Raw genomic sequence first — 47,639 nt, forward strand, 5'->3', positions numbered from 1 at the left:
ATTCGTCACACACTCGGAGACCCGATACTGGCCAGGGCCGGACGCGGCATGGTCGTCACGCCGAAAGGGGTGGAATTGAGGGAGCGGGTGCACGTGCTCGTCCGCGAGGCCCAGGTGCTGCTTTCCGCCGGGGACGAGGAGGATGTCCTCAGCGTGGGCAGGAACTTCGCCCTCATCGTGGACGACGGATACGCGGGTGTGCTCGCGCCGCACCTCGCCTCGCCCGGTCGTGCCCAGGCATTCCACTTCCTCTCCGAGGGGCAGGGGGACGGCAAGGCGTTGAGCGAGGGAACCGCCGACCTCAAAATCGGCAGGATCTACTCCAGCTCGCCCGAACTCCACGTGGAGAACCTGGCGTACAGCCGCTTCGTCGGTGTCGCCGCGCTCGGTCACGATTTTCTGCACGACTCTGTCGACGTCGAGCGGTTTGCACATGCATCGCACATTGACATTCTGCGGAACGACGGCGTGGCGTCCACCGTCGAGGCGGCGCTCGCCGAACACGACCTGCGGCGTGCGGTGGTCGTGACGACACCGCAGTACACCTCGGCGCTCTCCATGATCGGCCGGACCGACCTCGTCGCCGTCGTCCCGGAGATCCTCGTCGGGTCGGGGTCGCTGATGGCGGGCCTCGGCTCCTTCGAACTCCCCGTCCCCATCGCCCCCTTGGCCATCCGCATGGCGTGGCATCCGCGCAGCGACTCCGATCCGGCGCACACCTGGCTACGCTCCCGCATCCGGGACGTCCTGAAGAGTGGCATCGGCCCGTCGGCGCGGTGTCCAGAGCCACCACAGCAGCAGGGCCGGCACGGCCAGCGCCAGCCCGAGGAGGCAGGTGCCGGTCCAGCCCGCGGCGTCGTATACGAGGGCGGCTAGGGTCGATCCGGCCACGCCGCCGAGGAAGAACGCGAACATGTAGGCGGTGTTGACGCGGCTGCGCGCCTCGGGCCGCAGCGCGAACACGGTGCGCTGGTGGTTGATGTGGGCGCCCTGGAAGCCCGCGTCGAGGAGCACGATTCCGGCGATGAGCGCGACGAGCGAGGAGCCGCCCAGTGCGAGCACCCCCCAACTGACGACCATGACGGCCAGGGAGAGCGTGACGGTCAGCCCGCCGCGACCGCTGTCGCCCAGCCGTCCCGCGGCCGGGGCGGCCATCGCCCCGGCGACGCCGAAGAGCCCGAAGAGCCCGATGACCAGGGCCCCGTAGTGGTACGGCGGACCGGCGAGGAGGAACGCCATGGGGGCCCACAGCACCGTGAACCCCGCGAACTGGAGGAAGGCGAGCGTCATGCGCCGCTGCAGCTCCGGTTCGGCGGCCACCAGGGTCAGTACGGAGCCCAGCAGCGCCCGGTAGCCCTGCTGCTGGGCGGGCGGGGTGGAGGGCAGCACCCGGTTCAGCAGCACCGCGAGGACGACCATCACCACCGCGGCGACGGCGAAGATCAGCCGGAACCCGGCCAGACCGGCGGCCAGCCCGCTCAGGGTGCGGGCCGAGAGGGTCCCGATGAGCAGCCCGCTGGTCACGAAGCCGACCACGTGGCCGCGTTCCTCCGGCGCCGCGAGCGTGGCGGCGAGCGGCACTAGGATCTGCGCGCACACCGACAGCATCGCCAGACCGCCCAGGGTCAGCGCCATGACCGGCAGGTTCGGTGCGGCGGCGCATGCCGCGGCGACCACGCCGGCGGCCACCAGCATGAGCGTGACCAGGCGTCTCTGCTCCACCAGATCGCCCAGCGGCACCAGCAGCACCAGGCCGATCACGTATCCCACATTGGCGCTGGTCACCAGCAGTCCCGCAGCCGTGCTGGAGACGTGGAACGCGTCGGCGACGAGGCTCAGCAGCGGCTCGATGTAGAAGCGGTTGGCCACCGCCGCGCCGACCGCGGTCGCCAGCACGATCATCAACGGCCGTGACAGCGAGCCCTTGGAGCCCTTGGAACCCTTCTGGTCTTTCGGGCCCTTCGCGCGCTTGCCCGCCACGCTGTCGCCCGCCGCGTGCTCGCCCCGCTGGTCGGTCGTCATGGGCGGCTACCTCCTGGTGATACAGCTCGTATCATTGGTTACCACTTGTATCACGCCGGGAACGGACAGGAAAGAGCGGCCGGAGCGACGGGGGCGGCGGGAGCCCTCGGCCGGGCTCCGGGCGGTCCGGCCGCCCGCGTGACCCGCACGCGCGCCCTGCCGCGGTGAAGACCTCGACCAGGAGCGATTCCACCCCGCCGAGATACGGGTCCGCCGGGCCGTCACCGGCGGACGGACCGGCGGACTCCGGCGGCCGTGGCCGCGAGCGGTCCAGCTCGCTTCCGATCGCCTCCCGCAGCGGACGGTGCTGCGGACCGAGCCGGAACCGTCCGTCGCACCAGCTCTCGGGCGGGTAGAGCCACACCGGTCTGTCCAGCAGCTCGGGCGGCTCCCACGCGAAACGCGGCCATACGTGTGCGCGCAGCGGCCCGCCGCCGTCGCCCGGGATGTCCAGGTCCACCTGCCGGAACGAGCCGTCCATGCGGCGGCAGGTCCGCTCCACCGCCTCCCCGAGCCGGTCCAGGTCCGAGAGGAAGGACAGGCGTCTCCTCCTCGGCAGGTCCGACAGGTGTGTCACCTCGGGGTCGCCCACGAGGAGAACCGAGGAGCCCGGCAGGAACTGCGTCTCCCCGAGCGCCACGACCCCGGACTCCAGCCGGCGAAGCACCGCGGTGTCCGCACCCCTCGCCGTCCTTGCCGCCCTCGCTGTCCTCGCCGTGTCCGTGTGTGCGGGGTGCGTCCGTCGCCAGTGGTCGGTCATGGTCCGGCCCCCTCGTTCTCCGCTCGTCGAACGCCGCTACTCGATGACGGAGTCGGCCAACGGCCCGCCGTCCTGGGGGATGTCGAGCGCCCTGAGCACGGCGGCGCGGTGCCGGTGCGCGGCGCGCAGGGGCACGTCGGCGGCGCCCGAGGCGATGAGGTCGGCCAGCGACTCCAACTGGATGCGCAGCAGCGTGACCGCCGTGCTGTCCAGCAGTTCGGGCCCGCCGTCGGGGCCGAGGACCAGGTTGGTGCGTGCCGACTGCACCACCACCTCGGGCTCGGGCACCACCAGGTTGCCCAGCTCGGTGAGGATCCGCATGGCCTCGCCCAGGCCGCGGTACCCGCCCCTCGGGCCCGTCGTCGCGGACATCACCGCGACCGGCTTTCCGGTGAGCGCACCGGCTCCATGGGGCCGGGAGGCCCAGTCGACGGCGTTCTTGAGCACCGCGGGGACGGAGTGGTTGTACTCCGGCGTGGCGATGACGACCCCATCGGCAGCCCTGATCGCGTCGCACAGGTGGGTGACGGGCGGTGGCGGTGAGGGGAACTCCTCGTCCTCGTTGAACAGGGGGAGCGCCCCCAGGCCGTCGAAGAGGCGCAGGCGCATGGTGGCAGGGGCCAGCGACGGCAGCACGCCCAGCAGCCGGGTGTTGAAGGAATCCCTGCGCAGCGATCCGGAAAGTGCCAGTACGTCGAACATCCTGTCCTCTCTCCAGATGCGGTTCACTGCGTCCGTCGGGCGTCGTACCGGAGTGGGGTGATCTGCTGGATGTCGTACTTCTCCCGCAGATGCGCCACGGCCGCCTCGTCGGGGACGCCGGTGCCGAGGATCTCCAGCAGTTCCTCGAAGTAGCGCTCGTGGTCGGGAGGCGGCGCGGAGAGGAAGAGCATCCGGGCCGGTGTGTCGTGCGGGTTGGTGAAGGCGTGCGGACACCCGGCGGGCACGAACATGCAGCTTCCGGCCCCGGCACGGGCCGGGGCGCTGCCGTCCGCCGCCCGCCAGGAGCGCCAGTCCTGCGGGGAGCGTTCGTCGGGCTCGAAGGCGAGGAGGTCGAGTTCCCCTTCCAGTACGTAGAAGATCTCCTCGCTGCGGGTGTGGACGTGTGCGCCGACGTCGAAGCCCGGGGGGACGACGACCTCGAAGAGCGAGCCGGTCCGCGAGTGATCGCCGGTCACCTTGAAGGTCACCTCCTGGGCCTTGGTGACGATCTTCCTTCCGCCTCCGGGCGGCACGATCAGTCCCTCGGACATGGCAATCCCCTTCTTGAGATCTGCGCTTCGGGCAAGCGGGCGAGTGGACAAGCGGGCAAGCGGAAAAAGGGGGCGAGCGGGCGAACGGGGGAGGAGGCCGGGGTCACGAACCGAGGAACGTGGCGTCCGCGCGGGACGCGGCTGCCGCCCCCGACGCACCGTCCGCCCACGTCCCCACCGCCATCTCGGCGGTGATGCCGGGACCGAAACCGGCGATGATCCCCGACTCCCCGGCTTCGGCGCCGCCCTCGTCGAAGAGGCGCCGCAGCGCGTCCAGGACGACGGCGCTCGCGATGTTCCCGTACTCCGTCAGCGTCGACCTGCTGTGCCGGAACGCGTGCGGCTTGACGTCCAGGAACCGGCACAGGTCGTCGAGGATGCGCGGGCCGCCGGCGTGGATGATGTAGAAGCCCAGGTCGGACGCGTCCCAGCCGTGGCTGGCCACCAGGTCCCGCAGCACCGGCGCGAGCGGTTCCATGGTGGTCGGCACCCTCTTGTCGAGCTGGAAGTGGAATCCCGTCTCCTTCACCGCGTACGAGATCCAGTCCTCGGTGTCCGGGATCAGGTACGAGCCGTTGCGCTCCAGCCGCATCCCGGTGCCACCGTCGCCGCGCACGACGGCCGCGGCGACGGCGTCGCCGAACAGGCCGTCGGACAGCAGCGATCCGATGTCGTGGTCGGTGGGCTGATAGCACATGGAGCAGAACTCGCAGGACACGATGAGCGCGTTGCTCCCCGCGTGCGCCGTGCAGAAGTCGTGCGCCCGGTTGATCGCGGCCCCGCCCGCCGCGCAGCCGAGCTGGGCGATGGGTATCTGTCGGGTGTCGTGGCGGAACCCCATGGAGTTGATCAGCCAGGCGGACAGCGACGGCATCATGAAGCCGGTGCACGAGACGAAGATGATGACGTCGATGTCCGAGGGGCGCAGCCGCGCGTTCTTCAGCGCCTCCTCCACGACCGGCGGTACGCGCGTCTTCGCGTGCCGCTCGTAGGTGAGGTTCCGCTGCTCCAGGCCCGGGTGCTGGAGCGTCTCCTCGATCGGCAGGATCGTGTGCCGCTTGAGCACGCCCGTGTTGCGGATCAGACGGAGGGCCAGCTTGAGCTTGGGGTGGTCGGCGTGCCGGCGCTTGGCCAGTTCGAGCGTGTCGTCGAGCGTCACGATGTTTTCCGGGACGGCGACGACCGGTTTGCACAGGACAGGCATGTGGTGGATCCATCCGTGTGAGAGGGAACGTGCTCGAATGCGCGGGAGAGCATTGCCCGGTAAGTGACCGTCCTTTCGAACCGGCGTCGTCGCCGGTTTCGGACGGGGAGATGAAGGTCTGAGGAACGCGACCGTGTTCCGAGGGAATCGGAGAGGAGGTCCAGCGGTCCAAGGGCCCGACAAGATTTACAGGTGCCGTCGTCCGAAGGTCAACCCCGGGCCCCTGGCGCACGGTTCGGATTCGATGCCGCAATTCTTGTGGTGAGCGTCACAGGGCGGGTGTTCCGGAAGCCGTCGATCAGCTTGTATTCGCTACGGGCAACCGCTCCGGACAATGATTGAGCGGGCTGCAACATGCCGCTTGACGTGGGATTTTGTCGATCCATGGATTGCGCGCAGAGAAATCCGCTGAATTTACGGAGGTCCGGCCGATCCGGGCTTCCCTTGTGCCGGTCCGACGCGCCCTGATAGCAATCTCTCCAGCGCACCGGGAACCGCCTTTGGTAGCGAAAGAGTGGGCAGATCGATGACGAAGATAGTAGTGATCGGTGCCGGCATGGGGGGATTGGCGACCGCGCTTTTCTGTGCCCGGCGCGGCCATACGGTCACCGTGCTGGAGCGGGACGACCAGCCGAAACCCGATGCCACGGCTGACGACGATTTCCGGGACTGGGACCGCGCCGGGGTGCCGCACGCCCGGCAGGGACACAATTTCCTCGGCCTCTCCAGCAGGGTCATGCGCGCGGAAGCGCCCGATGTGCTGGCCGCCGTCGCGGCCCGCGGCGCACCGCGGATACCCGTCGCGGGCACGGCCGAGGACGAGAACCTGCTCTCCCGCAGGCTCGTCTACGAGGGCGCGCTGCGCCGGATCGTCGAGGCGGAACCGGGCGTCGAAGTGTGCTCGGGAACGTCCGTCGAGGGGCTGGTGGTGCGGGGCGAGGCCGCAGCCGGAGTGCCGCACGTCGTCGGCGTGCGGCTGCCCGGGGGCGAGGAGATCGCCGCGGACGTCGTCGTCGACGCGGCGGGACGGCGGACGCGCGCGGGCCGGTGGCTGGCCGAGGCGGGCTGCCGCGCACCGGAGGAGACCGCCCAGCCCTGCGGATTCCACTACCTCACACAGCACTTCCGGCTCCGCGCGGGCGAGTCCTTCCCCCAGTCGACGGTGCCCATCTACGCGAAGCTGGATTTCACCAAGCTCGTCCTGTTCGCCGCGGACAACGGCTGCTTCCAGGTGTCCATGACCGTGGCCACCGACGACCCGCTGCGCCACCGACTCCGGGAACCCGGGGTCTACCGGCGCTTTCTGGAGACCGTGCCGCTGGCGGTGCCGTGGCTGGAGCGCAGCGCGCCGATGGACGAGCCGCACCCGATGGCCCGGCTGGAGGACCGGTGGCGGCGGCTGGTGAGCGGGGGAGCGCCCGTCGTCGCCGGTTACGTGCTGCTGGGCGACGCCGCGATGCAGACCAACCCGGCCTTCGGGCGCGGGGTGCCGCTCGCCTACCTCCAGGCCCGGTACCTCGCCGACACCGTCGAGAAGGTCCGGGACGATCCGGCCGGTTACACGGTGCGGTGGGACGAGTGGGCCGAGCGGAACCTGGGGGTGTGGTTCAAGGCCCAGTTGGTCAGCTCCCGCGAGCAGCGGGAGCACATCGAGGCCGGTGTGCGCGGCGAGCCGGTGGCACCGGCGAGGGACCGGATGAGCCGTTTCCTCGACGCGCTCGCGCTCCTCGGCGAGGACGAGCCCGGCATCAACGCGGTACAGCTCCAGTTCTTCAACATGCTGATGACTCCTCAGGAACTGCTGAACCACCCCGTCGCGGTGCCGAGGATCCGCGACCACCTCCGGGACCACGGCGACCCGGTCGTTCCCGCACGCGGCCCGGACCGGATGGAGTTCGAACGGCTCGTCACGGGCTGACCGGACCGGACGCGTCCCCCCGGCACACCAACCGTCCCGCACACCAGGTAAGGGAGACCACCTTGACGGAGCAGAACGGCCATACCCCCACGCTGGGGGAGATGGCAGACCTCACCGTGCCACTGGCGATCCGGGTGGCGGCCACGCTGCGCGTCGCCGACCACCTCGCCGACGGGCCCCGCACCGCCGCCGAACTGGCGGAGAGGACGGGGGTGCGGCAGGGGCCGCTCGACACGGTGCTGCGGCGGCTGGCCGCGGCGGGCGTGCTCAGCGCCGAGCGGTCCGGCCGGTACGGGCTGACGCCCCGGGGCGAGGCCCTGCGGGACGACCACCCGTCGCACGCACGCCGACGGCTCGACATGGAGGGCGCGCTCGGCCGGGCCGAACTGTCCTTCGTGGAGCTGCTGGAGACGGTGCGCACGGGCCGGAACGCCTACATCGCGCGGTACGGACGGTCCCTCTGGGAGGACCTGGCCGCCGACGCGGCGCTCTCGGACTCCTTCGACGCGATGATGGCGTTCAACATGGGCGAGGTGGTGGGCTCCGTCCTGGCCGCCTACGACTGGGGCTCGCTCAAGCACGTGGTGGACGTCGGCGGCGGGAACGGGGCCCTGCTGGCGGCCCTCCTCGGCGAGCACCCGCACCTGCGCGGCGGACTCGTGGACCTCCCCCAGGCGGCCGAGGCGGCAAGGCACACCTTCGACGCGGCGGGAGTCGCGGACCGCGCCGACATCTTCCCGCAGAGCTTCTTCGACCCGCTCCCCTCCGGCGCCGACGCCTATCTGCTCTCCGACGTGCTGCACGACTGGGCCGACGAGGAGGCCAAGGCCGTGCTGCGGCGCTGCGCGGAGGCGGCCGGCGGCAGCGGACAGGTCTGCGTCATCGGCGAGTTCGGCGCGGACGGCGAATCACCGAGCACGGCCATGGACATGCGGATGCTCGCCTTCGTGGACGGCAAGGAGCGCCGCATCAGCCAGGTCGGGAAGCTCGCCGAGGAGTGCGGCCTCGGGGTGTCGGGCGTACACAGCGCGGGCGAGATCTCGGTCGTCGTCCTGCGGCCTCTCACGGGGGGATGACATGACGGCACGTTCGATCAGCCTGGTCCCGCCCACGTTCGGCTCGCCGGCGGAGGAGCGCGAGCACCGCAAGGAGAGACTGGCGGCCGCGCTGCGCCTGTTCGCCTCGTTCGGCTACGAGGACGGCGTCGCCGGGCACATCTCGACACGGGACCCGGAACACCAGGACAGCTTCTGGATCAACCCGGTCGGGATGCCGTTCGCGCTGATGCGGGTGAGCGACCTCATCCGGGTCGACGACCGGGGCGAGGTCGTCGAGGGCGAACACCGGACCCATGAGGCACCCTTCTCGATCCACTCCGCGATCTACCGGGCCAGGCCGGGCGCACAGGCCGTCGCGCACAGCCACTCCGTCCACGGGCGGGCGCTGTCCTCGCTCGGTGTGCCGGTGGAGCCCTACACCCAGGACGCGTGCGCCTTCTTCGGGGACCAGGGCTACCTGGACGACTACACGGGGGTGGTGCTCGACGAGGCCGAGGGCAAGCGCCTGGCCGCCGCGCTCGGGGAGGCCAAGGGCGTGATCCTGCGCAACCACGGCCTGCTCACGGTGGGCGAGACGGTCGACGCGGCCACCTGGTGGTTCATCTCCATGGAACGGTCCTGCCAGGCCCAGTTGCTGGCCACGGCGGCGGGGGAGCCGGTCCGGATCGACGAGGAGAACGCGGCGCGCACGCGTCAGCAGCTCGGCGGCGAGTTCGTCGGCTGGCTGAACTTCCAGCCGCTCTACCACCAGATGGTGCACCAGCAGCCCGACCTGCTGGACTGACCCCGCCCGTCCGCCCGCTCCGTTTCTGCCCCGTCGCACCCCTGCCCCGTCGCATCCCCCCCCGCGACGGGGCAGGGGCTCTGTGTGCGACCTCTGCCATGGGCTCGACCCCGGCCTCCTCAGCGGCGGATCCTTGTCGTGTCACGAAGCACGGGGGAGAAGCACGAGGGGGTGCCGCGGCATGAAGGAGTACGGGGACGCGCAGGGCTGGCCCCACGAGGGCGGACCGCTGTTCCTCCATCCCGACGACGACCTCGCGCCCAACCGCCCCGGCGAGGCGCTGCACGCACGGCTGGCCGCACTGGGCGTGCCGCACCACCCGCGCCTCGCCGCCTGTGCGCGTGCGCTCGGGAGGCTGGCGGGCAGACCGGACGAGCGTGCGGCGCTGCGTCGCGCGCTCGACGGGGAGCAGCGGGCCGGGGAGGAGCTGGAGCGGCTCACCGGGGGCGGCTGGCGGGTGCTGCACTCGGTTCCGGTGCCGCCCGCGGCCGCCGTACCGCATCTGCTGATCGGTCCGGGCGGCGTCTTCACCCTGCACACGGCCTGCCCTCGTGGGGCCCGTGTGCGCGTCGGCACGGACGCCGTGCTCGTGGCGCGCGGGCGCGCCGAGCCCTGGGTGCGGCTCAGCCGCCGCGAGGCCCGCCACGCCGCGCTCGCCCTCAGCCGCGGCTGCGGCTTCCCCGTCACGGTCCAGGCGGTGCTGGTCCTCGTGGGCACGGCCGGGTTCGCCGTCGCCCCGGAGCTGGCGGACGTCCTGGTGGTGAGTGACCGTCAGATCGCCACCCTGGGCGCGGGCCGCGCGGTGCTCGGTCCCGCCGAGGTCGCGCGGGTGTACGCGGTGGCGCGCGACCGCCGCACCTGGCTGGTCCTGTGACGGCTGGTCCTGGGACGGCGTGACCTGTGTCCTCGCCAACGGGACGGGTTTGGCCGTGCGGGAACTCTCACGCGATGGTCGGGGGAGGTTCGGGGCTGGGGCTGTCCGTCGCCCAGGGGGAGCGCTCCCGGTTGCTCTGGCCTCGTCGCCCCAGGTATTCGTGAGCGGCGTCCTCGGTCAGCCACTCCCGCACACCTTGGTCAGTGCTGAGGTAGTCGTCTTGTCTCCGATCCAAGACCCGCCACCGGAGGCGGTCGGGAGAAGGAGTGACGACGTAACGGCTCACGGGCTTTCACCGCCCGCCGATGCCGATGACCAGCGCCAGGACGAGAGACGCCAACGAGGTGCAGTACGCGACCACTTCGGTGCGGTTGAATGGAATCGGCGCGTCTAACCTCACCGGCTTTTCTTGGCAGCGGGAGCACTCGCAAGGCGGCATGTCCGAGGGCAGCTTGAACCAGGAGGCGGGCAACTCGTAGGGGTCGGACGGGTGCTCCTCGAAGATCTGCTTCGGCCCCCAGGTATGGCCATCGTCGTGAGAGACCCGCAGCCACATACGCGACCCTGGGCCCTCAGCGGTTGGCCCTTCGCGTCGTTCGTCGGTCACAGCAGGCCCTCCAGGCGGGGCAGGGGGGCGAGGGTCCGCCACGGGGCGAGCCGTAGTGGCGGATGCGTCTTGGGGGCCGGGGGCTCCGGCTGGTGAGGGGGGTCAGGGGGTGGGGTCGTCACGCTGGTAGCTCTCCTGGGTCACACGGGGGTCGGGTTCGGGCCCTACGTAGTGACAAGCGTCACAGCCACGCGGTTTAGAGTGGAAGAGTTCCCATTCCGTGGACGAGTCGAGGAATGGAGGCGGCATGCCCGCGCCAAAGAAGCTTGACCGGTCGGCCAGCGTGGAAGCATTTCTCGGGGGGAAGGTGCGGGAAGCTCGAACGCTTCTTCGCTTCAAGCAGGATGAGTTGGCCACGAAGGTTTTTTCATCCGGATCCGTGATCAGCGCTATCGAACTGGGCGAAGACGTGCCCAGCCGCGACCTGGCGCGCAAGCTAGGGCTGGTACTTGGCCTGGGTGACGACATCGTGGACCTCGTGAAACTGATTGAGAGCAGTCAGGTTCGCGGCTACGCAAAAGAGTTCCTGCGCAAGCAGCTCCAGGCCACCGTGATGCATGAGTGGGCTGCCCATGTGCCTGGGCTCCTCCAGACCGAGGGCTACGCTCGCGCGCTGCTGCTAGCGGGAGAGGAGAGCACGGAAGTTGACGCCTACGTGCAGGCTCGAATGGAGCGACAGGAGAAGGTGTGGGGGAAGGCGACCCCTCCACTGCTGTGGGCTGTGGTCGACGCTGCCGTACTGTACCGGGGGCCCCGGGAGGTTCGTCGCGGGCAACTCCAGTACCTTCTCGACATGTCTGATCGGCCTCAAGTCACGGTCAGGGTTCTGCCCTTCGACGCTGAGCCCGGAGTTGTGGGGTACCTCTCGGTGCTTGATCTGCCGGACGGCGGCCGGTACGGCTACGTAGAGGGTCACAGCACGGGCAGGGGCACGGGGGAGCCCGGTGACGTTCAGGATCTCGCCCGCGCATACGATCGGGCCGCCGCCAATGCCCTGTCGGCACTTGACTCCATGGATGCGATCAAGGAAGCACTGAATGACCTCTGAATGGCAAAAGTCCAGTTACTCGGGCTCCTCGAACGATGCCTGCGTGGAGGCCAAGCGTCTCCCCGCTGAAGTGCTTGTCAGGGATTCCAAGGACACCGATATTCCCGCTATCTCCGTCAGCCGGGCCGCTTGGACGGCATTCGTGACGAAGTTGTAGGGGAACTCTGAGTAGGCCCCAGCAGTGTTACTCCTGCTGGGGGCTTTCCTTCGGGTGGTCAGTACAGCAGATACGGTCGCCGCTCGGCCTCGAACGCGCTGACCTCACGCTCCCACGCCGCGCTGACCGATTCCGCTGACGCGCCCTGGTCGATCATCTCGCGCAGCCGGGGCGAGCCGGACAGCTTGTCGATCCAGTACGGGCGCTCCTTGTCCCAGTCATCCTTGCGCCAGGCGAAGCCCTCATACTTGCGGGCCTCCACCAGCATGGCGACGGCCGTCTCGACGGGCCGGTAGCGCCGTGGGTCGGTGAGGTGGATCTGGACGCCCGCGCAGGTCTTGCCCGTGAACTTGCTGAACGTCGGCACGAAGTAGCCCTCGCGGAAGCGGACGCCCGGCAGCCCGTGCGCGTTGAGGCGGTCGCTGTAGCGGTGGTCGAGGTAGGGGGCGCCGATGAACTCGAACGGGCGGGTCGTGCCACGCCCCTCGGAGAGGTTGGTGCCCTCGAACCAGCCGGTTCCCGCGTACACGGTGGCGGTGTCGGCCGTGGGCATGTTGGGGGAGGGCGGCACCCACGGCAGCCCGTGGTCCTGGGCGAAGGAGTCCGGGTCCCAGCCCTGGACGCGCACCACGTCCAGCTCGACCTGCCCGCCGGCGCCCTCCTCGGGCAGCAGCTTCCCGTTGAAGTAGCGGGCCAGCTCGCCGACGGTCATCCCGTGCTGCTGGATGACCGGCTTCAGCCCGACGCCCGACGTGTACTTCTCCGTCATCATCGGCCCGTCGGCCCTGCGTCCGATCGGGTTGGGCCGGTCCAGGACGAGGAAGGAGGCGCCGGTGGCACGCGCTGCGGCCATCGCGTGGTACATCGTCCAGATGTAGGTGTAGAAGCGGACGCCGACGTCCTGGATGTCGAAGACGATCGTGTCGGCCCCGGCCTTCCTGAACAGCTCGGCCATCTTCTTGTCGTCCGCGCCGTACGCGTCGTAGACCGTGAGCCCGGTGCGCGGGTCCTTGAACTCCGGCTCCGACGCGCCCGCCTGGGCGCTGCCCCGGAAGCCGTGTTCGGGGCCGAAGACGCCGACGATGTCCAGCTCGTCGCGGGCGGCCATCGAGTCCACGATGTGGCTGGTGTCGCGCAGGACCCCGGTCGGGTTGCTGATGACGCCGACCTTGCGCCCGCGCAGCATCCGCCACCCCTGCGCGGCGGCGACATCGGCGCCGGGCGTGACGCGCCTGGCCACGCGCGCCGCGTCCACCGTGCCCGTCGGGTCCGCCGCCGACGCCGGGCCCTGGCCGAGCAGCGGGGCGCCGAGCGCCGCCGTGGCACCGCCGACGAGGAGTGAGCGGCGGGAGGGGTTACGGGGCATCGCGGACTTCCTTCCGGTGGCGGGACGGCGCAGGCGGGCGGGAGAGGGCCGAGGGCGAAAGCTATCCGAACGTGACGGTGCCAGCCAGAGTGCGCGCACACCGCCACAGGTGCGCGCAATGACAGGCGCGGCGGTGCGAGGATGACCCGTATGGCCAAGCCGAACATCACCCTGGTCCAGGGCGACATCACCGAGCAGGACGTCGACGCCGTGGTGAACGCCGCCAACTCCTCACTGCTGGGCGGCGGCGGTGTCGACGGCGCCATCCACCGCAAGGGCGGGCCCGAGATCCTCGCGGAGTGCCGGGTGCTGCGCCGCTCCCCGGAGTACGGCAAGGGGCTGCCGACGGGGCAGGCGGTGGCCACCACGGCGGGATGGCTCCCCGCCACCTGGGTGATCCACACGGTTGGCCCCGTGTGGTCGCGGAGCGAGGACCGTTCCGGACTGCTGGCCTCCTGCTACCGCGAGTCCCTGCGCGTGGCCGACGGACTCGGCGCCCGCTCGGTGGCCTTCCCCGCTGTCTCCACCGGTGTCTACGGCTGGCCCCTGGACGACGGCGCCCGCATCGCCCTGGAGACGGTGCGGCAGGCGGACACCGAGGTCGAGGAGGTCAGGTTCGTCCTCTTCGACGACCGCTCCTACGCCGCGTTCGCCTCGTAGCCCGGCGCGTTCGGACCCTGGCCCCTGCCTCACCGGGACACGGACCCGCGCCCCGGTACGGGAAACAGCGGCTCGATCAGCTCCACGGCGCGCAGCACGGCGCCCAGTGTCGGGCCGTCGTCGGCGCCGTAGGCGGAGATCACGTCGAGGGCGGTGTCCGCGAGTTTGACGGTGTGTTCGTCACCGTGTGCCGCAGCCAGGGCGAAGACCTCCTCGGCCGTCGCGGGACCGTGCCCCGATCCGTGACCGGGCGCGGGGGCGCCCTCGGCGGGACCGTAGGCGGCCACGATCGCCGTGCTCACCGTCCAGGCCGCGTCGAGGCTGGGCAGCCACAGTGCGCGGGGGAGCGCGGGGAGGGTGCGCAGCACTGCGTTGGGCGCGGTCGCCGCGTGGACGAGCATGACGGGCTGGCCGTGGGCGTGGGTGGCGTAGCGGTGGGTCGCGGCGCGGACGAGTGCGGCCAGCGCGGCCTGTGTCTCCTCGGGTCCGGGGGAGTGGGGTCCAGGCCGCCTGGGGAGTGCGCCGATGCGGGCGAGGCGTTCCTGGATGCCGCCGCTCTGCTCACGGATGCGCGGTACGGAGGCGAGCACGGCCCCCGCCGGGTCGGCCCGGCCGGCCCGGTCGGCCGCTCCCTCGGCGCCCTCGGCCGTGCCCCCGCTCGCGCCCTCGTCGGCACCCGTATGCAGCGTCCCGACGCCCGTGAGGAAGTGGTGCCGCGCGGCCCAGTAGCCGAGCGCGTGGGCCAGTTCCGCGCGGCGCGGTGCTGTCTCCTCCCCGTCGAGCAGGGTCCGTACGGCGTGCCCCGTACGGATCACGGGGTGGGTCGCGCCGCCGGAGATGCCGGGCAGCAGCCGGGGCCACCACTCGGCGAGCACGTCGTGCCAGGGCGACTCGGCGAGCCGCCTGGTGAAGTGGACGGTCCAGTCGGCGAGGCGCCGGGGATCGCCCAGCGCCTCCTGCCAGTTGTCCTCCGTCACCGGTGAGGACAGCTCGGGCATGTCCTCCAGCTTGTCCCGGTAGCGGTCGATCCAGCGGTGCACGGTCCCGGCCTGTCCGTTGCGGACCAGCGCCTCCACGGCCATGGGCGCGTGGTTGCTCAGCCAGCCGTCGCGTTCGGGGCCCGAGGCGTGCAGCCGCTCCAGTGCCTCGTCGAGGGTGCCGCTGTGGTCGGGTGGGGGCGGTGTGGGTGGTGTGGGCCGGTGTGTCTCCATGGGGCCGACGGTAGGTGCCGCGCGCGGGGAACGTAACCGGCCACGGACCTAGGCCCTTCGCCCGAAGGGCCCCGGCCTGCGGCCCGGCTCAGCGGCCCGGCCCTTCAGTGGTGACCGTGCCCGGCGCCGTGCTCCCCGCCCGCGTCCGAGCCCGCGTCCGAGTCCCCGCCCGCGTCCGGGTCCGTGTCCGAACCCTGTCGCGCGGTGTGTCCTCCGTGCCCGCCCCCTCCGCCTCCCGGCACGTCGCCGTTCTCGTCCGTCACGATGAAGAGTCCGGCCATGCCCATGTCCGAGTGGCTCTGGACGTGGCAGTGGTACATCCACTTGCCGGGGCCCACGTGTTCACCGGCGAGCACCTGGAAGCCGAAGGAGTCGGCCGGGCCGGTGATCTTGTTGTCGATGACGCGGCTGGGGTCGTCGGGTCCGGTGAGCAGGCCCGTGCGGTTGTCGGCCCAGCGGTGACCGTGGATGTGGAACGTGTGGTAGAACTCGCCGTGCGTGATCGAGATGAACTCGACGCGCTCCCCGATCTTCGCCGTGAAGTCCGGCGCCGCGTCGCCGGGGCGCCCCGTCCGGTTGTTGATGGTCATGTCGTTGAAGACGATCGTGAACTGCTTGTCGGGGAGGATGTCGCCCCTGCGGCGCACCACCAGCGGGCCGTAGAGCCCCTTCTGGAGCCCGCCGGTGCCGTGCTCGGTGCCGACGATGTGGTCGTGGTAGTGCCAGTAGCCCGCGCTGCCGGGCATGTACGAGCCGTCCGCGCGGCGGCCCGGAGCGTGCGTCTTCCAGACGTACGTGCGTCTCTCGCCCGGCTCCACCGTGCTGCCGGTCAGCTTGGTGCCGTCGCTGGTGATCTCGTAGTCGACGCCGTGGACGTGGAGGCTCGCGGTGACGTCGAGATTGTTGACGAACTCGATCTCCATCGTGTCGCCCTCGTACATCTCCAGCAGTGGCCCGGGGATGGTGGCCCTGCCCGGCTCCAGTCCGTAGCCCATCTGTCCGTCGGGAAGCGCCTCGGCGTAGAGGGTGATGCTCCGGTCCTTGGTGGGGGCCGCCGTCGCCTCGTTCCGCTGCGAGGCGGCGGCGGTCAGGGTGGCCGGAGCGAGCGCGGCGATGGCCGCTCCGCTGGTGAACGAGCGCCGGGAGAAGCGGGGTCGCGACATGCGCTGGCCTTCCTCGGTCGTCCTTGGCCGCCCTCCGGGCTCGGTCGCCTTTCGGGGGGCTCTGACGGCGCTTCATGTTAGGAACTGATCGAGAGTTTGCCCACCCTCTGGACAAAGTTCTGTCTTTTACGGTCATAGCCATTGGCGTACCGGCAAAAGGGGTCTAGCTTCCTTTGGCGTTGCTGTCACCTATGAGAGGTGGGCGAACCATGCGGCACAGACGAGGCGTTCACGCGCTGGCCGCCACCGTGATCATGTCGCTCCTGGGAGGTGCGCCTGCCCTGACCGGACAGGCAGGAGCGCAGGAGCCGAAGCAGGCACAGCAGGCACAGCAGGCACAGGAGGTGCCGGGCGGCGAGGACGCCCGGATGCTGGTCTTCCACGGCAAGGACGCGCCACGCGAGCGCACGGAGGCCGCGGTCTCGGCGATCCTGAAGATCGGGAACGACGCTCCGGCGGCGGAGCGCATCAGGGTCGACGTCACCAGCGACCCCGGAGTCTTCAACCAGCGCGAGTTGCAGCAGTACAACGCGGTCACCTTCCTCTCGGCCGAGGGCGACCTGCTCAACAGCGACCAGACGAGGGCCTTCAAGCGCTACGTCCGCGCGGGCGGCGGCTTCCTCGGCCTGCACGACGCGGCACGCGCACAGCCCGGCGACGAGTGGTTCACCGGGCTGTTCGGGGCCCGCCCCGAAGAGGGCGCGGCGCCCGCGGCGCAGAAGGCCGTCGTCGAGGTCGGGGACCGTACGCACCCCGCGACGGAGGACCTGCCGCTGGAGTGGAGCCGCAAGGACAGCTGGACCAACTGGCAGAAGAACCCCAGCGGCGAGGTCCACACCGTGGCCCGGGTGCGCGAGAGCTCGTACTCCCCGGGCGAGGGCGCTGAGGGCTGGGACCACCCCGTCTCCTGGTGCCGCGACTACGACGGCGGACGGTCCTTCTACAGCGGCATGGGCGGCACCGCCTCGACGTTCACCGAGAACAACTTCCGCAAGCACCTGCGCGGCGCGATGCTGTGGACCACCCGCCTCGCGCGCGCCGACTGCCAGGCCACCATCACCGCGAACTACGCGGCCGAGCGCGTCACCCAGCCCAACACCGGCGACCAGCTCGACCAGATCGGCGAGCCGCACGGGCTCGACATCGCCGACGACGGCCGCGTCGTCTACATCGGACGCGGCGGCGGCATGCCCAACGCGCCCGTGGTCACCGACTGGAACGACCCGAAGATCGGGCTCGGCCCCGGCACCGTCCACGTCTACGACCCCGAGACGAAGAAGGTCACCCAGGCCGGGACACTCGACGTGTTCGGCAACAAGGGCGGCGGTGAGGAACTGGTCAAGAACGAGGAGGGGCTGCTCGGCATCGCCCTCGACCCCGACTTCCTCGACAACGGCTGGGTCTACCTCCACTGGACCCCGCACTCCGGCATCGACCGGACCGCGCACATGGCCGAGCGCCGCGTCTCCCGCTTCACCCTCGATCCGGCCACCAACAAGCTCGACGTGGCATCCGAGAAGACGCTGCTGAAGTGGCCCGTGCAGATCCACAGTTGCTGCCACGCGGGCGGCGGCATGGACTGGGACTCCAAGGGCAACCTCTACATCGCCACGGGCGACAACAACTCCTCACAGTTCAGCGGCGGTTACTCCGGCAACAACCCGGAGCCGCAGTTCGCCGGGACCTCCTTCGCCGACGCGCGCCGCACCGCGGGCAACACCAACAACCTCAACGGCAAGATCCTGCGCATCCATCCCGAGAGCGACGGCACCTACACCGTCCCCGAGGGCAACCTCTTCACCGGCGAGGAGGAGGGCGGGGGCAAGACCCGCGAGGAGATCTATGTGATGGGTGTGCGCAACCCGGCGCGGATCTTCGTGGACAAGAAGACGGACTGGCTCTACGCGGGCTGGGTCGGCCCCGACGCGGGCGAGCCCAGCACCACCTGGGGCCCCGCGAAGTACGACACGTTCGCGGTGATGACCAAGGCGGGCAACCAGGGCTGGCCGTACTGCATGGGCAACAAGCAGCCCTACCGCGACCGCAACCTGCCCGACCCCAGCAAGCCCCTGGGCTGGTACGACTGCGACCACCTCAAGAACGAGTCCCCCAACAACGACGGCCTGGTGAACATCCCGCCCGCCCGCAACAACAACATCTGGTACTCGCCGCAGGGCGGAGCGCCCGACTTCCCGCGCGACGCCAACGGTGTGCCCAGCTACAAGCTGGACGAGCAGACGCTGCGCCTCCCGTGGCTCAAGGGTGGCGGCCAGGCCACCATGAACGGCCCCGTCTACCGCTACAGCGAGAAGAGCGACAGCGACGTCAAGTGGCCCGCCTACTGGGACGGCAAGTGGTTCGTGGGCGACTTCTACGACGGCGACCAGCCGCGGCACGGTGTCGTCCTCGACCCCGGCAACGCGGCGAGCGGCGGCCTGCCCGTCCACGCGGAGAGCCTCGACAAGATCGTCCCCGCGGGCGAGGGCGGCATCCGCAACCTCATGGACTGGCGCTTCGCACCCGACGGTTCGCTCTACGCCCTGGACTACGGGCGCGGCTTCTTCAACGCCGACGCCGCCTCGGCGCTGTGGCGCGTGACGTACAAGGGCGGTCCGCCCACCCCGCTGCCCAAGGACTACCTCGGTGAGCAGGGATCGTGAGTCGTGAGGAGGAGGGAGACGCGATGCGAGTGACACGAGCGAAGCGGGCGGGCCTGCCGTCCCTGACGGCGGCGACGGCGGTGACGGCGCGATGGCGCGGGCGCCGAAGAGAGGGCGCGGCGACGCGCCACAGGAGCGGCGCCCGTACGCCGCACATGCGTGACGCCGCACGACGGCCCGCGCGAGGAGGAGTGCCCGTCGCGCGTGCGCGCCGGATCACCGCGCTGCTGGCGGCCCTGTGCGCCGCCGCGCTCTGCCTGGTCGCCCTGCCACCGGCCCAGGCGCAGCAGCCACCGGGGGCGTCCGACGGGGCGGCGGCAGCGCAGACGCTGACGTGGACAGCGGGCGACAGCATCACCGAGTACACCTCGGCGCCCGCCACGGCCGTGGCGGGCGAGGCCACCCTCGTCTTCGAGAACAGCGCGGCCACGGGCAACACCACGAGCATGCCGCACACCCTGACGTTCACCACGTCGGACCCCGAGTACAACAACGACGTCAACGTCAACATCCTCGCCAACCCCAACGACGCCAACGGCGGCAAGCACCAGACCACCGTGACCCTCACCCCCGGCGTCTACCACTACTACTGCGCCATCCCGGGACACGGCACCATGCAGGGCGAACTCGTTGTCACCGGCGGAGGCGGCGAGGACACCACGGCGCCCGAGGTGGCCGCCGACGTCGCAGGCGAGCAGAACGCCGACGGCGCCTACGTGGGCGCCGCGACCGTGACACTCGACGCCACCGACGACTCCTCCGGCGTCGACAAGGTGGAGTACGCGCTCGACGGCGGCGCCTACACCGCCTACACCGCGCCCGTCGTCGTCAACACCCCGGGCGAGCACACCGTCCGCTACCGCGCCACCGACAAGGCGGGCAACGTCTCGGCCGAGAAGACGGAGACGTTCACCGTCGTCGCGGCGCCCGAGGACACCACCCCGCCCCAGGTGACGGCCAGGGTCGACGGGGAGCGCGACGCGGACGGCGACTACGTCGCCATGGCGACGGTGACCCTGAGCGCGACGGACGCGGACTCGGGCGTCGACGCCGTCGAATACGCCGTCAACGGCGGCGAGTTCACCCCGTACACAGCGCCGTTCATGGTCCACGCCGTCGGCGACCACACCGTCACCTACCGGGCCCGGGACAAGGCGGGCAACTCCTCCGAGGCGAAGGAGACCCGCTTCACCATCGTGGAGGACGGCGGCAACCCGCCGGACCCCGAGTGCCCCGAGCGCGACGACAGGCCGCTGGTCGCCGTCGGCGAGAAGATCACCCAGGTGCCCAACCGCGAGGTGCGGGAAGGGTGCAGGATCAACGAGGTGATCGAGGACGAGCGGGCCTGGCGGACCACCACGGCCTTCCTGCGGCACGTGCGCGAGGTGACCGCGGAGCTGCTGGCGGACGGCTTCGTCGACGAGGCCGAACGGACGAAGATCATCCAGGCCGCCAAGGACTCCGGCATCGGCGACGGCAAGGGCTACGAGAAGATCTTCGACGGCACCCCCGCCTCCTTCAACAACTGGGCACAGGCGGGCGGCGGAGGCTTCGAGCTGGAGAGCGACGGCACGATGACCAGCAGCACCGACGTCGAGGGCATGGGCATGCTCTGGTTCCCGAAGAAGCGCTACGGGGACTTCTCGCTCAAGCTCCAGTTCCTCGACGCGGCCCCGGTCGGCTCCCGCGCCAACAGCGGCGTCTTCGTCCGCTTCCCCGACCCGCGCGACCACCCCGAGGAGCCGCGCCCGGAGTGGGCGGCCATCAAGTACGGACACGAGGTGCAGATCTTCGACGACGAGAACGGCGACCAGTACAAGACCGGTTCCGTCTACGGCTTCGACCTCGTCAACAGGGGAGACGCCCTGGTGACCCCCAAGGGCACCTGGAACGACTACGAGATCCGCGTGGAGGGCCAGCACTACTCGGTCTACCGCAACGGCACCCTGATCAACGAGTTCGACAACACCCCGGGCCAGCTCTTCTCGCCCCCACGCGACGACGACCCGGGCAGCGAAGGCCGCCTGCGCGACGCGGGCTACATCGGCCTCCAGACCCACAGCACGTCGGACGTCGTCTCGTTCCGCGACGTACGGGTCAAGCCGCTGTGAGCGGGAGGAGACGGTGAGCCGGGTGTGAAGGGGGCCCCGCGGGCCCTGCGCTGAGCGGTGGCCCCCGCTCGCAAGCGCGTCATCGTACAGCGCACGCCGGTGTTCCCGGGCTTCACACCCGGGGGCGCCGGCGTGATCGTTCGTTTCCGCTGCGTGACGGTCCGCCGTTTCCTAAGGTCTCCGTATGACTGAGCGCATTGCCGGAAACGCCGAGGCCGAGCCCGCCGGTCAGACGCTCCGTGACCTCGTGGGCGACGCCGTCTGGACGGACCTGGTGGCGGACGCCGTCGAGCGCCGGCACCCGGTCGGCAGCGTCCTGCTGCGGCAGGGCGAGCCCGGCACACATGTGCTGGCCGTGCTCGGCGGGGTGGCCAAGGTCCTGCGGCACGAGCGGAACGGGGACGTCACACTGCTGGCCTTCCGCGGCCCCGGCGAACTGCTCGGAGAGGTGGCGGTGCTGGACGACGGGGTGCGCCTGGCGACGGTGGAGGCGCTGACGGAGTGTTCCGTGGCCGTACTGAGCAAGGCGGAGTTCACCCGCTTCGCCAGCCGGTACGAGCTGTTCCCGGTGCTGGTGCGCTACGCGCTCACGCGGCTGAGGGAGTCCGACGAGGCCAGGGGCGGCGGCGATGTGCTGGCCCGGCTGGCGGCGACGTTGGTGAGGCTGGCGGACATCTCGCGCGACACGGGGCGCCGTTCGGGGGAGCCGTTGGAACTGGCCCTGACCCGCAACGAGCTGGCCCAGTACCTGCGGACGTCCAGGAACACGGTCACCGCGAAACTCGCCGAACTGGAGCCCGGCACGGTCCGTGCCCACCGGATGCGCGTCGTGGTCGAGGACCTGGACGCCCTGCGCCGCACCGCCGCCGCGCTCGCCGACGGGTGAGACCCGCCGCGTGGGCGATGTGACGCCCGTCACTCCTCTTGTGCACAGAGGGGGCACAAGGGGATCCACGCTCCCGGGAAGCTCATGTCAGCCGGTCCGAAGGGCCGCGCACGCACGAGCACGCACGAACACGCACGAGCACGTGCGCGCCGCACGATCCCGTCCGCGAGCTTCCCGGAGGAACCCCGATGTCCGAACCTCTCCCCGCACTGTCCACACCCGCCACAGCGTCCGCGGACCCCGGCCGGTCCCGGGACGGAAGCCGCGCCCTCCCGCCCTACCGCGGCATCGTGGCAGTGGACGCCAAGGACTTCACCGGCTATCCGGCCGTCGAGCACGGCACGATCAGCAGGATCATCCCGCAACTGCTCCAGGAGTCGTTCCGGCGCGCCGGGCTCGGGGAGGTGTGGGACAACCGTCGCTTCCCCAACTCCACCGGCGACGGATATGTCTTCGGCTTTGACCCCGCGGCGATGCCGTTCGTCATCCACCCCTGGACGCACACCCTTCAGCAGGTGCTCACCGAGTTCAATGTGCACTCCACCGGTGCCGTGCGCATCAGGCTGCGGGTGAGCCTGCACATCGGCCCCCTGCCGGACTCGGGGGACGCGTACGGCGGCAACGGCACACCGCGCAACGACACCCACCGGCTGCTCGACTCCCGTCCTGTCAAGGCGATCCTGGCTTCTTCCAGCGAGAACGTCACCCAGGTCGCGGCGATCCTCTCGGACCGCTGCTACCAGGACGTGGTGGCAGGTGGCTACACCGGACGGCACCGGGACTACTTCATCGAGGTGCCCGCGACCGTCGAGGGCAAGCAGTTCGAGCAGCGGGCCTGGCTGTACGTCCCCGTGCCCTCGGGCAGTCTCTACGACCGCCGCATCCTGGGCGAGCACGTCATCGAGGACCAGGAAGCGCCCTCGCGTCAGGACGACGACGGGCAGCGGAGCAACGGCCCGTCACCCGGCTCCGTGACGGTGCACAGGGCGGACCGGGGGATCGTGAACACCGGCTCGGTGGACGGCGGCCAGCACCTCAACAACTTCGACATGCAGGGCGATTACGTGGGCGGGAGCAAGGCCGGGACCGTGCACGGCGGCCAGGGGGACACCGTGCACGGTGACAAGAACGGGGGCGGCCGGTGAGCGTCGACGGGCAAGGGGGACACGGAGGAGCCGGGGAGCCCGGGGAAGGGGCGGACGCGACGCGGCGGCACGCCGGGCCGGACTCCGAGTCCCCGGGAGAGACGCCAGGCGGCCCGTATACCGCACCGGAGGCGGGCGCCCCGGGCGGAGAGCCGGAGAGGGAGGGCTCCGACGAGTTCGACGAGGACCCCGACGAACTCGTCGACTTCCTGAAGGCGCCGCGGGACGGCTCCCCGCCGTACTCGGTGGTCTGGGCCCCGGGCGGCACGGTCAACACCGGCTCCGTACGCGGCGGCCAGCACATGAACAGCCACGGCGCAGCCGGTTCCGCCGGAAAGCGCGTCGAGTCGCACGAGGGGCCGATCCCTCCGGAGGAGATCCTGAGCGCGTGTGCGGGGTTCGCCGAGCCCGCCTGGTTCCCGGGCGCGCTCGACGCCCTGAGGTCGCGCCTGCTCTTCCTCGCCGGAGCCCCCGGTTCTGGCCGCCGCACGGCCGGGCTGAACCTCCTGCACCGCAGGACGAGCAGCATGGCGCTGAGGGCGGTCGACAGTGACGAGGACCTCGCCTACTGGTTCCCCACGGGGAGCGGAACCCGCGGCTATCTGGTGGACGGCCTCCTCTCCGCGCCCGCGCTGAAGGCGGGCGTCGTGGGGGAGCTGCGGCGCCGCCTCCACGACGCGGACGCCTGCATGGTGATCGTCCTGCCGGACACGCCCGGTCTCCTCCGGGATCTGGAGCGGGAACTGCACGTGACACCGATCCGCTGCATCCCGCCTCCGCCGCGCGAGGTCTTCGACGCGCGTCTCGCGGACGCCGTGCCCGATCCCGCGGGGCGGGCCGCCCTGCTGAACCGGCTGGAGCCCGGGCTGCTGGACGAACTGCTGGCCCCCGAGCTGGTACCGGCACAGGTGGCGGAGCTGGTGAACGCCCTGGTGGCCTCGGCCGCGAGCGACGGGGACACGGACGCGGCGGACATCCGGGACCGGCTGAGCTTCCTCGCGGAGGAGGAGGTCCCCGACCTGCTCAAAGAGCTTCTCCACGACGCGGACTGCCTCGCCTTCCTCCTCGCGGCCTGCGTCTTCGAAGGGCTCGACCAGCGGATCGTACGGGAGGAGGCGGAGCGGCTGCTGGCCCTCGCGGACGGCAGGCTCCACGCGGTGCTCCCGCCGCACGGGACCGCGCCAGGGGCCGTGTCCGGAACCGCACCAGGAACCGCGCCCGCCGACGCGGACCGCCCGCCCCGGCCCAACCCGGCCTTCGTCTTCCGGCACTCTCTGCGGAGTCTTCTGCACCAGGTGCGCGCGGAGTGCGACGCCAAGGAGATCCGCTCGGGTCCTGGCTACTCCTACGCGGTCGAACCCGTGCGCTTCACCCGCCACCGGCAGGCGGAGAGCGTGCTGCGGCACGTGTGGCGCGAGTACGGTCAACTGTCAGGGCTGCTCACCGAGTGGCTTGCCGAGGTGAAGCGCGACGGCGAGCTGACGAGGCCGGTGGGCCAGGTCATGGGGATGGCGGCCCGCTGGGGCGGCGGACGCAGCGCGCTCCGGCACATCCGTACGCTCGCCAAGTCCGACCGGGCCACGAGCCGTCACGTCGCCGCGGTCGCGCTGGGAACGGCGGCGCAGGACCCCGTCGTCGCCAGCGAGGTGAAGCACTGGCTCACGGAGTGGAGCTGGGCCATCGGCTGGCAGTTGCGCTGGACGGTCGCCCACACCTGCGGCACCGACTTCGGTGTCTCCCGGCCGGATCTGGCACTGAGGCTGCTGCGCACAGTGGTGCGCGGCAGGGACGACGGCGACGAGTCGAAGGTGGAGCTTGCCGCGCGCCTCGCGCTCGCACAGCTCTTCGCCTCCGGAAACCAGGCCCTCGTCCTCGCCCAAGTGGCCGCGTGGGCCGACAGCGAGGGACCCGAGGCCGGGCTGTCGCTCAGGACGTTCCCGGGACTGCTGGCCTCGGACATGGACTGGTTCTGCGAACAGCTCCTCAGCGAGGGCGAGTTCACGCTGCCGATCGTGGCCCTGGTCCAGCGCGCGCTGAACGACGACGACCTCTTCGAGGCGACCAGCAACACCCTGCTGCACTGGTGCCGTACGGCCGCGGGACACGAGCTTCGCCACGAAGCGGTCGTGACCCTGTTGGCGCTGCTGGCCGAGGACATGCAGCGCGGTGCCTTCCGCCTCTTCGTGAAGATCGACCGAAGCGACGCCCCGGGCCTGGTCGGCGTGCACATCGCGCGCCGGGCACTGGACACCTGGCGGGAACAGCCCCGCACCACCGCGCGATTCAACGGGAGGACGATGTGAACGCGGACAGCCCCGTGCCCGTCTACAGCGAGGCGGCGCACGCACCCTGGCGGGAGATCCTCCGGCACCGCTTCTCCGGGAGGCGGGACCGCGCCCTCGTGCTCAGGGACACGAGTGGCGCCCTCCACGTGCTGGCGGCCCGCCGAGGGGACCGCACCGGAGCGGACGCCGTGCTGGACACGTACGGGGACGGAGCGGCGCTCGCGCGGGAGACGGGCCCCGCGCCCGGTCTGCTGGGCGGTTACGAGGCGGCCTTCCACGTCCTGCTCGGCGAGCACCCCGCCACCCGCGCCGTAGGACTGTGGGGCGCGAACGGCCCTGAGTCCGTCCTGGTGCGGGTGAGGTGGTGGGTGCACGATCCGCGACAGGTCGTGGCGACCCGCACCGCCTACGGGTGGGACGTGGTCTGCAAAGACCTCGACAACTGCCTCCGGGCGCTGGAGAACTCCTATGCCAAGGCAGGGCAGACTCTCGGCGCTGAGGAGGTACAGCGGCATCTCTCCGAGCCACGGCGGCTCGACGGGTACGGGCTCACCTACCGCGTCAGCGAGGTGCGTCCACGGGACGGTGACGGCGAACTGCGGCTCTCCCAAGCGGGCGGTGGAGACGTGCCGTTCGTATGGTCGGCCGCCCGGCGGGAGGAGTACGACTTCTGCCTCCAGGCCGTCCGCAGCGGCCCCTCCTCCCTCGCCGCCATGTGGCTGCTCCGCCACCCCGACCAGGTGGCCGACGTGCTCGACTGGGCCGTCGGCCACCAGAAGCTGCTCCGTGAGGAGACGAACTGGCAGGACGCGATGGCGTCCATGCTGGGCAGCCTGACCGAGCAGGAGAAGCTGGAGATCTCCGAGCTGCTCCGGGACAGGCTCGCGGCGCTGGGGCGCGGGGTGCCCACGGGCGGGGGGAGCGACGGAGCGGCTCCGGGGGGCCCGGGCCTTCCGGCGGACGGGGCGAGGCGCCGACCCGTATGACGCGTGCGGCGGGAGTACGCCGACGGCGACGCACGGCCCGTCCTCCTCGACGGCCCCTGTGCACGCGCCGTCGGCACCGCACCGTCCATGCCCGCCGGGAGAGCGGACCCGACGCGGAGACGGTCGCCGCGATGAACCGCTTCCTCGCCGCGAACGGTGCGGAGATCGCCCGCGCGGACGCCAAGGCCGCGGTGCTGCTCGGTTTCATGGGGGCCGTCCTCGGCGCCTTTCTGACGCTGGACAGGGGCACTGCGTCTTCCCGGGCGCACACCCCTCTGCCGGTGAGCCTGCTGTGGTGGAGCGCGGTGACCGTAGCGCTGCTGGCCATCGTCTGCTTCGTCTGCGCGATCGCGCCCCGGCGGCACGGCGCGCGATCCGTCGAGGGGCCCGGTTACTTCGAGCACATCGCGCCGGAGACGGACAGCGCGTACCTGTGCCGTGCCTTCGCACGCGTGGCCCGGGATCCCACCGGGCCGCTCACCGCGTCCCTGCGGCGTACGAGTGCCATCGTGCGTGCGAAGTACCGCTGGATCGAGAAGGGGACCGCGCTGCTCCTGGTCGCGCTGCCGCAGCTCGTCGCGGTGCTCCGGGCGACGTAGCGCGGGTCCTTCCGGGGCGTCCGCCGCGCGACTGCCCGACGGGCCCTGGCCCACAGCCAGGGCTCCGTGGCACTCCGGGCGGCGCCGGGACAGTCCGGCCTAGCGTCGCCCGGAGCGGGCCAGCCACCGGCCGTCCTGTCGGGTGACCTCGATGGGGCGGCCGAAACACGCGGTCATTTCCTCGCCGGTGAGGACCTCCTCGGCCGGGCCGCGCGCCCGGGTCCTGCCCTCGCGCAGCAGCAGGGCGTGGCTGGTCGTCGGCGGCAGTTCCTCCAGGTGGTGGGTGACGGTCACCGTCGCCAGGGTGGGGCGCTCGGCGGCCAGGCGGCGCAGCGCGTCGATCAGGTCCTCGCGCGAGGGCAGGTCGAGCGCGTTGAACGGCTCGTCGAGCAGCAGCAGCGACGGGTCCGGCATCAGGGCGCGGGCGATGAGGACGCGGGCGCGCTGACCGCCCGAGCACACGCCGAAGGGCCGCTCGGCCAGCTCCTTGCAGTCCAGCTCGGTCAGCAACTCGTCGGCGCGCTGCCGTGTCTCGTCGTCGTACGCCTTCCACAGCGGCTGCACCGTGCCCGTGGCCCCCGTGAGCACCACGGTGTGCGCGCTCGCGTCCTGCGGGACCCGCTGCGAGGTGGAGACGTGGCCGATGTGGGCGCGCAGCTCGCGTACGTCCACCCGGCCGAGCCGGTGCCCGAGCACGGAGACGGTGCCCTCCGTGGGGTGCATGGTGGCGCCGATCAGCTTGAGCAGGGTGGTCTTGCCCGCGCCGTTCGCGCCCAGCAGCGCCCAGTGCTCGCCGGGGCCGACGCTCCAGTCGATGCCGTCGAGGATGACCTGCCCCGTCGTGAAGCGCCGGACGCCGACCCCGTCGAGGGCGACGACCGCCGTGCTCCGCCGAGCCGCCGTGGCCTCGGTGGCTCCGGCGGCCTCGGCGGCTTCAACTGGGGACTGGTCCATGGCTGCCTCCCGTGACGAGCGTGGTGCGGGCCGGTGCGGGGGCCGGGGCGCCCCGCGCGGGTGCGGCCGTCCGCACACGAAGACTAGCTGTACGGTGCAGCGGCCTTGCGCGGAGCCCCCGCCCTCGCCCCCTCGTCGGCTACGCCTCCTCCACCAGAACCACCTCAAGAGTGCGGGGGCCATGCACGCCCTCCACGCGGTCGAGTTCGATGTCACTGGTCGCGGAGGGGCCCGAGATCCAGGTCAGCGGACGTGCCGGGTCGAGCCGCTCCAGTGCCTGCGGCACGGACTCCACGACCTGCTCCGGCACCCGCACCACGCAGATGTGGTGGTCGGGGACGAGCGTGATGCGCCTGCGTCCCTGGTCGGGGCCCGCGTCCAGGACGAGGGTGCCGGTCTCGGCGATGGCGACGGCGCAGCCGGTGACCACGCTGTCCACGGCGTCGAGCGCGACGGGCGTCGCGTCGGCCGCGTCCGCGACCCGTTCGACGTCGTCCGGCAGCCACGCCGCGGGCACCCCGTCGGGCACGACGACGCTGCGCGCGCCGCGCGCCCGCAGCAGCCCCGCGAGGGTCGCGGCCAGCCCGGCGGCGTCGGTGCGGTGGACCAGCGCGCGGTAGTCGGCCAGGTTCTCCGCGAGCAGGCCGGCCGTCTGCGCGGGGGTGCGGGTGGCGTGCGTGCGGTGGTAGTCGCGGGGGACGGCCGCCTGGTCCGGGCGCTCGTCGCGGGGCACGTCCGCCAGCGCGCGGCGTACCCGGTCGAGGACGACGTCACGGCTGCTCACGGCGTGCCCTCCTCGCTGTCCCGCGTGCTCCGGGCCCGGGTGGCGGAACCGGTACGGCCGCTTCCGGCACCCTCGCCGCCTCCGCTTCCGGCACCCTCGCCGCCTCTGCTTCCGGCGCCCCCTCCGCCCCCGCCCCCGCCCCCGCCCCCGGAAGCACCGGTGGAACCCTCCCCGCGCGTGCGCCGCCACCAGTCGCGGAACGGCTCGGCGGGCAGCGCGGGCAGATCACGGGAGTCCGTCCACGCGCTGCCGGGCCCCGGCAGCCGCCGCGGCTCCAGACGGCGCGCCCGCGAGGCCAGCCGCTGCCCCGCGCGCAGCGCCCGCGGCCGGTCCAGCACCCACCGCGCGGCGCGCATGGCCGCACGCTCCGCCGCGTGCCCCTTCGCGGGCTTGACCGTCGTCCGCTGCCCGCGCACCGTCACGGGCCCGCCCTCGACCACCCGGCTGCGCAGATGCACCAGCACCTCGGGAATGTCGATGGCGACGGGACACACCTCGTAGCACGCCCCGCACAGCGAGGAGGCGTACGGCAGCGACGCGTCCAACTCGCTGCCCACGCCCCGCAGTTGAGGCGTCAGGATCGCGCCGATCGGCCCCGGGTAGGGCGAACCGTAGGCGTGGCCTCCCGCGCGCTCGTAGACCGGGCACACGTTCAGACAGGCCGAGCAGCGGATGCAGCGCAGCGCCTGGCGGCCCACCGTGTCGGCGAGCGTGTCGGTGCGGCCGTTGTCCAGCAGCACCAGGTGGAAGGTGCGGGGTCCGTCGCCGTCGGTCGTGCCCGTCCAGGTGGAGGTGTACGGGTTCATCCGCTCGGCGGTCGAGGAGCGGGGCAGCAACTGGAGGAAGACCTCCAGATCCCGCCAGGTGGGCACGATCTTCTCGATGCCCACCACCGAGATCAGCGTCTCGGGCAGCGTCAGGCACATCCGCCCGTTGCCCTCGGACTCCACCACGACGAGGGTGCCGCTCTCGGCGACCATGAAGTTGGCCCCGGAGACGCCGACCTTCGCGCGCAGGAACTTCTCCCGCAGATGCAGCCGCGCCGCCTCCGCGAGCTGGGCGGGTTCGTCGGACAGGCCCTCGGGCGCCGCGCGTCCCCACTCGCCCATCCGACGGCGGAAGATGTCGCGGATCTGGTCGCGGTTGCGGTGGATGGCGGGGACGAGGATGTGCGAGGGCAGATCGTCGCCGAGCTGCACGATCAGCTCGGCCAGGTCCGTCTCGTACGCGCTGATCCCCGCCTCCGCCAGCGCCTCGTTGAGCCCGATCTCCTGAGTGGCCATGGACTTGACCTTGACCACCTCGGTCTCGCCCGTCTCCCGCACGAGCCGGGTGACGATCCGGTTGGCCTCCGCCGCGTCGGCCGCCCAGTGCACCTGGCCGCCTGCGGCGACGACGGCCTCCTCCAGTTGCTCCAGGTAGTGGTCCAGATGCCGCAGCACCCGGTCCTTGACCGCAGCGCCCGCCTGCCTCAGCTGCCCCCAGTCGTTCAGCTCCGTGACGGCGCGCTCGCGCTTGGCGCGGATGGTGTGCGTGGCGTGCCGCAGGTTGCCGCGCAGTTGCTGGTCGCGGGTCGACTTCTCGGCCGCCTTGGGGAAGGACGGCATGCCCAGATACGTACCGCTCACAGCGGGGCCTCCTCGGTGCTGGCCAGGATCTCGGCGAGGTGGACGGAGCGCACCCCGGTGCCGCGCCGGGACAGGGTGCCGCCGATGTGCATCAGGCAGGAGTTGTCCACCGCGCACACGGCGTCCGCGCCGGTCTCCTCGATGTGACGTGCCTTGTCGGTGCCCATCGCGGCGGAGACGGCGGCGTTCTTGACCGCGAAGGTGCCGCCGAAGCCGCAGCACTCCCGCGCGCCTTCCAGCTCCCTCAGCTCCAGCCCCTTCACCGCCTCCAGCAGCTTTCTGGGCCGCTCGCCCAGGCCCAGCATCCGCAGGCCGTGACACGTCGGGTGGTAGGTGACGGTGTGCGGGTAGTAGGCACCCACGTCCGTCACACCCAGCACGTCGACGAGGAACTCCGTCAGCTCGTACGTGCGCGCCACCACATCGGCCGTGCCCTCGGCGTCGACGCGCGGATAGTTGTCCCGCACCATCGCGGCGCAGGACCCGGAGGGGACGACGACGTAGTCGTAGCCACGGAAGACATCGGAGTAGCGCTTCACCAGGGGTGCGGTCTGGCGGCGGTACCCGGTGTTGTACTGCGGCTGGCCGCAGCACGTCTGCTCCTGCGGGAAGTCGACCTCCACGCCCAGGCGCTCCAGCAGGGTGACGACCGCCTGGCCCGTGCGGGGGTAGAGCGTGTCATTGACGCAGGTCACGAAGAGGGCTACCCGCACAGCCCCTCCTTCCGTCGGCCCCGGCCGGCGAGCCGGGCCGCGGCCCGGCCCCACGCTGCCGGAGTTCCATGATCGCCTGATGAGGGTTCATACTGCCGCAGCGGCTGGGTCTTGTGAAGCAGACGTCGGAGGTCTGGCATGTCGCCGTGCAGCACGCCACGGGCCCTGGCCTGGACGAGCACATTGCCGAGCGCCGCCGCCTCCGCCGGTCCCGCCACCACCGGCAGCCCGCAGGCGTCGGCCGTCAGTTGGCACAGCAGCGCGTTGCGCGCCCCGCCGCCGACGATGTGCACCGTGTCGACGTCGCGCCCCGCCAGCTCCCGCGCGTCCTCCAGTGCCCTGCGGTGCGCCAGCGCCAGCGAGTCCAGGACGCACCGCACCGTCTCCCCGTCCGTACGGGGCACGGGATCGCCCAGCTCCCGGCACGCGTCGGCGATCCGCTCCGGCATCCGGCCGGGCGCGATGAACGCGGGATCGCCCGCGTCGACCACCGAGCGCAGCGGGGGAGCGGCGGCGGCCTCGCGCAGCAGCGCGTCCAGGTCGTGGCGCCTGCCGTGCGTCTCCCAGTCGCGCAGGCACTCCTGGAGCAGCCAGAGGCCCATGATGTTGCGCAGATAGCGGACGGTGCCGTCCACGCCCAGCTCGTTGGTGAAGTTGGCGCGGCGGCTCTCCTCCGTCAGCACCGGCGCGTCGAGTTCGAGCCCGGCCAGCGACCAGGTGCCCGTCGCGATGTACGCGAACCGCTCGCCCTTCGCGGGCACCCCGGCCACAGCGGAGGCGGTGTCGTGCGAGCCGACGGCCGTGACAGGGACGGGCCCCGGCAGCCCCGTCTCCTCCAGCACGGCGGGCAGCAGCTCGCCCGCCGGGTCCCCTGGCCCGCGCAGTGGCGGGAACAGGGACAGGGGGATGCCGAGCGCGTCGGCCACGGTGGGGGACCAGTCGCGGGTGCGGGGGTCGATGAGCTGGGTGGTGGAGGCGTTCGTCAGCTCCGTGCCGCGTTCGCCCGTCAGCCAGTACGTCAGCAGGTCGGGGATGAGCAACAGGGCCCCGGCCGCCGCCAGTTGAGCGCTCCCTACGGCCGAGGCGAGCTGGTAGACGGTGTTGAACGGCAGATGCTGGAGCCCCGTGGCCGCGTACAGCTCGGCGGGCGGCAGCACCCGCGCCACCCGCTCGGACACACCCTCGGTGCGCGCGTCGCGGTAGTGGACGGGGTTGCCGAGCAGCGCGCCGTCGGCGTCGAGGAGGCCGTAGTCAACCGCCCACGAGTCGATGCCCACGGATGCCACGGGACCCGCCGCGCGCAGCCCGTCCAGGACACCCGCGTACAGCGCGAGGATGTCCCAGTGCAGGGTGCCGCGCGCGCGGACGGGGCGGTTGGGGAAGCGGTGCGCCTCCCGCAGCTCCAGCGCGTCCGGCGCGACGGTGCCGACCATGACACGCCCGCTGGACGCGCCCAGGTCGACGGCGGCGAACGCGCCGGAACGGGAGCCGGAGCCGGAACGGGAAGGTGTGGCGGCGGCAGCCGCCGCTGGTTTACGGGAAGGTGGCACGGCGGACCTCACGGGAACGGCGGGCGCTGACCGGTGGCCGACGGTCCCCCACAGACCTGTCGGCCACCGGGGTTCGGGACCGGGAGGGGCACGGAGCCCCCAGCGGCTCAGCGGAGGAAGGCGGCTGCCACCCCCGCGTCGACCGGGATGTGCAGCCCGGTGGTGTGCGAGAGATCGCCGCCGGTGAGCACATAGACCGCGTTCGCCACATGCTCGGGCAGCACCTCCCGCTTCAGCAGGGTGCGCTGTGCGTAGAACTCGCCCAGCTTCTCCTCCGGCACCCCGTACACGGCCGCGCGCTGCGCACCCCAGCCGCCGGCGAAGATGCCGGAACCGCGCACGACACCGTCCGGGTTGACCCCGTTGACCCGGATGCCGTGCCCGCCCAGCTCGGCCGCGAGGAGCCGCACCTGGTGTGCCTGATCGGCTTTCGTGGCGCCGTAGGCGATGTTGTCGGGCCCCGCGAACACCCCGTTCTTGGAGGCGATGTAGACGATGTCACCGCCCATGCCCTGCGCCGTCATCACCCGCGCCGCCTCACGCGAGGCCAGGAAGGAGCCGCGCGCCATGATGCCGTGCTGACGGTCCCAGTCCTCGGCCGTGGTCTCCAGCAGCGGCCTGGACAGCGAGATGCCCGCGTTGTTGACGAGCAGGTCCACCCCGCCGAAGGCCAGCACCGCCTCCCGGAACGCGGCGGCGATCTGCTCCTCGCTGGTGACGTCCACCGCGACCGCGACCGCCTTGTCCGCGCCGCCCAGCTCCCCGGCGACCCGCTCGGCGTTCGACGCGTCCCGGTCGGCCACCGCCACGCACGCGCCCTCGGCCACCAGCCGCTCCGCTATGGCCCGCCCGATGCCCGAAGCGGCGCCCGTCACCAGCGCCACCCGGGTGGCCAGCGGCCTGGGCGCGGGCATCCGGCGCAGCTTGGCCTCCTCCAGCTCCCAGTATTCGATGCGGAACTTCTCCGACTCCTCGATCGGCGCGTACGAGGACACCGCCTCGGCGCCCCGCATCACGTTGATCGCGTTGACGTAGAACTCGCCCGCGACCCGCGCCGTCTGCTTTTCCTTGCCGAAGGAGAACATCCCGACCCCGGGCACCAGCACGATCGCCGGGTCGGCGCCGCGCATGGCGGGCGAGTCCTCGTCGGCGTGCCGCTCGTAGTAGGCGCGGTACTCGGCGCGGTACTCCTCGTGCAGCTCCCGCAGCCGCGCGACGGCCTCCTCCAGCGGCGCGTCGGCCGCCAGGTCCAGCACGAGCGGGCGCACCTTGGTGCGCAGGAAGTGGTCGGGGCACGAGGTGCCCAGCGCCGCCAGCCTCGGGTGCTCGCGCCGGGACAGGAAGTCCAGCACCGTGTCGGAGTCCGTGAAGTGCCCGACCTGCGCCCTGTCGGTGGAGGCCAGCCCCCGCACGACGGGGGCGAGCGCCGCCGCCCGCTCCCTGCGCACCGCCTCGGGCAGCGGCTTCCACTCCTCCCTGACGGGCCCGAACGGCTCCGGCCTGCCGCGCTCCGCGAGGAACGCCTCGGCGGTACGGATGATGTGCAGCGAGTTGCGTTCGCACTCCTCGGAGGTGTCACCCCACGCGGTGATGCCGTGCCCGCCCAGCACACAGCCCACGGCCAGCGGGTTGGCCTCCTTCACGGCGGCGATGTCCAGGCCGAGCTGGAAGCCGGGGCGCCGCCAGGGCACCCACACCACCGTGTCGCCGAAGCACTCGGCGGTCAGCTTTTCCCCGTCGGCCGCGCAGGCCAGCGCGATGCCGGAGTCGGGGTGGAGGTGGTCCACGTGCGCGGCGTCGACGAGCCCGTGCATGGCCGTGTCGATGGACGGCGCGGCGCCTCCCCTGCCGTGCAGGCAGAAGTCGAAGGCGGCGACCATCTCGTCCTCGCGCTCCACGCCCGGATACACCCCGGGCAGCGCGCGCAGCCGGTCGAGGCGCAGGGCCGCGAGCCCGCCGGCGGTGAGGGTGCCCAGGTCGCCGCCCGAGCCCTTGACCCACATCAGCTCGATGTCCGAGCCGGTGACCGGGTCGGTCGCGGTGCCCTTGGCGGAGGTGTTGCCGCCCGCGTAGTTGGTGTTGCGCGGGTCGGCGCCCAGCCGGTGCGAGCGCTCCAGCAGGGCTTCGGTCTGCGGGTTCCGGTCTGCCATGGTGTCCCCTACGCTCCCCAGCCGGCCTGCCGGCCGCCCTTGCGCTCTTCGGTGATCTTCCGCGCCCAGCCGGAGCGCGCGTACGCGCCCATCGGGTCCGGGTCCAGGCCCATCTCCTCGCGGACCACGGCGAGCAGTGGCCGCACATCGGTGTGGAACGCGTCCATGAGGGCGCCGTTCGCGGCGAGCACGTCGCCCGAGTGCTGCGCCGCCGCCAGCGCCTCGCCGTCGACGAGGAGGGCCTTGGCCGTGGCCTCCTGGACGTTCATCACCGAGCGGATGATGGCGGGGATCTTCGGCTCGATGTTGTGGCACTGGTCGAGCATGAAGGCGATGTCGGAGCCCGGTCCGTGACCCCCGCCGCGCACGACCTCGTACATGATGCGGAAGAGCTGGAAGGGGTCGGCGGCGCCCGCCATCAGGTCGTCGTCGGCGTAGAAGCGGGAGTTGAAGTCAAAGCCGCCGAGCTTCCCCTCGCGCAGCAGCGTCGCGACGATGAACTCGATGTTGGTGCCCGGCGCGTGGTGCCCGGTGTCCACGACGACCTGGGCCTTCTCGCCCAGCTTGAGGCAGTGCGCGTAGGCGGTGCCCCAGTCGGGCACGTCGGTCGAGTAGAAGGACGGCTCGAAGAGCTTGTACTCCAGCAGCATCCGCTGGCCCTCGCCCAGCCGCTCGTACACCGCGCCCAGCGCCTCGGCGAGCCGGTCCTGACGGGAGCGGATGTCGTCCTGGCCCGGGTAGTTGGTGCCGTCGGCGAACCACAGCTTCAGATCGCGGGAGCCGGTCGCGTCCATGATGTCGACGCACTCCAGCAGATGGCCGAGCGCCTTGCGGCGGACGGCGGCGTCGGGGTGGGCCACGGAGCCGAGCTTGTAGTCGTCGTCCTGGAACACGTTCGCGTTGACGGCGCCCAGCGTGAGCCCGCGCTCCTTGGCGTGGGCCGCCAGCGCGGCGTAGTCGTCCACCTTGTCCCAGGGGATGTGCAGGGCCACCACGGGGGCGACCCCGGTGTGCTCCTGCACGCGCGCCGCGTCGTCGAGCTTCTCCTCGGGAGTACGGGGCACACCGGGCTGTGCGAACACCTTGAATCGGGTACCGGAGTTGCCGTACGCCCACGAAGGGGTCTCGATCCGCTGGGACTTCAGCGCGGCCTTCACGGCCGACAGGGCTGGCTCTGACATGCGTCTCCTCGGTGCGCGCTGCGGCGTTGGCTGGGGACTCCATGAACCATGAAACGTTTCAAGAAAGCTAGTTGTGCAGGTGACCGCCGTCAAGAGGGTGTGCGGCGCGGGCTGTTGTGCTGCCCGCGCCGCGTCCCGCCCGGGTCAGGTGCCCGTCAGGTGGCGGTCAGATCCCGGTCAAGTGCCGGTCAGTCGCCCGTGGTGAACCTGTGGCTGCCGGAGCCCGCGGCGAAGACCGCGCAGCCGTCCTCCACGCGGAGGAACCTGGCCGTCTCCTGGACCACGTCGGACTCCTTCGCCGCGGGCACCCACACCCGCGCCGTCGTGTTGACCGGGATGCTCACCGTCAGCGTGAAGCGGCCCCCCTCGCCGTGCCTCCAGTGCGTGGCGACGGGGCCGTAGAGCGAGTCGAACCTGCCGTCGGCCGTGCGCACCTCGCCGCCGGGGCGCAGGCGGACGGTGATCTCGCGGAAGCCGGGCTCGCCGGGCTCGCCGGGCGCGATGCCCGCGATGTTGCGGTACATCCACTCTGTATTGAGCACGAGCACTGTTGGCAGTGGGCGGCGGAGACGGGGTCAAGGCTGGAGGCGCGTTATAGGCAAGGGGGGCAAGGGGGAAGCCAGCCGGAGCCGTGTGGTCGCCCACCGTCTCATCTCGTGGACGCCGCTTCATCGCACGACCTCTCCTCGGAAGGTTCAACCTGCACGGGGGTGCCTGACGCGCGATCAGGCATTCGGCGCGCCACTCTCCGCCGCCAGGCGCGTGAGCCACTCACCCAGCAGGCGCTGCTCGGCGTCGCTCAGGACATCGGCGTTGTCGGAGAGGGCGGCGCGCAGTGCGCGGGCCGCTGCGGCGGGACCGGACTCCGCGGCGGGGACCGTCGGCTCGGTGTGGGTGACGGCCGCGACCATGGACTCGCGCAGGATGGTCAACAGCGCCGGATTGCGGCGGTCCGGGGTGGTGGAGTGCCAGGTGGTGACCGCGCCCTGGCCGGTTGCCTGGATGATCTGGGCGGCCAGCTCCTCGTCGACCCGCAGCCACCCTCCGGCCGCCAGCCGACGCACCCGCCCACGGAGGATCTCCAGGCCCGCGCGGTGTGCTGTGTCCGGTCCCTGGCCGGTGGCCCGGTTCATCACCGCGAACAATTCGGGGCGGGAGACCCCGAACTCGACCACCATGTCCCAGCCGCGGCGCAGCTCCTCCACCGGGTCCTGCGGGGCGGGGTCGAGTTGCGCGCGCTTTCTCTCCAGGAACTGCGCGTAGCCGTGCGCGGCGACGGCCTCAAGGAGCCCCTCCTTGTCGCCGAAGAGGCGGTAGATCGCCGGCGGCTGCATTCCGGCCGCGGCGGCGACCGCGCGGGTGCTCACCGCGTCAGGGCCGCCGTTCTCTAGCAGTTCGACGGCCGCCTCGACGATGCGGCGCCGAGGGCTGTCGGTGGAGTCGCGCGTAGCCATGAACCGATGGTACCGAGGATTTGGTTCCACCGGTATTTCCAGTGTTACCGTTGAAGTGATTCCACTGGAAATAGTGTCGGGAGAACCCAATGATCATCGTGACCGGCGCCACCGGAAAGCTCGGCCGCCGCACCGTTGAGCGCCTCCTGGAGCGCGTACCCGCCGACCGCGTCGGCGTCAGCGTCCGCGACCCCCGCAAGGCCCAGGACCTCGCCGACCGCGGCGTCCGCGTCCGGCAGGGCAACTTCGACGACCCCGCCTCGCTCGTGCACTCCTTCGAGGGTGCCGGGCAACTGCTCCTCGTCTCCCTCGACCGCACGGGCCAGGAGTGTGTCGCCGGCCACCGCGCCGCCATCGACGCCGCTGTGCAGGCCCGGGTCGGACGCATCCTCTACACCAGCCAGATGGGCGCCGCCCACGACGCCCGGTTCCAGTCATGCCGCGACCACGCCCAGACCGAGGACCTGCTGCGCGCCACCGGCCTGCCCTGGACCGCGCTGCGCAACGGCTTCTACGCCTCCAGCGCCCTGCGGTTCCTGGAGCCCGCCCGCCACACCGGCGACATAGCCCTTCCCGCCGACGGCCCCGTCGCCTGGACCGGCCATGACGACCTCGCCGAGGCCACCGCGGTGGTCCTCGCCGAGGAGGCCTGCTTCGAGGGGCCCACCCCGCCGCTCACCGGCCCGGCGGCGCTCGACTTCGACACCGTCGCCGAGATCGCGTCCCAGACCACCGGACGGCCCTTCACCCGCACCGTCGTCCCCGACGACGCCTTCCGCGAGCAGGTCCTGGCGCACGGCGCCCCGGCCCCGATCGCCGACCTGATGCTGAGCATCTTCGCCGCGGCGCGGAATGGTGAGTTCACCGCTGTCGACTCGACGCTGGCCGAGCTGATCGGGCGAGAGCCCGTCACCTTCCGCACCCAGTTGGAGCGTGCCTGGGCCGAATAGATCCGGTGGGGCGCGCAGACGGCCCCGGCCTGACTCGCCGTCCACAAAGGCTCGTCCTCTGTCGCCCGAGGCCGCCCCAGCTCTTGTGCACGGCGAGGGCGTCGCGCTCTGCGGCCTCGGCGCCGTTGACGTACGCGGTGAAGCCGTCATCGACGGCGATCACCAGCCGGGCGTGCTCCGGGGCGCCGTCCGCCAGGGACACCGTGCCGCGGAACCAGCGCGTGGCGGCGCGCCCTTCTCCGCCGCGCGGTGCTCGGAGGCGAGGGCCGCGGGGGGGCGGGGGGAGCGCGGTGAGCGAGGCGCCCGAGACGGCGGCTCCGGTGATCATGTGGCGTCTGCTGATCAATGTGCACACCTCCTGGGTGGCCGCGTGTCCTGGCGCGACCGAGGGGCAATAACGATTCAATGCAACGCACCTGGAACGTATGGCCCCGTTTCCCACTGCGTCAAGACGCGGAACACCGCCCCGATTTACCTGCTGCACACCCCCTTGACGGGCCCAGTGGGCGGGGCTAGCTTCCCGGAAATCGCTTTGAAACATTTCATTTCACGCCGCATCCAGGGGAGCACAGGAGGAGCCGCACCATGACCCGGCCCGCACCGTCCGGCGCCCCCGCGCCGGTCCTCGCCCTCAAGGGGGTGAACAAGTCCTTCGGCAGCGTGCGTGCCCTCCAGGACGTCTCGCTGGAGCTGCGTGCCGGTGAGGCGCACGCCCTCGCGGGCGAGAACGGCGCGGGCAAGTCCACGCTCATCAAGACCCTCGCCGGTGTGCACGCGCCCGACACCGGCACCGTGCTGCTCGACGGCGCCCCCGCCGCGTTCCACGGCCCGGCCGACGCGCGCGACGCGGGCATCGCCGTCATCTACCAGGAGCCCACGCTCTTCGCCGACCTCTCCATCGCGGAGAACATCTTCATGGGCCGCCAGCCGCGCCGCGGCCTCGGCCGCGTGGACCACGCCGCCGTACGGGACGCCACAGCCGCGCTGCTGCGCCGTCTCGGCGTCGACCTCGACCCGGCGCGCCCCGCACGCGGGCTGTCCATCGCCGACCAGCAGATCGTCGAGATCGCCAAGGCGCTCTCCTTCGACGCGCGCGTCCTCATCATGGACGAGCCCACGGCGGCGCTGACGGGCAGCGAGACCGCGCGGCTCTTCGACGTCGTCGAGACCCTGCGGGCCGAGGGCGCGGCCGTCCTGTTCATCTCGCACCGCCTCAGCGAGATCTTCGCGCTGTGCCAGCGCGTCACCACCCTGCGGGACGGCCGCCTCGTCGCCTCCGAACCGCTCGACGGGCTCACCGAGGACGACCTCGTGCGCCGCATGGTCGGCCGCGACCTGGGCGAGCTGTACCCCAAGCAGGAGGCCGGCGTCGGCGCCACCGCGCTCAGCGTGCGGCGGCTGACCCGCGAAGGGGTCTTCCGCGACGTCTCGTTCGACGTGCGCAGGGGCGAGATCGTCGCGCTCGCCGGGCTCGTCGGCGCCGGGCGCAGCGAGGTCGTGCAGGCCGTCTTCGGAGTGGACCGCGCGGACGCGGGCGAGGTCGAGGTCGCGGGCACCACGCTGCGCCCCGGCTCGCCGACGGGCGCCATGGCGGCCGGACTCGCGCTGGTGCCCGAGGACAGGCGGCAGCGCGGCCTGGTCATGGAGATGTCCATCGAGCGCAACATCGCGCTGACCGGGCTCGGCGCGCTCGGCGGCGGGGGCCCGCTCGGCGGCGCCGGGCTGGTGCGCCGCACGCTGGAGCGGGGCCGCGCTGCCGACTGGGCGGTGCGGCTGCGGCTGAAGTACCAGCGGCTGAGCGACACCGTCGGCGTGCTCTCCGGCGGCAACCAGCAGAAGGTCGTGCTCGCCAAGTGGCTGGCCACGGACCCCTCCGTGCTCATCGTCGACGAGCCGACGCGCGGCATCGACGTCGGCACCAAGGCCGAGGTGCACCGGCTCCTCTCCTCGCTCGCCGCCGACGGGCTCGCGGTGCTGATGGTCTCCTCCGACCTGCCCGAAGTCCTCGGCATGGCCGACCGCGTGCTCGTGATGCACGAGGGCCGCCTCGTCGCCGAGATCCCGCGCGCCGAGGCCACCGAGGAGTCCGTCATGGCGGCGGCCACGGGACGCACCCAGGAAGGCAGGGCCGCATGAGCGCGACGCTGCAACGCCCGCCCGAAGCGGGACCGCCCCCGGAGCAGAAGCGCTCGGCGCGCTCGCTCGCCGACATGGTCTTCCGCATCCGCGAACTGAGCATCGGCTGGGCACTCGTCCTCCTCGTCCTCGGCACGTGGCTCGCCAACCCGGGCTTCCTCGACGACCAGGGCGTCAAGGACCTCCTCCTCAACTCCTCCATCCTGGTCCTCCTCGCCGTGGGCCAGTCCGTCGTCGTCCTCACCCGGAACATCGACCTGTCCGTCGGCTCCGTCGTCGGCCTCTCCGCCTTCGCCTGCGGCAGCTTCGTCTCGGGCTCGGACCACAGCGCCCTCACCGTCCTGCTCCTCGGTACCGCGCTCGGCGTGCTGTGCGGGCTGGTCAGCGGCGCCCTCGTCAGCTTCGGCAAGGTGCCCGCGCTGGTCGTCACGCTCGGCATGCTCTACGTCATCCAGGGCGTCGGGCACGCCTGGGCGCACGGCGAGCAGATCAACGCGGCCAACGTGCCCGACGGGGTGCTGGAGCTGGGCAGCGGCAGCGTCCTGGGCGTCCCGTACCTGCCACTGATCTCGGCCGTGGTCCTCGCGGGCACGGCGTACTACCTGCGCGCCTACCGGGGCGGCCGCGAGCTGTACGCCATCGGCTCCCACCCCGAGGCGGCGCGGCTGGCCGGTATCCCGATCCGGCGCCGGGTGCTCGCCGCCTACGCCTTCTCCGGCGCCGTCGCCGGGTTCGCGGGCGCCTTGTGGCTGGCCCGCTTCGGGACCGTCGTCGCGGACGCGGCCAACGGCTGGGAGCTGACGGTGGTCAGCGCCGTCGTCGTCGGCGGTGTCGCCATCACCGGGGGCGTCGGCACGGTCTGGGGCGCGGCCTTGGGCGCGCTGCTGCTCACCACCATGGGCAGCGCCCTCGTCGTCCTCAAGGTCAACCCCTTCTGGGAGCAGGCGATCACGGGCGTCCTGCTGCTGGCGGCCATCAGCACCGACCGGGTCGTACGCAGCCGCACCACCGAGGCGCTGCGGAAGAGGAGCGGGAAATGAACGCACCCACCACCCCGTCCACCCCGTCAGCGCCGCGCGAGCGGACACCGGAGGCGGGGCAGGCGCCCGCCGACGGGGAGCGCGCGGGCAGGGGCCGGTTCCTGCGCTGGGACACGGCCGTCGGCGCCCTGCTGGCCGCCGTGCTGCTCGCGGGCTGGGGGACGACGGAGGGCTTCGCGGAGACCCAGAACCTGTCGGCCGCGCTCAACGATGTCGCCGAGATCGCCCTGATCGCGCTGCCCATGACGCTGCTCGTCGTCGCCGGACAGGTGGACCTCTCGGTGGCCTCCATGCTCGGCCTCTCCAGCGCCCTCGCGGGCGCGCTGTGGGACGCGGGCTGGGCCTTCGAGATGATCGTCCCGCTGTGTCTGCTCGTCGGCGTGCTGGGCGGGCTGCTCAACGGCTGGCTCGTCACCCGCGTCGGCCTCCCCTCGCTCGCGGTCACCATCGGCACCCTCACCCTCTTCAGGGGGCTGGCCTCGGTGGTGCTGGGCAACAAGGCGGTGGCCGGGTTCCCCGACTCCTACGCGCAGTGGGCCGGCTACACGGAGACGGTGCCGGGCACCTTCGTGCCCTACCCCGTCGCGCTGTTCGCCGTCCTGGCCGTGTTCGCCGCCGTGGTGCTGCACTGCACCGTGTTCGGGCGCTCGCTGTTCGCCGTGGGCGCGCAGGAGGACGCCGCCTGGTTCGCGGGCATCAGGGTCAAGCGCGTCAAGCTCGTGCTGTTCGTCGTCACCGGCTTCATGGCCTCCTTCGCCGGGATCGTCTACACACTGCGCTACGGAAGCGCCCGCGCCGACAATGGACTCGGCCTCGAACTCGTCGTCATCGCCTCCGTGCTGCTCGGCGGCATCGACTTCAACGGCGGCAAGGGCACCCTGGGCGGCGCGGTGGCCGGGGTGCTGCTGATCGGGGTGCTCAACAACCTCCTCACGCTCAACGACGTGTCCAACGAGATCCAGGTGATCGTGACCGGGGTGCTGCTGATCGCCTCCGTGCTCACCCCGAGGGTCATCGCCGTGGTGACCGAGCGCCGTCACCGCCGCGCCGCCGCCACCCCTCGGCAGTCCCCCCAGCCGTCCGTCTGAACTCCCGCCCGCCTGAACTCCCGCTCCCGGAAGGGCCCTTGACCATGCGACCGCACACCCGCACCGCCCCACGCCTGCTCGCCGCCACCGCCTCCGTCTGCGCGCTCTCCGTCGCGCTCGCGGGCTGCTCCGGCACGACGAAGGACGACGCGAAGGACGATGCCAAGAGCGCGGCCCAGGACACAGAGGCCGACCCGGACGCGCCCCTCAAGAAGGGGCTGAAGCTGGCCTTCCTGCCCAAGCAGATCAACAACCCCTACGAGAAGATCGTCGACGAGGCGGGCATCGAGGCCGCCAAGGAGTACGGCGGCGTGGGCAAGGAAGTCGGCCCCTCGGACGCCAAGGCGTCCTCGCAGGTCAGCTACATCAACACCCTCGTGCAGCAGCGCCAGGACGCCATCCTCATCGCCGCCAACGACCCCAACGCCGTATGCGGCCCCCTCAAGCAGGCCATGAAGCAGGACATCAAGGTCGTCGCCTACGACTCCGACACCAGCCCCGACTGCCGCCAGCTCTTCATCAACCAGGCGTCCTCGGAGGAGATCGGCCGCAGCCTCGTCCAGCACCTCGCCGAACAGATCGGCCACAAGGGCCAGATCGCCATCCTCTCCGCCACCCAGAACGCGACGAACCAGAACACCTGGATCGAGTTCATGAAGGACGAGCTGAAGAAGCCCGCCTACAAGGACATGGAACTGGTCAAGACCGCCTACGGGGACGACGACGACCAGAAGTCCTTCCAGGAGACCCAGGGCCTGCTGAAGGCGTACCCCAAGCTCAAGGGCATCATCTCGCCCACCACCGTCGGCATCGCCGCCGCCGCGCGCTACATCAGCGGCTCCTCCTACAAGGGGAAGATCGTCCTCAACGGTCTCGGCACGCCCAACCAGATGCGCAAGTACGTCAAGGACGACACCGTCGAGCAGTTCTCGCTCTGGGACCCGAAGAAGCTCGGCTACCTCGGCTCCTACGCGGCCGCCGCGCTGGCCTCCGGCCAGATCACCGGCAAGGAGGGCGAGAAGTTCAAGGCGGGGAAGCTCGGCGAGCGCACGGTGGGCAAGAACGGCGAGATCATCCTCGGCCCGCCCACGGTCTTCGACAAGAAGAACATCGACGACTTCGACTTCTGACGGGACCTCACTTCTGACGGAGCCTCATGACAGGGAAGGAACGCCCGTGCAGCGCGTCTGTTTTCTGCTGAAGGTCCGCGCCGACCGGCTGGACGAGTACCGCGAGCGGCACGAGACCGTGTGGCCCGGCATGCTCCGCGCGCTGCGCGAGGCGGGCTGGCGCAACTACTCGCTCTTCCTGCGTCAGGACGGCCTGCTCGTCGGCTATCTGGAGACCGAGGACTTCGAGGCGGCCAAGGCCGCCATGGAGGCCACCGACGTGAACGCCCGCTGGCAGGCGGAGATGGCCGACTACTTCGAGGCGCTCGACGGGGAGCGCCCCGACGAGGCGATGCGGCCGCTGACCGAGGTCTTCCACCTGGCCTAGGAGAGGGGCACGGCACATGAGAGCGAGACGTCAACTCCGCGCGGACCGCCTCGCGTTCGCGGGCCGCCCCCTGCGCACCGGCGCCCTCGGCGTGCTGGCCGTCTGCCCGCTGGTCCTCGCCGGGGTGCTGGCCGGACCCGACGGTGCGGGCACCACGGTGGGCACCACGGCACACGCAGCAGCAGCGCCAGGCCCCTCCGTACGGCTGACCGCCGACACCGAACTCGACGCCGAGGCCCTCTACTTCGTCTCCTACGACGGCCTCGTCAACAACAACTCCTTCCAGAAGAACGGGCTCCTCACCCACCAGGGGCACCAGTACGCGGCCTGGTACACCGAGGACCGCACCGCCGTCGTCGCCCGCCGCGCTGTGGGGGAGCGGACATGGCGGACCGTCCGCCTCCCGCACAAGCTCAAGGCCGACGACTCCCACAACGTCATCTCCATGGGTGTCTCCCGCGCCGACGGCAGACTGCACCTGGTCATGGACTCCCACTCCGACGGCTTCTTCTCCGTGACCTCGCGGGCCGGACTGCTCGGCGACCCCACCGCGCACGACTGGAACGCGGACGCCTTCGGACCCGTCACGACGACACTCGGCGGGCTCACGCTGACCAGCCGCTTCACCTACCCGCAGTTCATCGCGACCCCCGAGGGCAACCTCCAGCTCAGCTACCGCTCCGGCGTCTCGGGCAACGGCGTGAACGCGCTCGCCGAGTACGACGCGGCCACCGGACGCTGGACCGCGCTGGGCGCGTGGAGCGGGGCATCCGGCACGTACACGAGCGCGCACGGCACCAGCTCCACGCGCAACATGTATCTGCACGGCATCGACTACGACAGCCGCGGCACCCTGCACGCCTTCTACACCTGGCGTGAGCGCGACGCCTCAGTGATGTGCGCGCCCGGCGGGCTCAGCAACCACGACACCGGCTATGTGCGCTCCACCGACCGAGGCCGCACGTGGAAGGACGCGGAAGGGCGCGTCGTGGGCACCACCGGAGGCCGGGACACGGTGGACGTCGGCGACACCTCAGCCGTCGCCGACCACCTCGGGCCCGACCACGGGCTGATGAACCAGGAGCACCAGGCCACCGACTCCTCGGGCACCCCGCACGCCCTCATCAGCTATGTGCCGGGGCGCTTCACGCAGTGCGTGCGCGACTACGTCGCGGACCGCGTCGCGTACGCACGCCCCTTCCACCTCCACCGGGAGGCGGACGGCAAGTGGAAGAAGACCGAGATCGGCGTCCCCCTCGCCTCCAGCCAGCGCGCCAAGCTGGCCTTCGACCGCTACGACAACGCCTACGCGGTGCTGCCGTACGGACGCATTGTCGGCGCTTCCAAGGCGTCCGACTGGACCGACTGGAAGACCCTCTACGACGGCACAGGGTCCGGAGGACGGGGCGCCTTCGGCGAGGTCGTCATCGACGAGACACGGCTCGCGCGGGACGGTGTGCTCTCCGTCCTCTACCAGGAGCGCTCCAGCGGGACGACACCCTCGCCGATCCACGTCGCCGACTTCGCCCTGCCCCAGTGACCGGGGCCCAGTGACCGAGGCCCGGCGACCAGTGACCGAGGAGCGACCCCGCATGACGGAGCGAGCGCACACGACGAACCGCGTCCCCGCCGTGTCCCGCCGCCCCAGGATCGGCCTGGTGGCGGGCGGACTCGGCGCCTACTGGCCCCAGTTCCCCGGCCTGCTGCCCCAGTTGGAGGACTCCGCGCGTCGCGTCGCCGAGCGGCTGCGGGAGTTCGACGCGGAAGTCGTCGACGTCGGCTTCCTCTCCGACGCCGAGCAGGGCGCCAAGGCCGCGGCGCGGCTGCGCGAGGCCGACTGCGACCTCATCGTCGGCTTCCTCACCACCTACATGACCGCGACCATGCTGGTGCCCATAGCCCAGCGCGGCGGCGCACCCGTCCTGCTGATCAACCTCCAGCCCACCGCGGCCATGGACCACGCCACCTTCGACACCGGACAGTGGCTGGCCTACTGCGGCGCCTGCCCGCTGCCCGAGATGGCCAACGCCTTCGAGCGGGTCGGCGTGGACTTCCGCTCCGTCTCCGGGCACCTGGAGGACGAGCGGGCCTGGCAGCGCATCGGCCGCTGGATACGCGCCGCCGGTGTCCGCGCCGTGCTGCGCGAGGGGCGGCACGGGCTGATGGGCCACCTCTATCCGGGCATGTACGACGTCTCCACCGACCTGACGATGGTCCCCGGCAGCTTCGGCGGCCACGTGGAGGTCCTGGAATTCGACGACCTGCGGGTGCGGACCGAGGCCGCCACACAGGCGGAGACCGCGGCCAAACTCGCCGAGACCCGCGAGGTCTTCCGCATCGCCCCCTCCGTCGACGAGGACGACCTGACGTGGGCGGCACGGGTCGCCGTCGGCCTCGACCACCTCGTCGCCGACTTCGACCTGGACTCCCTCGCGTACTACCACCGCGGACTCGGAGGAGAGGTCCACGAGCGCCTCGGCGCCGGGATGATCCTCGGCGCCTCGCTGCTGACGGCACGCGGCGTCCCGGCGGCGGGGGAGTACGAGCTGCGCACCTCGCTGGCCATGCTGATGTGCGACCGGCTCGGCGCGGGCGGCTCCTTCACCGAACTCCAGGCGCTCGACTTCGACGCGGGCGTCGTCGAGATGGGCCACGACGGGCCAGGCCACCTCGCCATCAGCAACGAACGCCCGCTGCTGCGCGGGCTCGGCGTCTACCACGGCAAGCGCGGCTGGGGCGTGTCCGTCGAGTTCGACGTGCGGCACGGGCCCGTCACCCTCGTCGGCGTCGGGCAGGGCCGAGGGGGCCGCTACCGGCTGGTCGCGGCCCAGGGCCGGGTCGTCGACGGGCCCCGGCTGCGGATCGGCAACACCACCTCGCGCGTCGACTTCGACACCGACCCCGGCGAGTGGACCGACGCCTGGAGCGCCAGCGGTGTCGGCCACCACTGGGCGCTGGCCACCGGGCATCTGCTGCCCGAACTGCGCGCCCTCGCGGACCTGACCGGTCTTGAACTGTCCGAGGTCACCGGGCCCGTCGCCTGATGGGTCAGGCGGTGGGCATCAAGCAGGTGGCACGCGCCGCGGGGGTGTCGGTCGGCACGGTCTCCAACGTGATCAACCGCCCCGAGTCGGTCTCCGACGACACCCGCGCGCGGGTGCTGTACGCCATCGAGCAGTTGGGGTATGTGCGCAGCGAGTCGGCGCGGCAGTTGCGCGCGGGCCGCAGCCGGATCATCGCGCTGCTGGTGCTGGACATGGCCAACCCGTTCTTCGTGGACGTGGCGACGGGCGCCGAGCGCGCGGCGCGGGCCACAGGGCTTGGGGTGATGCTGTGCAACAGCGCGCAGAGCCCGGTCGAGGAGGCCACCTACCTGTCCCTCTTCGCCGAGCACCGGGTACGGGGCGTGCTGGTCACTCCCGCCGACACGACGGGCCGCAATCTGGCCCGGTTCGCGCGGCACGGCATCGCGTACGTCACGGTGGACCGGGTCGTACCCAGCGCCGAGGGGTGCTCCGTCTCCGTCGACGACGTGGCGGGCGGCGCCCTCGCCGTACGGCACCTCCTCGACCAGGGGCACGCCGACCTCGCGTACGTGAGCGGCTCCATGCGGCTGACGCAGTGCCGCGACCGGCACCTCGGCGCGCGCGGGGCACTGCGTGGCACCGGCGCGAGGCTGCGGCACATCGAGGCGGAGCGTCTTGACGTGGCGGCGGGCCGTGACGCGGGTGCGCGGTTGCTGGGGATGTCGCCGCGG

Annotated in this window: 40 protein-coding genes and 2 pseudogenes (1 of these 42 only partly in view); 24 read left to right on the forward strand and 18 right to left on the reverse strand. The window is 71.7% G+C overall.

Features of this window, described 5'->3' with window-relative positions; translation table 11 throughout:
- Positions 1-690: pseudogene (locus tag ACYVOO_RS32090) on the forward strand (LysR family transcriptional regulator); its annotated part reaches 159 nt to the left of the window's first position; the annotation flags it as partial.
- A 33-nt stretch (positions 691-723) separates the two neighbouring features.
- On the opposite strand, the gene ACYVOO_RS32095 reads toward ACYVOO_RS32090, so the two are convergent.
- From ACYVOO_RS32095 to ACYVOO_RS32115, 5 genes and pseudogenes are all read right to left on the reverse strand, one after another.
- Positions 724-2,022 (reverse strand): MFS transporter, encoded by a 1,299-nt coding sequence (locus tag ACYVOO_RS32095; RefSeq protein WP_461019226.1) that lies wholly within the window; start codon positions 2,020-2,022, stop codon positions 724-726.
- 262 nt (positions 2,023-2,284) lie between these two features.
- A pseudogene (locus tag ACYVOO_RS32100) lies at positions 2,285-2,782 on the reverse strand (hypothetical protein); the annotation flags it as partial.
- Between the two features lie 36 nt (positions 2,783-2,818).
- Complete coding sequence (locus ACYVOO_RS32105; protein WP_461019227.1) at positions 2,819-3,484, reverse strand: NADPH-dependent FMN reductase; 666 nt, start codon at positions 3,482-3,484, stop codon at positions 2,819-2,821.
- A 23-nt stretch (positions 3,485-3,507) separates the two neighbouring features.
- On the reverse strand, positions 3,508-4,035 hold the full coding sequence (locus ACYVOO_RS32110; protein WP_461019228.1) for a cupin domain-containing protein: 528 nt from the start codon (positions 4,033-4,035) through the stop codon (positions 3,508-3,510).
- Between the two features lie 103 nt (positions 4,036-4,138).
- Positions 4,139-5,239: a type III polyketide synthase gene (locus ACYVOO_RS32115; RefSeq protein ID WP_461019229.1), complete on the reverse strand. Its 1,101-nt coding sequence runs from the start codon at positions 5,237-5,239 to the stop codon at positions 4,139-4,141.
- A gap of 526 nt (positions 5,240-5,765) precedes the next feature.
- On the opposite strand from ACYVOO_RS32115, the gene ACYVOO_RS32120 reads away from it, so the two are divergent.
- The 4 genes from ACYVOO_RS32120 (at position 5,766) to ACYVOO_RS32135 (ending at position 9,873) form a co-directional block, all read left to right on the forward strand.
- The gene (locus ACYVOO_RS32120) at positions 5,766-7,157 is read left to right on the forward strand and encodes an NAD(P)/FAD-dependent oxidoreductase (protein WP_461019230.1); all 1,392 of its coding nucleotides are present in this window, start codon (positions 5,766-5,768) and stop codon (positions 7,155-7,157) included.
- A 62-nt stretch (positions 7,158-7,219) separates the two neighbouring features.
- A complete protein-coding gene (locus ACYVOO_RS32125; RefSeq protein ID WP_461019231.1) occupies positions 7,220-8,233 on the forward strand; it encodes an ArsR family transcriptional regulator in 1,014 nt (337 codons plus the stop codon).
- 1 nt (position 8,234) lies between these two features.
- Positions 8,235-8,999: a class II aldolase/adducin family protein gene (locus ACYVOO_RS32130; RefSeq protein WP_461019232.1), complete on the forward strand. Its 765-nt coding sequence runs from the start codon at positions 8,235-8,237 to the stop codon at positions 8,997-8,999.
- Positions 9,000-9,180: 181 nt separating this feature from the next.
- Positions 9,181-9,873 (forward strand): NERD domain-containing protein, encoded by a 693-nt coding sequence (locus ACYVOO_RS32135; RefSeq protein ID WP_461019233.1) that lies wholly within the window; start codon positions 9,181-9,183, stop codon positions 9,871-9,873.
- A 292-nt stretch (positions 9,874-10,165) separates the two neighbouring features.
- Here the strand turns inward: ACYVOO_RS32135 and ACYVOO_RS32140 are convergent, their stop codons facing one another.
- Positions 10,166-10,480 (reverse strand): hypothetical protein, encoded by a 315-nt coding sequence (locus ACYVOO_RS32140; protein ID WP_461019234.1) that lies wholly within the window; start codon positions 10,478-10,480, stop codon positions 10,166-10,168.
- A gap of 247 nt (positions 10,481-10,727) precedes the next feature.
- On the opposite strand from ACYVOO_RS32140, the gene ACYVOO_RS32145 reads away from it, so the two are divergent.
- Positions 10,728-11,528, forward strand: a complete 801-nt coding sequence (locus ACYVOO_RS32145) for a helix-turn-helix domain-containing protein (protein WP_461019235.1) — start codon at positions 10,728-10,730, stop codon at positions 11,526-11,528.
- A complete protein-coding gene (locus tag ACYVOO_RS32150; protein ID WP_461019236.1) occupies positions 11,518-11,685 on the forward strand; it encodes a DUF397 domain-containing protein in 168 nt (55 codons plus the stop codon). The genes ACYVOO_RS32145 and ACYVOO_RS32150 overlap by 11 nt, the downstream gene beginning before the upstream one ends.
- Positions 11,686-11,743: 58 nt before the next feature.
- Here the strand turns inward: ACYVOO_RS32150 and ACYVOO_RS32155 are convergent, their stop codons facing one another.
- Positions 11,744-13,051 (reverse strand): exo-beta-N-acetylmuramidase NamZ family protein, encoded by a 1,308-nt coding sequence (locus tag ACYVOO_RS32155; protein ID WP_461019237.1) that lies wholly within the window; start codon positions 13,049-13,051, stop codon positions 11,744-11,746.
- Positions 13,052-13,201: 150 nt separating this feature from the next.
- Here ACYVOO_RS32155 and ACYVOO_RS32160 point away from each other — a divergent pair, with 150 nt between their 5' ends.
- Positions 13,202-13,711, forward strand: coding sequence for an O-acetyl-ADP-ribose deacetylase (locus ACYVOO_RS32160; RefSeq protein ID WP_461019238.1), 510 nt, complete (start codon positions 13,202-13,204; stop codon positions 13,709-13,711).
- Positions 13,712-13,740: 29 nt separating this feature from the next.
- Here the strand turns inward: ACYVOO_RS32160 and ACYVOO_RS32165 are convergent, their stop codons facing one another.
- On the reverse strand, positions 13,741-14,922 hold the full coding sequence (locus ACYVOO_RS32165; protein ID WP_461019239.1) for a questin oxidase family protein: 1,182 nt from the start codon (positions 14,920-14,922) through the stop codon (positions 13,741-13,743).
- A 104-nt stretch (positions 14,923-15,026) separates the two neighbouring features.
- Positions 15,027-16,085, reverse strand: coding sequence for a multicopper oxidase domain-containing protein (locus ACYVOO_RS32170; protein WP_461019240.1), 1,059 nt, complete (start codon positions 16,083-16,085; stop codon positions 15,027-15,029).
- Positions 16,086-16,294: 209 nt separating this feature from the next.
- On the opposite strand from ACYVOO_RS32170, the gene ACYVOO_RS32175 reads away from it, so the two are divergent.
- From ACYVOO_RS32175 to ACYVOO_RS32205, 7 genes are all read left to right on the forward strand, one after another.
- Positions 16,295-18,745, forward strand: a complete 2,451-nt coding sequence (locus ACYVOO_RS32175; protein WP_461019241.1) for a ThuA domain-containing protein — start codon at positions 16,295-16,297, stop codon at positions 18,743-18,745.
- Positions 18,746-18,900: 155 nt separating this feature from the next.
- The gene (locus ACYVOO_RS32180; protein WP_461019467.1) at positions 18,901-20,856 is read left to right on the forward strand and encodes an OmpL47-type beta-barrel domain-containing protein; all 1,956 of its coding nucleotides are present in this window, start codon (positions 18,901-18,903) and stop codon (positions 20,854-20,856) included.
- A 184-nt stretch (positions 20,857-21,040) separates the two neighbouring features.
- Positions 21,041-21,742, forward strand: coding sequence for a Crp/Fnr family transcriptional regulator (locus ACYVOO_RS32185; protein ID WP_461019242.1), 702 nt, complete (start codon positions 21,041-21,043; stop codon positions 21,740-21,742).
- Positions 21,743-21,930: 188 nt separating this feature from the next.
- Entirely contained in the window at positions 21,931-22,887 is a 957-nt protein-coding gene (locus tag ACYVOO_RS32190; protein WP_461019243.1) for a hypothetical protein, read from the forward strand.
- A complete protein-coding gene (locus ACYVOO_RS32195) occupies positions 22,884-25,190 on the forward strand; it encodes a hypothetical protein (RefSeq protein ID WP_461019244.1) in 2,307 nt (768 codons plus the stop codon). Before ACYVOO_RS32190 ends, ACYVOO_RS32195 begins: the two co-directional genes overlap by 4 nt.
- Entirely contained in the window at positions 25,187-26,158 is a 972-nt protein-coding gene (locus tag ACYVOO_RS32200; RefSeq protein ID WP_461019245.1) for a hypothetical protein, read from the forward strand. The genes ACYVOO_RS32195 and ACYVOO_RS32200 overlap by 4 nt, the downstream gene beginning before the upstream one ends.
- A 131-nt stretch (positions 26,159-26,289) precedes the next feature.
- On the forward strand, positions 26,290-26,757 hold the full coding sequence (locus ACYVOO_RS32205; RefSeq protein ID WP_461019246.1) for a Pycsar system effector family protein: 468 nt from the start codon (positions 26,290-26,292) through the stop codon (positions 26,755-26,757).
- 99 nt (positions 26,758-26,856) lie between these two features.
- On the opposite strand, the gene ACYVOO_RS32210 is transcribed toward ACYVOO_RS32205, so the two are convergent.
- The 9 genes from ACYVOO_RS32210 to ACYVOO_RS32250 all read right to left on the reverse strand — a co-directional run bounded on the left by ACYVOO_RS32210 (position 26,857) and on the right by ACYVOO_RS32250 (position 37,171).
- Positions 26,857-27,711: an ABC transporter ATP-binding protein gene (locus ACYVOO_RS32210; protein ID WP_461019247.1), complete on the reverse strand. Its 855-nt coding sequence runs from the start codon at positions 27,709-27,711 to the stop codon at positions 26,857-26,859.
- Between the two features lie 139 nt (positions 27,712-27,850).
- Positions 27,851-28,495: a LutC/YkgG family protein gene (locus ACYVOO_RS32215; RefSeq protein WP_461019248.1), complete on the reverse strand. Its 645-nt coding sequence runs from the start codon at positions 28,493-28,495 to the stop codon at positions 27,851-27,853.
- Positions 28,492-30,123, reverse strand: a complete 1,632-nt coding sequence (locus ACYVOO_RS32220) for a lactate utilization protein B (RefSeq protein ID WP_461019249.1) — start codon at positions 30,121-30,123, stop codon at positions 28,492-28,494. The genes ACYVOO_RS32215 and ACYVOO_RS32220 overlap by 4 nt, the downstream gene beginning before the upstream one ends.
- A complete protein-coding gene (locus ACYVOO_RS32225) occupies positions 30,120-30,836 on the reverse strand; it encodes a (Fe-S)-binding protein (RefSeq protein WP_461019250.1) in 717 nt (238 codons plus the stop codon). Before ACYVOO_RS32225 ends, ACYVOO_RS32220 begins: the two co-directional genes overlap by 4 nt.
- On the reverse strand, positions 30,827-32,269 hold the full coding sequence (locus tag ACYVOO_RS32230) for a rhamnulokinase (protein ID WP_461019468.1): 1,443 nt from the start codon (positions 32,267-32,269) through the stop codon (positions 30,827-30,829). Before ACYVOO_RS32230 ends, ACYVOO_RS32225 begins: the two co-directional genes overlap by 10 nt.
- Before the next feature lie 224 nt (positions 32,270-32,493).
- Positions 32,494-34,536, reverse strand: a complete 2,043-nt coding sequence (locus tag ACYVOO_RS32235; protein ID WP_461019251.1) for a bifunctional aldolase/short-chain dehydrogenase — start codon at positions 34,534-34,536, stop codon at positions 32,494-32,496.
- Between the two features lie 8 nt (positions 34,537-34,544).
- The gene (gene rhaI / locus ACYVOO_RS32240) at positions 34,545-35,717 is read right to left on the reverse strand and encodes an L-rhamnose isomerase (protein ID WP_461019252.1); all 1,173 of its coding nucleotides are present in this window, start codon (positions 35,715-35,717) and stop codon (positions 34,545-34,547) included.
- A 188-nt stretch (positions 35,718-35,905) separates the two neighbouring features.
- Positions 35,906-36,241, reverse strand: a complete 336-nt coding sequence (locus ACYVOO_RS32245; RefSeq protein ID WP_461019253.1) for an alpha-L-rhamnosidase C-terminal domain-containing protein — start codon at positions 36,239-36,241, stop codon at positions 35,906-35,908.
- Positions 36,242-36,442: 201 nt separating this feature from the next.
- A complete protein-coding gene (locus ACYVOO_RS32250) occupies positions 36,443-37,171 on the reverse strand; it encodes a TetR/AcrR family transcriptional regulator (protein WP_461019254.1) in 729 nt (242 codons plus the stop codon).
- A gap of 89 nt (positions 37,172-37,260) precedes the next feature.
- Between ACYVOO_RS32250 and ACYVOO_RS32255 the strand changes: the two genes are divergently transcribed.
- The 9 genes from ACYVOO_RS32255 to ACYVOO_RS32295 form a co-directional block, all read left to right on the forward strand.
- The gene (locus ACYVOO_RS32255; protein WP_461019255.1) at positions 37,261-38,121 is read left to right on the forward strand and encodes an SDR family oxidoreductase; all 861 of its coding nucleotides are present in this window, start codon (positions 37,261-37,263) and stop codon (positions 38,119-38,121) included.
- A 585-nt stretch (positions 38,122-38,706) separates the two neighbouring features.
- A complete protein-coding gene (locus tag ACYVOO_RS32260; RefSeq protein WP_461019256.1) occupies positions 38,707-40,257 on the forward strand; it encodes a sugar ABC transporter ATP-binding protein in 1,551 nt (516 codons plus the stop codon).
- Positions 40,254-41,297: an ABC transporter permease gene (locus ACYVOO_RS32265; RefSeq protein ID WP_461019257.1), complete on the forward strand. Its 1,044-nt coding sequence runs from the start codon at positions 40,254-40,256 to the stop codon at positions 41,295-41,297. Before ACYVOO_RS32260 ends, ACYVOO_RS32265 begins: the two co-directional genes overlap by 4 nt.
- Positions 41,294-42,385, forward strand: coding sequence for an ABC transporter permease (locus tag ACYVOO_RS32270; protein WP_461019258.1), 1,092 nt, complete (start codon positions 41,294-41,296; stop codon positions 42,383-42,385). The genes ACYVOO_RS32265 and ACYVOO_RS32270 overlap by 4 nt, the downstream gene beginning before the upstream one ends.
- 44 nt (positions 42,386-42,429) lie before the next feature.
- The gene (rhaS, locus tag ACYVOO_RS32275; protein ID WP_461019259.1) at positions 42,430-43,515 is read left to right on the forward strand and encodes a rhamnose ABC transporter substrate-binding protein; all 1,086 of its coding nucleotides are present in this window, start codon (positions 42,430-42,432) and stop codon (positions 43,513-43,515) included.
- A 46-nt stretch (positions 43,516-43,561) separates the two neighbouring features.
- Entirely contained in the window at positions 43,562-43,882 is a 321-nt protein-coding gene (locus tag ACYVOO_RS32280; protein ID WP_453348238.1) for an L-rhamnose mutarotase, read from the forward strand.
- A 16-nt stretch (positions 43,883-43,898) separates the two neighbouring features.
- Complete coding sequence (locus tag ACYVOO_RS32285; RefSeq protein WP_461019260.1) at positions 43,899-45,422, forward strand: BNR repeat-containing protein; 1,524 nt, start codon at positions 43,899-43,901, stop codon at positions 45,420-45,422.
- A gap of 52 nt (positions 45,423-45,474) precedes the next feature.
- Positions 45,475-46,926, forward strand: coding sequence for an arabinose isomerase (locus ACYVOO_RS32290; RefSeq protein ID WP_461019261.1), 1,452 nt, complete (start codon positions 45,475-45,477; stop codon positions 46,924-46,926).
- A partial coding sequence (locus ACYVOO_RS32295) for a LacI family DNA-binding transcriptional regulator (RefSeq protein WP_461019262.1) occupies positions 46,926-47,639 on the forward strand: 714 nt, incomplete at its 3' end. The genes ACYVOO_RS32290 and ACYVOO_RS32295, both read left to right, overlap by 1 nt.

It is taken from the genome of Streptomyces daliensis (genome assembly GCF_054782395.1).

Coding starts and splice junctions, on each gene's coding strand:
- ACYVOO_RS32095 (WP_461019226.1), bottom strand. CDS start 2,022: ATGACGACCGACCAGCGGGGCGAGCACGCGGCGGGCGACAGCGTGGCG.
- ACYVOO_RS32105 (WP_461019227.1), bottom strand. CDS start 3,484: ATGTTCGACGTACTGGCACTTTCCGGATCGCTGCGCAGGGATTCCTTC.
- ACYVOO_RS32110 (WP_461019228.1), bottom strand. CDS start 4,035: ATGTCCGAGGGACTGATCGTGCCGCCCGGAGGCGGAAGGAAGATCGTC.
- ACYVOO_RS32115 (WP_461019229.1), bottom strand. CDS start 5,239: ATGCCTGTCCTGTGCAAACCGGTCGTCGCCGTCCCGGAAAACATCGTG.
- ACYVOO_RS32120 (WP_461019230.1), top strand. CDS start 5,766: ATGACGAAGATAGTAGTGATCGGTGCCGGCATGGGGGGATTGGCGACC.
- ACYVOO_RS32130 (WP_461019232.1), top strand. CDS start 8,235: ATGACGGCACGTTCGATCAGCCTGGTCCCGCCCACGTTCGGCTCGCCG.
- ACYVOO_RS32135 (WP_461019233.1), top strand. CDS start 9,181: ATGAAGGAGTACGGGGACGCGCAGGGCTGGCCCCACGAGGGCGGACCG.
- ACYVOO_RS32145 (WP_461019235.1), top strand. CDS start 10,728: ATGCCCGCGCCAAAGAAGCTTGACCGGTCGGCCAGCGTGGAAGCATTT.
- ACYVOO_RS32150 (WP_461019236.1), top strand. CDS start 11,518: ATGACCTCTGAATGGCAAAAGTCCAGTTACTCGGGCTCCTCGAACGAT.
- ACYVOO_RS32155 (WP_461019237.1), bottom strand. CDS start 13,051: ATGCCCCGTAACCCCTCCCGCCGCTCACTCCTCGTCGGCGGTGCCACG.
- ACYVOO_RS32160 (WP_461019238.1), top strand. CDS start 13,202: ATGGCCAAGCCGAACATCACCCTGGTCCAGGGCGACATCACCGAGCAG.
- ACYVOO_RS32165 (WP_461019239.1), bottom strand. CDS start 14,922: ATGGAGACACACCGGCCCACACCACCCACACCGCCCCCACCCGACCAC.
- ACYVOO_RS32170 (WP_461019240.1), bottom strand. CDS start 16,085: ATGTCGCGACCCCGCTTCTCCCGGCGCTCGTTCACCAGCGGAGCGGCC.
- ACYVOO_RS32175 (WP_461019241.1), top strand. CDS start 16,295: ATGCGGCACAGACGAGGCGTTCACGCGCTGGCCGCCACCGTGATCATG.
- ACYVOO_RS32180 (WP_461019467.1), top strand. CDS start 18,901: ATGCGTGACGCCGCACGACGGCCCGCGCGAGGAGGAGTGCCCGTCGCG.
- ACYVOO_RS32185 (WP_461019242.1), top strand. CDS start 21,041: ATGACTGAGCGCATTGCCGGAAACGCCGAGGCCGAGCCCGCCGGTCAG.
- ACYVOO_RS32190 (WP_461019243.1), top strand. CDS start 21,931: ATGTCCGAACCTCTCCCCGCACTGTCCACACCCGCCACAGCGTCCGCG.
- ACYVOO_RS32205 (WP_461019246.1), top strand. CDS start 26,290: ATGAACCGCTTCCTCGCCGCGAACGGTGCGGAGATCGCCCGCGCGGAC.
- ACYVOO_RS32210 (WP_461019247.1), bottom strand. CDS start 27,711: ATGGACCAGTCCCCAGTTGAAGCCGCCGAGGCCGCCGGAGCCACCGAG.
- ACYVOO_RS32230 (WP_461019468.1), bottom strand. CDS start 32,269: ATGGTCGGCACCGTCGCGCCGGACGCGCTGGAGCTGCGGGAGGCGCAC.
- ACYVOO_RS32235 (WP_461019251.1), bottom strand. CDS start 34,536: ATGGCAGACCGGAACCCGCAGACCGAAGCCCTGCTGGAGCGCTCGCAC.
- rhaI (WP_461019252.1), bottom strand. CDS start 35,717: ATGTCAGAGCCAGCCCTGTCGGCCGTGAAGGCCGCGCTGAAGTCCCAG.
- ACYVOO_RS32245 (WP_461019253.1), bottom strand. CDS start 36,241: ATGTACCGCAACATCGCGGGCATCGCGCCCGGCGAGCCCGGCGAGCCC.
- ACYVOO_RS32250 (WP_461019254.1), bottom strand. CDS start 37,171: ATGGCTACGCGCGACTCCACCGACAGCCCTCGGCGCCGCATCGTCGAG.
- ACYVOO_RS32255 (WP_461019255.1), top strand. CDS start 37,261: ATGATCATCGTGACCGGCGCCACCGGAAAGCTCGGCCGCCGCACCGTT.
- ACYVOO_RS32260 (WP_461019256.1), top strand. CDS start 38,707: ATGACCCGGCCCGCACCGTCCGGCGCCCCCGCGCCGGTCCTCGCCCTC.
- ACYVOO_RS32265 (WP_461019257.1), top strand. CDS start 40,254: ATGAGCGCGACGCTGCAACGCCCGCCCGAAGCGGGACCGCCCCCGGAG.
- ACYVOO_RS32270 (WP_461019258.1), top strand. CDS start 41,294: ATGAACGCACCCACCACCCCGTCCACCCCGTCAGCGCCGCGCGAGCGG.
- rhaS (WP_461019259.1), top strand. CDS start 42,430: ATGCGACCGCACACCCGCACCGCCCCACGCCTGCTCGCCGCCACCGCC.
- ACYVOO_RS32285 (WP_461019260.1), top strand. CDS start 43,899: ATGAGAGCGAGACGTCAACTCCGCGCGGACCGCCTCGCGTTCGCGGGC.
- ACYVOO_RS32290 (WP_461019261.1), top strand. CDS start 45,475: ATGACGGAGCGAGCGCACACGACGAACCGCGTCCCCGCCGTGTCCCGC.